Annotated in this window: 53 protein-coding genes and 1 other RNA gene (2 of these 54 running past the window's edge); 26 read left to right on the forward strand and 28 right to left on the reverse strand. The window is 43.8% G+C overall.

Annotated features, from left to right (window positions below):
* The 7 genes from ACK4EX_RS06975 to ACK4EX_RS07005 all read right to left on the reverse strand — a co-directional run.
* On the reverse strand, positions 1 to 37 hold the 5' end (the start) of the coding sequence (locus ACK4EX_RS06975; protein ID WP_409771159.1) for a TolC family protein. Its footprint begins 602 nt before the window's first position; only the first 37 of its 639 coding nucleotides appear in the window; it begins with the start codon at positions 35 to 37; the stop codon falls past the left edge of the window.
* An 88-nt stretch (positions 38 to 125) separates the two neighbouring features.
* Positions 126 to 1,361: a sugar transferase gene (locus ACK4EX_RS06980; RefSeq protein WP_218019357.1), complete on the reverse strand. Its 1,236-nt coding sequence runs from the start codon at positions 1,359 to 1,361 to the stop codon at positions 126 to 128.
* Between the two features lie 27 nt (positions 1,362 to 1,388).
* Complete coding sequence (locus ACK4EX_RS06985) at positions 1,389 to 1,766, reverse strand: PleD family two-component system response regulator (protein ID WP_124398275.1); 378 nt, start codon at positions 1,764 to 1,766, stop codon at positions 1,389 to 1,391.
* Between the two features lie 13 nt (positions 1,767 to 1,779).
* Positions 1,780 to 2,115: an Hpt domain-containing protein gene (locus ACK4EX_RS06990; RefSeq protein WP_124398274.1), complete on the reverse strand. Its 336-nt coding sequence runs from the start codon at positions 2,113 to 2,115 to the stop codon at positions 1,780 to 1,782.
* Positions 2,116 to 2,125: 10 nt separating this feature from the next.
* Complete coding sequence (locus tag ACK4EX_RS06995; RefSeq protein ID WP_409771163.1) at positions 2,126 to 3,478, reverse strand: sigma-54-dependent transcriptional regulator; 1,353 nt, start codon at positions 3,476 to 3,478, stop codon at positions 2,126 to 2,128.
* A 57-nt stretch (positions 3,479 to 3,535) separates the two neighbouring features.
* Positions 3,536 to 4,855, reverse strand: a complete 1,320-nt coding sequence (locus tag ACK4EX_RS07000; protein ID WP_124398272.1) for an oligosaccharide flippase family protein — start codon at positions 4,853 to 4,855, stop codon at positions 3,536 to 3,538.
* A gap of 13 nt (positions 4,856 to 4,868) precedes the next feature.
* Complete coding sequence (locus ACK4EX_RS07005; protein WP_124398271.1) at positions 4,869 to 5,720, reverse strand: MBL fold metallo-hydrolase; 852 nt, start codon at positions 5,718 to 5,720, stop codon at positions 4,869 to 4,871.
* 45 nt (positions 5,721 to 5,765) lie between these two features.
* Between ACK4EX_RS07005 and ACK4EX_RS07010 the strand changes: the two genes are divergently transcribed.
* Both ACK4EX_RS07010 and ACK4EX_RS07015 read left to right on the forward strand, forming a co-directional pair.
* Positions 5,766 to 6,704: a glycosyltransferase gene (locus ACK4EX_RS07010; protein ID WP_277028756.1), complete on the forward strand. Its 939-nt coding sequence runs from the start codon at positions 5,766 to 5,768 to the stop codon at positions 6,702 to 6,704.
* Between the two features lie 109 nt (positions 6,705 to 6,813).
* Positions 6,814 to 8,097, forward strand: coding sequence for an acetyl-CoA hydrolase/transferase family protein (locus ACK4EX_RS07015; protein ID WP_174706047.1), 1,284 nt, complete (start codon positions 6,814 to 6,816; stop codon positions 8,095 to 8,097).
* 65 nt (positions 8,098 to 8,162) lie between these two features.
* Here ACK4EX_RS07015 and ACK4EX_RS07020 read toward each other — a convergent pair whose 3' ends face one another.
* The 6 genes from ACK4EX_RS07020 to ACK4EX_RS07045 all read right to left on the reverse strand — a co-directional run bounded on the left by ACK4EX_RS07020 (position 8,163) and on the right by ACK4EX_RS07045 (position 15,929).
* Positions 8,163 to 10,349 (reverse strand): LruC domain-containing protein, encoded by a 2,187-nt coding sequence (locus ACK4EX_RS07020; RefSeq protein WP_124398268.1) that lies wholly within the window; start codon positions 10,347 to 10,349, stop codon positions 8,163 to 8,165.
* A gap of 142 nt (positions 10,350 to 10,491) precedes the next feature.
* On the reverse strand, positions 10,492 to 11,499 hold the full coding sequence (locus ACK4EX_RS07025) for a DUF4837 family protein (RefSeq protein ID WP_160160570.1): 1,008 nt from the start codon (positions 11,497 to 11,499) through the stop codon (positions 10,492 to 10,494).
* The gene (locus tag ACK4EX_RS07030) at positions 11,496 to 13,076 is read right to left on the reverse strand and encodes a LysM peptidoglycan-binding domain-containing protein (protein ID WP_124398266.1); all 1,581 of its coding nucleotides are present in this window, start codon (positions 13,074 to 13,076) and stop codon (positions 11,496 to 11,498) included. Before ACK4EX_RS07030 ends, ACK4EX_RS07025 begins: the two co-directional genes overlap by 4 nt.
* A 61-nt stretch (positions 13,077 to 13,137) precedes the next feature.
* The gene (locus ACK4EX_RS07035) at positions 13,138 to 13,833 is read right to left on the reverse strand and encodes a DUF4296 domain-containing protein (RefSeq protein WP_277028754.1); all 696 of its coding nucleotides are present in this window, start codon (positions 13,831 to 13,833) and stop codon (positions 13,138 to 13,140) included.
* A gap of 2 nt (positions 13,834 to 13,835) precedes the next feature.
* On the reverse strand, positions 13,836 to 15,188 hold the full coding sequence (locus tag ACK4EX_RS07040; RefSeq protein ID WP_277028753.1) for a dihydroorotase: 1,353 nt from the start codon (positions 15,186 to 15,188) through the stop codon (positions 13,836 to 13,838).
* Between the two features lie 9 nt (positions 15,189 to 15,197).
* A complete protein-coding gene (locus ACK4EX_RS07045) occupies positions 15,198 to 15,929 on the reverse strand; it encodes a polyprenol monophosphomannose synthase (RefSeq protein ID WP_124398263.1) in 732 nt (243 codons plus the stop codon).
* Positions 15,930 to 16,066: 137 nt separating this feature from the next.
* Here ACK4EX_RS07045 and ACK4EX_RS07050 point away from each other — a divergent pair, with 137 nt between their 5' ends.
* The 5 genes from ACK4EX_RS07050 to ACK4EX_RS07070 all read left to right on the forward strand — a co-directional run bounded on the left by ACK4EX_RS07050 (position 16,067) and on the right by ACK4EX_RS07070 (position 22,497).
* Entirely contained in the window at positions 16,067 to 17,386 is a 1,320-nt protein-coding gene (locus tag ACK4EX_RS07050) for a M16 family metallopeptidase (RefSeq protein WP_409771168.1), read from the forward strand.
* A gap of 6 nt (positions 17,387 to 17,392) precedes the next feature.
* Positions 17,393 to 19,468 (forward strand): insulinase family protein, encoded by a 2,076-nt coding sequence (locus ACK4EX_RS07055; RefSeq protein WP_409771171.1) that lies wholly within the window; start codon positions 17,393 to 17,395, stop codon positions 19,466 to 19,468.
* 347 nt (positions 19,469 to 19,815) lie between these two features.
* Entirely contained in the window at positions 19,816 to 20,382 is a 567-nt protein-coding gene (locus tag ACK4EX_RS07060; protein WP_409771173.1) for a hypothetical protein, read from the forward strand.
* Entirely contained in the window at positions 20,375 to 22,183 is a 1,809-nt protein-coding gene (locus ACK4EX_RS07065) for a tetratricopeptide repeat protein (RefSeq protein WP_409771176.1), read from the forward strand. The genes ACK4EX_RS07060 and ACK4EX_RS07065 overlap by 8 nt, the downstream gene beginning before the upstream one ends.
* Positions 22,180 to 22,497, forward strand: a complete 318-nt coding sequence (locus ACK4EX_RS07070; RefSeq protein ID WP_409771178.1) for a DUF4286 family protein — start codon at positions 22,180 to 22,182, stop codon at positions 22,495 to 22,497. Before ACK4EX_RS07065 ends, ACK4EX_RS07070 begins: the two co-directional genes overlap by 4 nt.
* A gap of 9 nt (positions 22,498 to 22,506) precedes the next feature.
* On the opposite strand, the gene ACK4EX_RS07075 is transcribed toward ACK4EX_RS07070, so the two are convergent.
* Positions 22,507 to 24,873, reverse strand: a complete 2,367-nt coding sequence (locus tag ACK4EX_RS07075) for a TonB-dependent receptor (RefSeq protein ID WP_409771180.1) — start codon at positions 24,871 to 24,873, stop codon at positions 22,507 to 22,509.
* A gap of 131 nt (positions 24,874 to 25,004) precedes the next feature.
* Here ACK4EX_RS07075 and ACK4EX_RS07080 point away from each other — a divergent pair, with 131 nt between their 5' ends.
* Positions 25,005 to 27,260: a TonB-dependent receptor plug domain-containing protein gene (locus tag ACK4EX_RS07080; protein WP_409771182.1), complete on the forward strand. Its 2,256-nt coding sequence runs from the start codon at positions 25,005 to 25,007 to the stop codon at positions 27,258 to 27,260.
* A gap of 38 nt (positions 27,261 to 27,298) precedes the next feature.
* On the opposite strand, the gene ACK4EX_RS07085 is transcribed toward ACK4EX_RS07080, so the two are convergent.
* From ACK4EX_RS07085 to rpoN, 4 genes are read right to left on the reverse strand one after another with little or no spacing between them, the layout of a single operon-like run.
* Positions 27,299 to 27,961, reverse strand: a complete 663-nt coding sequence (locus tag ACK4EX_RS07085) for an RluA family pseudouridine synthase (RefSeq protein WP_409771184.1) — start codon at positions 27,959 to 27,961, stop codon at positions 27,299 to 27,301.
* Positions 27,962 to 29,071, reverse strand: a complete 1,110-nt coding sequence (locus ACK4EX_RS07090) for an AI-2E family transporter (RefSeq protein WP_409771186.1) — start codon at positions 29,069 to 29,071, stop codon at positions 27,962 to 27,964.
* Positions 29,068 to 29,697 carry a hypothetical protein gene (locus tag ACK4EX_RS07095; RefSeq protein WP_409771189.1) on the reverse strand — a complete coding sequence of 210 codons (630 nt, stop codon included), beginning with the start codon at positions 29,695 to 29,697 and terminating at the stop codon, positions 29,068 to 29,070. Before ACK4EX_RS07095 ends, ACK4EX_RS07090 begins: the two co-directional genes overlap by 4 nt.
* A complete protein-coding gene (gene rpoN, locus ACK4EX_RS07100; protein WP_409771192.1) occupies positions 29,694 to 31,187 on the reverse strand; it encodes an RNA polymerase factor sigma-54 in 1,494 nt (497 codons plus the stop codon). The genes ACK4EX_RS07095 and rpoN overlap by 4 nt, the downstream gene beginning before the upstream one ends.
* Positions 31,188 to 31,456: 269 nt before the next feature.
* Here rpoN and ACK4EX_RS07105 point away from each other — a divergent pair, with 269 nt between their 5' ends.
* From ACK4EX_RS07105 to bcp, 4 genes are all read left to right on the forward strand, one after another.
* Positions 31,457 to 33,346, forward strand: a complete 1,890-nt coding sequence (locus ACK4EX_RS07105) for a hypothetical protein (RefSeq protein ID WP_409771194.1) — start codon at positions 31,457 to 31,459, stop codon at positions 33,344 to 33,346.
* Between the two features lie 38 nt (positions 33,347 to 33,384).
* Positions 33,385 to 33,765, forward strand: an RNA gene (gene rnpB / locus ACK4EX_RS07110) — RNase P RNA component class A.
* A gap of 14 nt (positions 33,766 to 33,779) precedes the next feature.
* Entirely contained in the window at positions 33,780 to 33,941 is a 162-nt protein-coding gene (locus ACK4EX_RS07115) for a hypothetical protein (RefSeq protein ID WP_409771195.1), read from the forward strand.
* 48 nt (positions 33,942 to 33,989) lie between these two features.
* Complete coding sequence (bcp, locus tag ACK4EX_RS07120) at positions 33,990 to 34,457, forward strand: thioredoxin-dependent thiol peroxidase (protein WP_409771197.1); 468 nt, start codon at positions 33,990 to 33,992, stop codon at positions 34,455 to 34,457.
* 32 nt (positions 34,458 to 34,489) lie between these two features.
* Here the strand turns inward: bcp and ACK4EX_RS07125 are convergent, their stop codons facing one another.
* Positions 34,490 to 35,032, reverse strand: a complete 543-nt coding sequence (locus ACK4EX_RS07125; protein ID WP_409771198.1) for a YceI family protein — start codon at positions 35,030 to 35,032, stop codon at positions 34,490 to 34,492.
* A gap of 382 nt (positions 35,033 to 35,414) precedes the next feature.
* Here ACK4EX_RS07125 and ACK4EX_RS07130 point away from each other — a divergent pair, with 382 nt between their 5' ends.
* Together ACK4EX_RS07130 and ACK4EX_RS07135 are read left to right on the forward strand one after the other, a co-directional pair.
* Complete coding sequence (locus ACK4EX_RS07130; protein ID WP_409771200.1) at positions 35,415 to 35,897, forward strand: hypothetical protein; 483 nt, start codon at positions 35,415 to 35,417, stop codon at positions 35,895 to 35,897.
* 120 nt (positions 35,898 to 36,017) lie between these two features.
* Complete coding sequence (locus ACK4EX_RS07135; protein WP_409771201.1) at positions 36,018 to 38,402, forward strand: efflux RND transporter permease subunit; 2,385 nt, start codon at positions 36,018 to 36,020, stop codon at positions 38,400 to 38,402.
* Here the strand turns inward: ACK4EX_RS07135 and bshB1 are convergent.
* Complete coding sequence (bshB1, locus tag ACK4EX_RS07140) at positions 38,394 to 39,110, reverse strand: bacillithiol biosynthesis deacetylase BshB1 (RefSeq protein ID WP_409771203.1); 717 nt, start codon at positions 39,108 to 39,110, stop codon at positions 38,394 to 38,396. The genes ACK4EX_RS07135 and bshB1 overlap by 9 nt on opposite strands.
* Positions 39,111 to 39,269: 159 nt before the next feature.
* Here bshB1 and ACK4EX_RS07145 point away from each other — a divergent pair, with 159 nt between their 5' ends.
* Genes ACK4EX_RS07145 through ACK4EX_RS07155 form a run of 3 tightly spaced genes read left to right on the forward strand, consistent with a single transcriptional unit; the run spans position 39,270 to position 42,873 of the window.
* A complete protein-coding gene (locus ACK4EX_RS07145) occupies positions 39,270 to 41,753 on the forward strand; it encodes a PAS domain S-box protein (RefSeq protein ID WP_409771205.1) in 2,484 nt (827 codons plus the stop codon).
* A complete protein-coding gene (locus ACK4EX_RS07150; protein WP_409771207.1) occupies positions 41,750 to 42,229 on the forward strand; it encodes a hypothetical protein in 480 nt (159 codons plus the stop codon). The genes ACK4EX_RS07145 and ACK4EX_RS07150 overlap by 4 nt, the downstream gene beginning before the upstream one ends.
* Positions 42,226 to 42,873: an HAD family hydrolase gene (locus ACK4EX_RS07155; RefSeq protein WP_409771210.1), complete on the forward strand. Its 648-nt coding sequence runs from the start codon at positions 42,226 to 42,228 to the stop codon at positions 42,871 to 42,873. Before ACK4EX_RS07150 ends, ACK4EX_RS07155 begins: the two co-directional genes overlap by 4 nt.
* Here the strand turns inward: ACK4EX_RS07155 and mce are convergent.
* The 3 genes from mce to ACK4EX_RS07170 all read right to left on the reverse strand — a co-directional run bounded on the left by mce (position 42,809) and on the right by ACK4EX_RS07170 (position 44,884).
* A complete protein-coding gene (gene mce, locus ACK4EX_RS07160) occupies positions 42,809 to 43,210 on the reverse strand; it encodes a methylmalonyl-CoA epimerase (RefSeq protein WP_409771213.1) in 402 nt (133 codons plus the stop codon). The two genes, ACK4EX_RS07155 and mce, sit on opposite strands and share 65 nt — an antisense overlap.
* Before the next feature lie 502 nt (positions 43,211 to 43,712).
* A complete protein-coding gene (locus tag ACK4EX_RS07165) occupies positions 43,713 to 44,090 on the reverse strand; it encodes a DUF983 domain-containing protein (protein WP_409771214.1) in 378 nt (125 codons plus the stop codon).
* 65 nt (positions 44,091 to 44,155) lie between these two features.
* Positions 44,156 to 44,884 carry an ABC transporter ATP-binding protein gene (locus ACK4EX_RS07170; protein WP_409771216.1) on the reverse strand — a complete coding sequence of 243 codons (729 nt, stop codon included), beginning with the start codon at positions 44,882 to 44,884 and terminating at the stop codon, positions 44,156 to 44,158.
* 108 nt (positions 44,885 to 44,992) lie between these two features.
* Between ACK4EX_RS07170 and ACK4EX_RS07175 the strand changes: the two genes are divergently transcribed.
* From ACK4EX_RS07175 to ACK4EX_RS07195, 5 genes are all read left to right on the forward strand, one after another.
* A complete protein-coding gene (locus ACK4EX_RS07175; protein WP_409771218.1) occupies positions 44,993 to 45,850 on the forward strand; it encodes a hypothetical protein in 858 nt (285 codons plus the stop codon).
* Positions 45,851 to 45,858: 8 nt separating this feature from the next.
* Positions 45,859 to 47,397: an OstA-like protein gene (locus ACK4EX_RS07180; protein ID WP_409771221.1), complete on the forward strand. Its 1,539-nt coding sequence runs from the start codon at positions 45,859 to 45,861 to the stop codon at positions 47,395 to 47,397.
* A gap of 26 nt (positions 47,398 to 47,423) precedes the next feature.
* The gene (locus ACK4EX_RS07185) at positions 47,424 to 48,611 is read left to right on the forward strand and encodes a hypothetical protein (RefSeq protein ID WP_409771223.1); all 1,188 of its coding nucleotides are present in this window, start codon (positions 47,424 to 47,426) and stop codon (positions 48,609 to 48,611) included.
* Positions 48,612 to 48,699: 88 nt separating this feature from the next.
* Positions 48,700 to 49,317, forward strand: coding sequence for a deoxynucleoside kinase (locus ACK4EX_RS07190; RefSeq protein WP_409771225.1), 618 nt, complete (start codon positions 48,700 to 48,702; stop codon positions 49,315 to 49,317).
* A gap of 13 nt (positions 49,318 to 49,330) precedes the next feature.
* The gene (locus tag ACK4EX_RS07195; protein WP_409771227.1) at positions 49,331 to 50,281 is read left to right on the forward strand and encodes a bifunctional riboflavin kinase/FAD synthetase; all 951 of its coding nucleotides are present in this window, start codon (positions 49,331 to 49,333) and stop codon (positions 50,279 to 50,281) included.
* On the opposite strand, the gene paaD is transcribed toward ACK4EX_RS07195, so the two are convergent.
* The 4 genes from paaD to ACK4EX_RS07215 are packed head-to-tail and all read right to left on the reverse strand — an operon-like array spanning position 50,282 to position 54,487.
* Positions 50,282 to 50,779, reverse strand: coding sequence for a 1,2-phenylacetyl-CoA epoxidase subunit PaaD (gene paaD, locus ACK4EX_RS07200; RefSeq protein WP_409771230.1), 498 nt, complete (start codon positions 50,777 to 50,779; stop codon positions 50,282 to 50,284).
* Positions 50,776 to 51,570: a thymidylate synthase gene (locus ACK4EX_RS07205; protein ID WP_409771233.1), complete on the reverse strand. Its 795-nt coding sequence runs from the start codon at positions 51,568 to 51,570 to the stop codon at positions 50,776 to 50,778. The genes paaD and ACK4EX_RS07205 overlap by 4 nt, the downstream gene beginning before the upstream one ends.
* Positions 51,571 to 51,594: 24 nt before the next feature.
* Positions 51,595 to 52,350, reverse strand: coding sequence for a hypothetical protein (locus ACK4EX_RS07210; RefSeq protein WP_409771235.1), 756 nt, complete (start codon positions 52,348 to 52,350; stop codon positions 51,595 to 51,597).
* Positions 52,351 to 52,402: 52 nt separating this feature from the next.
* Positions 52,403 to 54,487, reverse strand: coding sequence for a cytochrome c biogenesis protein CcdA (locus ACK4EX_RS07215; protein ID WP_409771237.1), 2,085 nt, complete (start codon positions 54,485 to 54,487; stop codon positions 52,403 to 52,405).
* 190 nt (positions 54,488 to 54,677) lie between these two features.
* Between ACK4EX_RS07215 and ACK4EX_RS07220 the strand changes: the two genes are divergently transcribed.
* The 4 genes from ACK4EX_RS07220 to ACK4EX_RS07235 are packed head-to-tail and all read left to right on the forward strand — an operon-like array spanning position 54,678 to position 57,251.
* Positions 54,678 to 55,223: an inorganic diphosphatase gene (locus ACK4EX_RS07220; RefSeq protein ID WP_409771239.1), complete on the forward strand. Its 546-nt coding sequence runs from the start codon at positions 54,678 to 54,680 to the stop codon at positions 55,221 to 55,223.
* Positions 55,224 to 55,255: 32 nt separating this feature from the next.
* The gene (locus ACK4EX_RS07225) at positions 55,256 to 55,996 is read left to right on the forward strand and encodes an NUDIX hydrolase (protein ID WP_409771242.1); all 741 of its coding nucleotides are present in this window, start codon (positions 55,256 to 55,258) and stop codon (positions 55,994 to 55,996) included.
* 7 nt (positions 55,997 to 56,003) lie between these two features.
* Positions 56,004 to 56,708 (forward strand): SDR family NAD(P)-dependent oxidoreductase, encoded by a 705-nt coding sequence (locus ACK4EX_RS07230; RefSeq protein WP_409771244.1) that lies wholly within the window; start codon positions 56,004 to 56,006, stop codon positions 56,706 to 56,708.
* Between the two features lie 15 nt (positions 56,709 to 56,723).
* Positions 56,724 to 57,251, forward strand: a complete 528-nt coding sequence (locus tag ACK4EX_RS07235) for a hypothetical protein (protein ID WP_409771246.1) — start codon at positions 56,724 to 56,726, stop codon at positions 57,249 to 57,251.
* A gap of 4 nt (positions 57,252 to 57,255) precedes the next feature.
* Here ACK4EX_RS07235 and ACK4EX_RS07240 read toward each other — a convergent pair whose 3' ends face one another.
* On the reverse strand, positions 57,256 to 57,671 hold the 3' portion of the coding sequence (locus ACK4EX_RS07240) for a response regulator (protein WP_409771248.1). It continues 202 nt past the right edge of the window; the window shows 416 of its 618 coding nt (coding positions 203–618); its start codon lies beyond the right edge, outside the window; the stop codon is at positions 57,256 to 57,258.

Consider the following 57,671-nt stretch of genomic DNA (forward strand, 5'->3'; position numbering starts at 1 on the left):
GCAAATAGTCGAGTAGATTTACAAAAAGGGAATCCATGTTCATGGCATTGCTTTGAGCTTTTCCGTTGCCAGCTTGGGCCCAAGCGCCAACATGAACAATGACGAAAAATATTATGAAGAAGTTCCTAAACATTTTCTTTTTGCAATAGAGCAGGTATGGTTCGAAGGATAAGTTTTATATCGTTCCAAAAAGAGAAATTTCTGGCGTATTGATTATCTAGAGCTTTTCGCTCCTCTTCGCTCATGTTCGATTTACCTCTCTTTTCTACTTGCCAAAGACCAGTAATACCGGCTGGGGCCAGGAAGCGCTCGCTCCAGTCGTCTGATGTCAGTTGCTCAGCTTCGTACAGGGGCAGAGGTCTGTTGCCTACAATCGACATATCACCTTTCAATACATTAATGAGCTGAGGCAACTCATCGATCGAGGTATTTCGGAGGAAGGCGCCGACTTTAGTTACACGAGGGTCGTTTTTGATTTTGATAAAAGTTCCGGCAGTACTTTGTTTTTTTAATTCGCGATATTCCTCTTCAGAGAGGGGTGTACCGTCTTTGTGAATGAGAGTAACGGTAGAACCAAATTTTTTCTTGGGTTGAGTCGTATTTACTTGTGCTTCAGCTGCATGCTGTTGTTCAAGCGCGTACTGATTCAAGTGCAGAAATTCTTTAAGTCGCCTATCGGCATCTACATACATGGTTCTCAACTTGTAGAAGTCAAAAATCTTATAGCCTGTACCTACGCGTTTTGATTTGTAAAATACCGGCCCTTTTGATTCTAATCGAATAGCTATTATGGCTAAAAGGAGAATAGGTGATGTAATTAAGAGTGCCAAAGAAGCAAATACAATGTCGAAAATGCGCTTTGCAAGAGGAATCTTGTACTCTTTCTGCGCAATGTGAAAAATTTTATTCTTTTGGGCGAGTTCTATGCTCTTTAAAAAGTCTATTCGCTCGATGACCATGTCTGGATCCAGCGGTTTTTGATAGATATCGGTGACTTTTTCCTTTAAAAAAAGTCGTTTTGTGTAGTTGCCAAAGTGGTAGTCTACTATGACAAAGGGAACGGATTTAGACAGAATAAAATCTTTGTAAAACTTAAACAGCTCAAAGCCATTCATGCCTTTGAGTGACTTCTCGCATATGATCAAATCTGGATTGCAGTCGTTCTTTGTAACATAGTTATCAAATTGTACAGCGTTTTTAAAGGAAATAAATTCGACATCCTCTCGATTATTAAATGCTTCTAAAACTTGGGGATCTTCTCCGATGTAAATGATTTTGCGCTTTGGACTAGAAGTAGATGCGCTTGGGGTAGGCGCTTCTGACTGTATTGGCTGATCGGGGGCTTTTATGTCAGACTGCATGATGTAAGAATTAAAGGTATCGGGTTTTTAAGAGCGGATGCGTACCAGGTTATTTATGCGCAGAGCCAGTTCCTCAGGGTTGAAGGGTTTGATCAGATAATCATTAGCCCCCAGTTTTAGGCATTTTATGCGCTCAGCCGAGGAGTCTTCGCCTGAGAGTACAATTAAGGGAATGTCCTGAAAAAAGGCACTTTCACGCACGCGTTTGATGTATTCAAACCCATCGATCTCAGGCATATTGAGGTCGGCGATCACCACATCAGGTATGTTGCCATCGTACATCCACTCGAGAGCTTCCCGGCCATTTTCAAGAGCGATCACTTCGTATTTGTCTTTTAGAAACTGTTCGAGCAGCTTTCGCATTACTGGCTGGTCGTCTATTATTAGAACTTGTTTTTTTGACATACTTCTCAGGCATTTACCGGTTTCTCAGTTGTTTGAAAACCTCGTTGAGTACATTCTGAACTTCCATTACTTTCGATTCTAAATCAGGAGTAGGCGCACCTGACTTTCCGATTTTCTCTACATCGCGAATGGTTTGCTGAATGCCTGGAATCTCAAAGAGATCGATTGATGGTTTGATTTTGTGTGCAAGGTTGCCCATATCTACCCAACGACCTTCTTTAAAGGCCTTTACTAAATCATTTAGTTGCGTTGGTGTATGTTCCAGAAAGGTTTCAATCATAGAATCGACGAACTCTGACATTCCGCCAGAGAGTTCTTCCAATTGTCGTAAGCTAAATAAATTTCCCATTGGTGAATGTTTATTTGAGGATTATTTCTTTGTTTTTAATCAATCTGTAAATTGTGGACTTGCCAATATCTAATCGCTTGGCTACCTCTAAAACATTGTTGTCGTATTTTTCGAGGTAGTACTGAATGATCTTATTGGTGAAGTCGCGCAATGTGCCCGACTCGTGTAATAAGTCCTGAATGTTGTTGTTTGAGTTTGTAAAGTTGATGTTTTCTTCAGTAATTTTTCCATCGTCAGACATCACTACCGCTAACTCTATGATCGCTTTTAATTCACGAACATTTCCCGGCCAATGGTATCTGAGGAGTTTTTCTTGAGCTTCGGGCGTGAAAACTACTTTTTCCATTTTGTTTTCCTTAGCAAACTCATCGGCAAAATGCTTGGCTAAAATAAGTATATCATTACCGCGTTCGCGGAGAGGAGGCAATTCGATCGGAAAGCCAATTAACCGGTAGTACAAGTCTTCTCTGAATCTTCCGGCTTTAACTTCTTCCTGGAGGTTGCGATGTGTGGCTGAGATGATGCGCGCATCGATTTTTACAGGAGTATTGCTGCCGATACGGGTTACTTCTTTTTCCTGTAATACCCTTAGCAGTTTTGCCTGCAGATGTAGTTCCATCTCACCTATCTCGTCCAGGAAAATTGTTCCTCCATTAGCTTCCTCAAATTTCCCGATTCGTCGATTTATCGCCCCTGTGAAAGAACCTTTTTCATGACCAAAGAGCTCACTTTCAATCAAATCTTTGGGTATGGCTGCGATATTTACGGCTACAAAGGGCTTTTTACGGCGAGCGCTGTTGTAGTGTATAACTTTAGCGACCAATTCTTTTCCGGTTCCAGTCTCACCGCATATACTCACGGTGATATTGGATTGACTTGCCTTTTCTATCAGTTTAAATACGCGTTTAATGGCTGGGCTATTGCCCTTTATGTTAGAGAAGTCGTATTTCTGATTTACTTCTTCGCGCAGGCGGTCAATTTCGTCTTTGAGCTTAGCATTTTCGCGGATGTGTTTTACGACATTCCAAATGCGCTCTTTAGTGTCTTTGTCTTTTACGATGTAGTCGTATGCGCCTTCTTTCAATAAGGTAACAGCCGTAGTAATATCCTCTTGACCTGAGACGATAATAACGGGTATCTCGGGGTATTGCTTTTTTATGTCTCTCAATACGTTCGCACCACTCATATCAGGTAAGGTGTAATCGAGGCTTATAACGTTGGGCTTTTTGTAGAGATTTTCTAAAAGTTCTCTTCCTGAAGTAAACAATTCTACCTCATAATCTGGATTTAAAGACAAATGATGCTTGAGCAGTTTACCGTAAAACTCATCGTCTTCGACTAAAAAAATCTTAAATGCGCTCATTTAATCATTTTGTGGAAAAGTGTTTCAAAAATGGAAAATTTTTTAGTATCGTACAAATTATTTTTTGAAACTTTTCAGAACAGAAAACAGTTCTAAAAATCCTGATTCTAAAACCTTCACTGGCCTGAAGGGAATTTTATTCCTTAAGAAGTAATAACCGAACACAATGCCACTGCCGTAAGTGATGATCGAAACCATCGCTACACCGGTCACACTGTCAAAAACCTTGATGGCAATAACATCACCTACCACATTCACAGCTGCCATAAGCATCACTTTATAGAAGTTTAACCTTTGTAAATCAAAAACTTCCAGGGCAATCCCACTCAATCGATCAAGAGGAATAAGCGCAGTATAAATGGCGAAAATTTTCAACAAAATAGACGCGTCGAGATATTCCTTGCCTGCTAGTGCAATGACTAGCCAATCCGAAAAAATCAAAGTAGCTATCGCCACTGGTAGTACAATGAGAAACAGCAATCCCGTTTGCACTTCGTATTCCGGCAGAAAGGCAGCTTCGCCTTGTTGTTTGCGCACAGCTATAAGCTTGGGGTAAGCCGTAGAAACCAGCGAGCGAATGGGAATATCGAGCAAGCCAAGAAGTCGTTCAGGTACATTGTATCGAGCTACGGGAGCAGGCCCCATAAAAAACATCAGCAAAAAAGTATCTGTACTTTTCAAGAGATTACTGCCTAAAAGGGTGCCCATGCTGTATTTACCAAAATCGTACAATGATCGAATATGCTGCCCTGTGCCTTTAGCAAAGTGCTTAATTCCATTCCATTCACTGGCTGAAGTAAACATTCCAGCCACTAACCAACCACCTACGTATGACCAAAGTATGAGTTCGAGGCCGGTGCGTGTATAGTAATTTATCAAGCACCCCAAAAAATAGATAAACTGGGATATACTTCGCGTCCAGAAAAGTCGGTCGAAACGGTTGTAGGCATTCAGTAGCCACATCGCCATGGTGTTTGGTTGGCTTACAATTGACACTAGCCAAAACCACTTGCCCACGAAGACTAATTCCGGAGAAAAGTGCTTTTGAAAAACAAGAAAGAACACACTGATGGGAATGGATACTCCAGCTGAAATCCACAAGCCAAAACGCCAGGCTGCACCGGTGAAGGCATGTTTTTCCTCCTCCGTGTCACTCTCGCCAATGCGTTTTATTAAAGCATTGCTGAGCAACCCACTTCTTACCATGTCGAAGAGGGTAAATACGGTCATAAAGAAGACCCAAATACCCAACTCTGTGCGCTCAAGTGCCCTTGCCAGCAAACCAAAACTCACCAAGCCGAGCACTGCAGCTGAACCATTGCCCAGCAGACTCATCAGCTTATTGCTGCTGTAGAGTTTTTGCACAAGTTTTCTCATTCGGAAAAGGATGTTACATGAAATCCCTGAGTCGGTGACGCGACTTCACGCGTATGCCTTTTTCGGTCTGTTCGACCAAGGCTGTTTCGGTATAAGCGTCGTGTTCGAAAAAGAGAATCATGTTTTCTTCTAAAGCCATTTGTAGCACTTCGGCTTTCTCTTGCATGGTGAGTAGAGGTCGCACATCGTAGGCCATTACCCATGGCATGGGTATGTGATAAGAGGATGGCAAAAGATCGCCCATGTAAAAGACAGTGCCTTCAGGTGTTTTGATAATTGGAAGTATCTGAGCCTCGGTGTGACCATTTGCTACATACATTTCAATTCCCAATGGTGTAGTACTGCGCCCAGCAGGTAGTGACAGCAGGGTGAGCTGTCCGCTGTCAACGAGTGGTTGAATGTTTTCTTTCAGAAAGGAGGCTCTTTCTCGGGCATTGGGATTTAAAGCCCATTCAAGATGCCGCTCGTGTATCCAATAAACTGCATTGCTGAATGTGGGCTCGAAGCCCTTACCGTCAGCACGACGGCGAACAGCGCCACCACAATGATCGAAATGAAGATGTGTAAGAACAACATCTGTAATATCATCAGGCGAAAAACCGGCTCGGCGAATACTACCCAATAAAGTATCCTCACCGTGCAGATAATAAAAGCTGAAAAACTTTTCATCCTGTTTGTCGCCAATGCCGGTGTCGATGAGGATGAGTCGATCCCCATCTTCTACCAGTAAGCAACGCATAGCCCATGAGCACATGTTGTTTTCATCCGACGGATACACTTTGATCCACAAACTTTTAGGTACTACGCCAAACATGGCGCCCCCGTCGAGCTTAAAATTTCCTGTATTTATAACGTGTAAATACATAACCTAAAACAAAATTTGCCGTAAAATTAGTCTTAAGGTTCATCGATGACAGCCAACACTTTTAAAATATCCGCATTTTCTTTTCTGCGCAATGCCGTGTATTACGACTTACCTTTTGTTGAATCCATATTATCTGTTTTACCGATAGTAGATGAATTTGTAATTGCTCTGGCTATAAGCGACGACACTACTCTGGAAATATTACAATCGTTACATTCTGAGAAAATAAAAATTATCCACACCGATTGGAAAGTTTCTGAATTTCCAAAAAATACTGAGTACGCCCGACAGACCGATATCGCTAAAATACATTGTACTGGCGATTGGCTACTTTATGTTCAAGGCGATGAAGTGTACCACGAAGACGACTTACCAAAACTGCTTCAAATTCTTAATGAAGCCCAGTCTATTTCAGAAGCAGAGGGCATTTTGGTGCAATTTTTCCACTTTTGGGGTGATTATGAACATATACATCGGTCTCATGCTTGGTACAAAGAAGAAATTCGCCTGATTAGAAACCTACCACAAATTCACTCTTGGCGCGATGCACAGAGCTTCCGATATTATCTTAAAACTCCTACTTCAGCTACTGATTATATGTCGAAGTCGCAGTCGCGAAAGCTGCGCGTAGTGCGCTCTGATGTGCGTGTTTTTCATTATGGACATGTAAAAAAAGCAAACATTCAGCTGCGAAAGGTGCAAGATGCCCACGCAACCTACACGGGCAACAATAGAATCTCCCAAGCCTTTAATTACGGCAGGATTGCTGATGTGCCTGTCTTTGAGGGAACTCATCCAGCGGTGATGCGCGAGCGCATTCACGCTTTTATGAACTCACCGGAAAAACCAAACATCTACGACAAGCCAAATCCGGCTCTTCACAAGCACGAACGCTTCAAATACAAACTGCTTTCTTTTCTGGAAAACCGCTTTTTGGGCGGGAAAACGCTTTTCGGTTTTAAAAATTACACCTTGATCAAATAGCCTTTTTTCCTTGCCCAATGCAGTGTTAAACCGCAAAAAACTTAGAAAAATCAGTTTTGTACCTTACTTGAGCGAATACTTTTGTTAATGCAACTTAACATACATTACAATGAGATATGTATCGCCAGCTGAGGCTGTATCAGTCGTTAAATCAGGGCAAAGAGTTTTTTTACACGGCAGTGCTGCCACTCCCCAAACACTTATAAAGGCACTAGCTGCTCGCAAAAATGAACTTGAAAACGTAGAACTCATCAGCATATCTACTCTGGGCGAAATGCCCCTTGCTGCCCCTGAGATGGAAGGGCATTTTTACATCAACTCTCTTTTTGTATCGGCCAACATTCGCCAGGCAGTCAATAGCTCAAATGGAGATTATATACCCATCTTCTTGAGCGAGATAAGCCGCTTGTTTGAAATGGGCATCCTGCCGATCGATGTTGCCTTTATCCACGTATCACCTCCCGATAAACACGGCTTTTGCTCGTTGGGTACCAGTATAGATGTGGCTCGATCAGCCGTTCGACATGCTAAAATGGTGATTGCACAGGTAAATCCAAAAATGCCACGAACACATGGCGATGGCATCATTCACTCAAAAGACATTCACATGGCTGTGTGGTGCGAAGACGAACTACCTGAAGTTGACTACCGAAAAGAAATAGGCGAATGTGAAATAAAAATCGCGCATCACATTGCAGCCTTAATCGATGATCGCTCGACTATACAAATGGGTATAGGCAGTATACCCGATGCCGTGCTTATGGCTCTTACGAATCACAAAGATTTAGGCATACATACTGAAATGTTTTCGAATGGGGTAATGGAGCTGATGCGCAAAGGTGTAATCACGAATGCGTACAAAAAGAAGCATCGAGGTAAGGTGGTGAGCACCTTTGCTATTGGAGGTCGCGAGTTGTATGATTTTATGGATGATAACCCATCGTTTCGCTTTTTGGAAGCCAACTATGTGAATGATGGGGCAGTGATACGGCAAAATCCGAAAATGGTATCCATCAATTCAGCTATTGAAATCGACTTGACAGGCCAGGTTTGTGCTGATTCAATTGGCACCTATCAATTCTCAGGTGTAGGCGGTCAGATGGATTTTATGCGCGGGGCTGCGCTTTCTGAAGGTGGAAAACCCATCATTGCAATTGGTTCTACTACGGGTAAGGGGCTGAGTAAGATAGTGCCTACACTGCGGCCAGGGGCTGGTGTAGTTACTACTCGAGCACACGTGCACTACGTAGTGACTGAATACGGAGTAGCCTACCTGTATGGAAAAAATTTGCATCAGCGCGCATTAGCCCTTCGCGACATTGCTCACCCTGACCACAGAGAGATGCTTGACAAGGCTATTTTTGAACGGTTTAAATTAAAAAAACTCGCTTAAATATCCATCCAAAAAAAACCCGCCGGCTACTTACCGTCGGGTTTTTTTAAAAGGCTTTTGTGTTTCTATGGGGTATAGACCTTAGCCGTGTTCACATTACTACCATTGTCGGTATACCAGAGTGGGTATACATTACCTCCACTCTGTGCCCAGGGTACAAACTGATAGTACACATTTACTATATCTTCTTTTTCAATGGGATACTGCCAAATCTCAGGAATTTCGATCGCCCACGGCAGGCCGGTTTTACTGGTGTAGTTAAGAAATCCAACTGTTCCGGTATTGTCGTCGATAGTGCCAAAGAGGGCTGTATTAGCCAGGCTAGTAGGCGCATATCCCGCAAGATGTACCTCACGTCCACGATTTTGGTTTACGACGATGAATGGGTTGATATCACCAAAGTTTAGAATCGGAATGGGTGTAGCAAAATTGATAGTTATCTGGCGCTCAATTGGAGCTACAAACGTTTGGCTCGGAACAGTGTTAACGAAGGGAGAACCTGGATTGGGTAATGCTGTGAAAGCATTGTCAAAAAAGATTACCACTGCCTTGTTTTGACCAAGCTCAGTGCCATTAGGAGCATTGTTTGTAAAGCCGTTCAATAACTGTCCGCTGACTGATTGAATGGCAGAGGGAGCAAAGTCGAATTGGATACCGAAAGCATTGCGTTGAGAGGCTCCTATGGCTACCACCTTGTAGTTCACAAACATTTCAACAGCACTCATATTGGCGTTGAGCACAGTTTTGGTTCTAGCGTGGAGGACAAGGTCATTAAAGTCAAAGTCACCGTAAGCTGGCCATAGGTCTTCGAAAGCCCAAGTTACGTAACCAGTTTGAGAAGGATAATAGAGATTGTATGCGCGAAGTGGATCGTTGGGATATTCGTCGATGTTGTCGGGCACGCCATCGCCGTCGGCATCAGCGATAGCTGGTGTGCCAAAGCCCTCGGGATTACAAGGTGAAGTAGGGATGAAGTTGTTACAACCGATGCTGGCTGGCGGTACGATAGCACCATTGTTAGCCACAATATTGTTGGCACAAAGTTCCACATTACCGGCTATGCCCCCCGAACTGTTTATGGTAAGCGGGCCAGGAATTACGATGCTTGAAGTAGTTCCATAGGCCTGAATCACTTTGTTAAAGTAAGTGTTTCCGGTACCTCCTTTGATCATGGCCCCGTCATAGAGAATGATGTTGCTGCTTGAGTTCACGTACAATTCGTTGTTGCAGCGCATGTATGAGCAGTTTTCCAGTTTGCCGTTGAAGTGGAAATTGTTGTTAGCTGTCATGGAGCAATAGTTGGTCACATCAGAAGAGCTGTTGAAGTGAATGGTATTGCCTGAGGCGACCTTGCCATGGTTGAGGAATTTGTTGTTGATATTGATGTTGGAGGTAACGTTTATTTCTCCGTAGTTTACGATATCAGATCCAGAGTTGCAGTTAAATTGGCCGTTGATGGTGAGGATACCCTGATTGTAGACCTTTCCGTTAGGTGAAAAACTTGAAGTAATGTTTACATTATTGCTCCAGTTGCGAAAGGCGGATGTGTTTCCATTGAAATTGATGTTGCTCGCTGTAACGGTAGCTCCCGGGTTGATTTCAAGAGATGCATTAGAGCTGGCATTGAAGTAAGAAAAATTCACAGCAGCACCCGAGCAAATGCGCACTTGCACGTTGCCACCGATGTTAAATCCACCAGTGAAATTACCTGTGATACAGATAATCTCATTGTTCCAGAAATTTCCGTTGTAATTGCTTTGATTGTTGAGCGTAATAGTGCAGCCTGTGCAGCCATTTGGGTTGATCTGTGTTTTGCGTTGAGGGCGACCAAGTTTTTTAAAGGTGAAATTGACTTTACCCTCATGCACCGTAGCTACACGCATGTCGCGAATGCCATTCGGGTAATTAACTACTACATAGGCCTCTTTTAAAGCTCGATTTACTTTGGCTTTAACGGTTTTTGTTTCATTCTTCGCCACAATCACAACGGCTTTTGGCGATGTACCTGCGCTGGGGAAGCGGTCGAAAAGTTCTACTTTATACTTATTGTTGCCAAACATCTCGTCGTCGATTGTAGCAATGAATTCGATTTCTTTGGTAGCCGAAAAATCAAAACCTTCAGGAACTTTGAGTTCTTTCATTGATGTAACTGAAGAAGGTGGGTCTATGTCTGTTTTGTTATCTTTCTTACACTGATTAAAAATGTTCAGTGAAATGATGATAATGGCTGTTAATTGAACAAATTTTTTCATGATGCACGTGGTATTCCTTTCCACATATTTTCGAAACTGTTATGCCAATAATACATCTTCTTGATTTTCAGAATTATTAACAAAATCCGGTTTAAAACAGATTTCCCAGTAGCGGAAAATGAGTTTAAAATTTGGAAAAAAATTATTTTAAATCAATGCTTCGGGCGATGACTTCCATTTCCATGAGCATGTTGCGCTTGTTTTGGCCCACAGCCTGCATAAAAGCATCGATAAAAACCATCAGTTTGCGGTCTTCATCAAAGAGGACGAGGGTATAGAAAGGTCCGCCAAGAAAATCGTTGACCGATTTAAACAATCCGCGCATTTCGGTAGTGAGTCTTCCATTGAGGTTGTAAGTGCGGCTCAAAGGTCTAATCGTAGTATCTACTACCGTGTAACTACCTGGACGCGAAGCTTGTGTGTGAAGGATGGTGAGTGAGTCGCGTATCTCTATGATTTTCCATTCGTCAGGCAACTCTCCATCTGGGTCCCAGGGACGCGTGTGTACCATGATGACATGGTGGGTTTTAGCCGATTGTGCGAAATACATGCTGAAGTTGTCTTTGTGCACCACACGCGAATAGCCAGGTGGCATTAGGATTTTGAGTTTTTGGTTTTTAGTAGCGTCTTGCCACTTGGCACCTGATTTCAACAAAGTGAGACGCGTACTCTTAAGGTCTTGGGCTCTGAACTTTTCAAAGATTTCTCGACGGTGACGGGCAGTGAGATTGTAAATATCCTGAAAAGTGGTGTAGGTAATCAGAGCAACATTTTGTGGCTTAGCATACAGATTTCTAAACCAACGAAATCGAGCAGTGTCTGATTCTTCGACAACGATGATGGCTTTGTTGCGCTGTATGACGTTTTTAAAGTTTGCAGGATCAACCCGCATGATCGAAAAATATGGCTCAGGCTGTGGCAGGCCGGGCTGTGGGCGGAGAAGCTCATTTTTTAGTGGATTCAAGGCGCGTGAATTCCACACTTTTTCGGTACACACAAGTATTACCTCACATCTAGCACCGGTGCTCGAGGGTAAAATTTTGGTTTGTTCACTTTTAGAGGGTTTAGAGCTTTCGCCTTCTTTGGCCGATTGACAGCCTACGAAGAGCAAAAAAGCTATGAGTATGAGGGCTGCAGAGGATCGCTTCAATTGAGGTAGATTTTCAATTTCATTCCAGACTTGAGGTCGCGAGCATTCTTCAGGTTGTTCCATGCCATTAGATCTTCAACACTCACACCTTCATAACGCTTGGCAATGCTGTAGAGTGTGTCGCCAGGATTGACTCTGTAGTATTCCACTTTTCCTTCTGATTTCTGTGGTTTTGGTGAGCTGTCGCTATGATGCCGTATCACAGGAACCGCAGTAGGATTCGAAGTATTAGCAGTGGTATTAAAAGCAGTAGCACTTTGTACAGGTGCGGCAGCAGGTGTTGTTGTGCGTTTGTAAATGGTGAGTTTTTGATTGGCATAAATGTTATTTCCCTTTAGTTTATTCCAAGCGCGTATGTCAGACATACTTACATTGTAACGACGGGCTATGGCACCAAGTGATTCACCTCTCTTAACCTTGTGAACAATGCGCGTGCGCTGAGTGAGGTCGGGTGTGTCGTCGCCAGGCTTCAGGCGGCTTGCGATTTCAGTATAGCTTCTGGTATTTTCACGCAAAAAGGCGTATATAGTGTCTTCGTTGGCGATAAAAAGTCCCCACTTATGGCGCGGAAGGGCAACGAAGTATTGGTCGCGGTCATTGGACGGAACGATATTCTGGCGGTATTGTGGATTAAGGAATGAAAGTAAATCGATGGGCATGTCGAGAATTTCAGCTAAATGACGAAGGTCAATAGGCTCTCGCACGACTACGGTGTCGAGATCGTAGAAAGTAATGGCCGGTTCAAGGGGATAGATGCCGTGTTCGTGGGCGTAATTAATTACATAATTCACTGCGATAAAGGCCGGCACATAACCGGCCGTTTCGCGTGGCAGATAGGGTCTTAGTTCCCAGTAGTTGGTCTTACCTCCACTGCGACGTATGGCTTTAGTCACGTTGCCGGGGCCAGAGTTATAAGCTGCGAGGGCAAGGTCCCAATCGTTAAACCAGCGGTGTAGTTGTCGCAAGAAGCGGGCTGCTGCTTCGGTCGATTTATAAGGATCGTTTCGCTCATCTACATAACTAGTGATTTGCAAACCCATAAGCTTGCCGGTGGAGTAGATAAATTGCCACAAGCCTTGGGCTCCGGCTACTGAAGTAGCTCTTGGGTTGAGTGCTGACTCCACCATAGCGAGGTATTTGATTTCAAGGGGCATGTTGTATTTGTCAAACACCTCTTCGAAAATGGGAAAGTAGAGCTGCGACAGGCCCATCATTCGGGCAACGAGCTGAGGCTTTCGCAAGTACATCTCGATGTATTGTCGCACCTCGCGATTGTATGTGAGGCGAAGAGGAGTTTGACTATTTAGCCGGCGTATACGAGTTTCAAATACACTGTCGGGTATCTGGCTGACGTCGGGGTTATATTCCTTGGTGCGCACTACAGTTTGGTCGCTCTTAAAAAGATTCAGTTTAAAAAGTTCGTCGAGGGCTTTGGCAAAAGGGTCGTCGCTTATATCAAGTCGAAAGGTAGTAGAGGAATCTTGGTAAATGACCAAACTGTCGTTTACATCGACTTGCGCTATTGAAATGATGGGTAACAAAAGGGGAAACAAAGAGAGTAGAATCCTACGCAGCATTGTAAAAGATTGATTTCAGAAAGATTATGGGCAAATTTAGAAAAAGGAACGCAAGATTCGGCTAAAAATTGCCTTCATCAGGCGCTTGGGGAGAAGGGTTAGGGACGTTTTCAGATTCTATTTGTTTTTTCTGCAAAATTTCGATGGTGCGATCGTACACTTGAGAGAATAAATCGGGATATTGGGTATAAAAGTAGTGCGAGCGACGATATTGCTCATCGGTGACGCAGTGTTTTTCAAAGATGCGGGTGTAGTAATCTTTCATGTAAGCATTTTCGGCGTAGAGGACGCGATCGCCAACGCGACGACCTTCGAGTTGGTGGATGTCGGCCAACAAAGCTGCCATGGCTTCGCGGTCGAGCACGTCGGGTGGAACTTCAACTCTCACGCATGATGTAGCTACCAGATGTAGGATAATAAGAATGGTTAATAAATTCAGTGAATTAAGGTTTGCTAACCTATGAGGTGTGTATGTGACTGAGCTGCGAGCACCTGACCCGCGTGAAGTGGATGGTGTGCGCCCGAAGCGGAGCGTAGGGCGGTGCGAAGGCAAGGCTTGCACTGCCGAAGCACGGGAGCGAAGCGGACCACGGAATACACCGACCCAGGCGAAGGCGCAAAAGCTCCTTGCCTGGGCAAGCCCTATGGCGAAGGCGCAAAAGCTCCTTGCCTGGGCAAGCCGTGCAGCGAAGGTGCTCAAGTGCCAAGCCTGGCGTACGCCCAAATGAAAAAAATTAAAAAATTTAAATCTATTCATATTCAATCGCGGGCAAACTCAAGGGCGCGGGCGTTGCGGAAAGGGTAAACTTTTCCGTTTTCATACATGAGTGCGCCATTGACAAAGGTGTGGGTAACGCGGGCTTTGAAATTGACCCCTTCGAAGGGCGACCAGCCACAGGAATAGAGCAAACTGTCGCGGGTGACCGTGTGTGGCATGGCGGGGTGCACGAGCACCAGGTCGGCGTAATAACCCTCGCGAATGTAACCGCGGTCTTTAATGCGAAAGAGAATCGCAGGGTTGTGGCACATCTTCTCAACCATCCGCTCGATGGTGATTTTGCCTTTTTTAACGAATTCCATCATGGCGATGAGGCTGTGCTGCACGAGTGGACCTCCGGAAGGTGCATCTGCATAGGGACGACTCTTCTCTTCGATGGTGTGAGGCGCATGGTCGGTAGCAATCACATCGATGCGGTCTTCGAGTAGGGCCTTCCAAATAGTCTCGCGGTCTTGAGCTGTTTTAATGGCTGGGTTCCACTTGATGAAGTTGCCCTTGTCGGCGTAATCTTCGTCAGAAAACCAAAGGTGATGAATGCAAGCTTCGGCAGTAATGCGCTTCTTGGCAAGAGGCAGGCTATTGTCAAACATCATGGCCTCTGCGCCCGTGCTGATGTGATAGACGTGAAGACGCGTATTGTACTGGCGGGCAAGTGAAATAGCGTATTTTGAGGAAAGCAGGCATGCCTCCTCAGAACGAATGAGGGGGTGGTGCCTCGGTGTAAGGTGCTCACGGCCCCCAGCTTCGGCAACATATTTTTCGAAGTTGCGACGAATAGTTTCCTCATCCTCGCAGTGTGTAATGACTAATAAAGGAGAGTCGCGAAAAATGGCGTCGAGGGCTTCGGCATGGTCTACCAGCATATTGCCTGTGCTTGAACCCATGAAAACTTTGATTCCCGCAGCTCGAGAGGTGTGCGATTTTTTGATTTCTTCGATGTTGTCGTTTGTAGCGCCAAGGTTAAAGCCAAAGTTGACCCAGCTTGTGCGCTCGGCAATAGCGTACTTGGCATGAAGAGCTTCGATGGTAGTAGCCGGAGGTTGGGTATTGGGCTGCTCGATGTAAGAAGTAGTACCGCCAGCAAGGGCTGCACGGCTCTCGGAGTAGATAGTGCCCTTGTGCGTAAGTCCTGGTTCGCGGAAGTGCACTTGGTCGTCGATCACGCCAGGGAGCAGGTACTTTCCCATGGCGTCGATTATCTTAGTATTGGCATTTGGAGGAGTAATAACGCGGTCAATTCGGGCGATGCGATCGCCCGTGATGAGCAAATCGGACTCAAAGGTTTTGCCTTCGTTTACGATTTTAGCGTTTTTGATAAGGATATGTTTGGCCATGGGGTAACGTCAAAACGGTTTGAATATGCTTCTAAGCTTGAGTTTGATTACGCCGAAGATGGCTTCTTTGATGATGCCTTTCGACATTTTAGAGGTTCCATTGCTTCGATCGGTGAAAATTACTGGGATTTCGCGGATGGCAAACCCCTTTTTCCATGCAATGTACTTCATTTCTATTTGAAAGGCATAACCAATAAAGCGAACTCGATCGAGGTTTATGGACTCAAGTACTCGGCGAGCATAGCACTTAAAGCCGGCTGTGGCATCGTGTACAGGCAGGCCGGTAATGAGGCGTACATACTTTGAGGCAAAATAGGAAAGCACCACGCGCGACATAGGCCAGTTGATCACATTTACGCCTGTAACGTAGCGCGAGCCAATGGCCAAATCGGCTCCGCCATCTCGGCATGCTTCGTAGAGGCGTAGTAGGTCTTGCGGATTGTGAGAAAAGTCGGCGTCCATTTCAAAGATGTAGTCGTAGCGGTGCTTTAAGGCGTACTTAAAGCCAGCGATGTAGGCTGTACCAAGGCCCTGTTTTCCGCTGCGTTCGATCAGGTGCAGCCTGCTTTCAAATTCACCTTGAAGTTTTTTTACAATGTCGGCCGTGCCATCTGGCGAGCCGTCATCTACAATTAATACTTCGAAGGGTATAGGCAGTGCCATAATGGCACGAATGATGGCTTCGATGTTCTCGGCTTCCTGATAAGTGGGAATGATGACTAATCTGCGATCTTGACTCACGGTTTAAAAAGCGGGGCCAAAGTTACATGTATCTATTCTTTTTAGCGGGAAGAATCCCAAAAGTCACTGTTCAAGTGAAAGAAACAGTGCTTTTGTTGTGTTACTTTGCACACCTATTTTATTTAACTTTCATTCAAATGAAAAAATTTTCATTGTTAATTCTACTTTTCAGTATGACGCATTTTGCCATCGGACAAACGGCTATCGACATCCGCAAAGTCGATCTTAAAAACGGCTTGCGCGTGATCATGCACCGCGACAACACCATGCCTATCGTAGCTGTAGGTGTACTTTACAAAGTGGGCTCTAAGAACGAACTACCGGGCCGTTCAGGGTTTGCTCACTTCTTCGAGCATCTTATGTTTGAAGGCAGCGAGCATATAGCCCGCGGAGAATTTATGAAGCTTATACAAGCCTCTGGCGGTGTTAATAACGCTTACACCACCCACGACAAGACCTACTACTACGAAGTGTTGCCAAGTAATCAGCTCGAGATGGCCCTGTGGATGGAAAGTGAGCGGATGCTACACGCCAAAATCGATACAGTGGGTGTGGAGACTCAGCGCGAAGTGGTAAAAGAAGAAAAGCGCCTGCGCATTGACAATCAGCCCTATATGTCGTTTCAGGAGAATCTCTTTAAACGCGCTTACAAAGTACACCCCTACAAAAGCGTGCCCATTGGCACAATGGAAGACCTGAACGCAGCTCAACTAAATGAATTTTACGACTTCTACCGCACCTTCTACGTGCCTGAAAATGCTGTGCTTGTAATAGCCGGCGACATCGAGTACGAAACCGCTGAGCGCCTGGTGCGCAGATATTTCGAAGACATACCTCGCGGAGGTCGCCCTATACCTCGCCCGAATGTGGTGGAGCCCCCACTAGAGCGCGAAATTGTTGATACTATTTACGACAACATTCAGCTACCGGCTGTATTCTTGGCCTACCGCATGCCCCCAAAAAATTCGGATGATGCACTCGCTTTAAGCCTGGTAAGCCGTTTGTTGAGCACCGGCAACAGTTCGCGCCTGCGCAAAAAGCTTGTTGACGAACAAAAAATTGCCCTCGAAGTCATCGCTTTTCCTTATGACCTGGAAGACGGAGGTCTCTTCATTACCCTAGCACTTGCCAATTTTGGCAAAGACCCCAAAGACATTATGGCAAGCATGCACGAGGAAATAGAACGCTTAAAAAAAGAGCGCATCTCTGACAGAGAATTTCAAAAGCTGCTCAATCAGTTTGAAACTCAACAAATCAGCCAAATGGGCAGTATGCAGGGCATTGCCGACCTGCTGGCTGAGTATGAAGTCTTCTACGGCGATGCTAACCTGATCAATACCATTGGCCAAAAAGTCTCTAAACTCACCCCTGCCGACTTGCAGCGCGTAGCCAATTCCTATTTTGACTCAAACCGCCGAATCATTCTTTACTATTTGCCAAAATCTTCACAACCTTAAATACTCATGAAAAAATACCTCTTAGCCATTGCAGCACTGATGATGACAGAAGTGACCCAATCACAACCGCTTGACCGCAGCAAGCGCCCAGAGCCAGGTCCAGCTCGCGAGATCCAACTTGGCGATTACAAAACTTTTACCCTGAAAAATGGCCTTAAAGTAATCGTAGTTGAAAACCACAAACTGCCTCGGCTCAGCCTGAATCTGGTACTAACCTACGACCCCGTTCGCGAAGGCGAACTTTCCGGCCTAGGCAGCATTACGGGCGAATTGATTAAAAACGGCTCAGTAAACCTACCAAAAGACAAGTTTAATGAAGAAGTCGATTTCATCGGGGCATCGCTCTCAACCTATTCCACCGGTGCCTTTATTTCTGGCTTGAGCCGTACGAATGAAAAGCTCTTCCAGCTACTGGCAGAAGTAGTGATACAACCCGCAATGAATGCTGACGACTTCGAGCGCATCAAGCTCAATACGCTTTCAGGCCTTCAATCGGTAGTCGACAATCCCTCTTCGATTCGCACGAATGTGACCAATGTGTCGTTCTTTGGAAAAGAACATCCCTATGGCGAGGTAGAAACCGAAGAAAGTGTCACAAAAATCACCCTTGACGACTGCAAGCGCTTTCACCAAACCTACTTCCGGCCTAATGTGGCCATACTGGCCATAGTTGGCGATATTAACATGAAAGATGCCCGCCGACTGGCACTGAAGTACTTCGGAAAATGGCAAAAAGGCAACGTTCCTACGGCTAAATACCCCTTCCCTGCACGACCTCAATCGCCGACAGTACATTTCAGCAATCGAAACGCATCAGTACAATCAGCCATTCACGTGGGTAACGTGATCGATCTGCCTCCCGGCCATCCAGACGCTGTGCGTATGCGTGTTGCCAATCAAATTCTTGGCGGCAACGAAGGTCGTCTCTTCCTCAACCTGCGCGAAACCCGCGGTTACACCTATGGCGCTTACTCACGCTACAACACCGATCCGCTGGTAGGTAGCTTCTACGCTTCAGCCGAAGTGCGCAACGAAGTGACTGATAGTGCCATTACAGAAATTATCAAAGAAATTCGCCGAATGCGCGACGAATTTGTAACACCTGAAGAGCTCGACCTGGCTAAAAAATTTATATCTGGCACTTTTGGTCTTTCACTCGAAAATCCGCAAACGATCTCGCGCTTTGCCATCGACATTGAGCGCTATAACCTACCCAAAGACTATTACAAGAACTACCTCAAGGCTCTAAATGCCGTAACTGCCGAAGATGTGCGCAACGTAGCGCGCAAATACTTCGATGCAGACCGACTGCACATAGTAGTAGTAGGTAAAGCATCTGACGTTGCTTCTAAGCTCAGCGCTTTCGGGCCAATCAAATATTACGATGCATTCGGTCGTGAAGTAAAAGCCACCGCAACCGCAAAGACCGATATGGCCGCCGATGAAATCATCCGTCGGTATATAGCAGCACTTGGCAGCGAATCAGCCATAAGCCGCATAAAAGACATGGTGACCGAATACAATGCTGAGATTAAAGGCATGCCCTTCAAAGCGCAACTCATCATCAAAAAGCGCTTTAGCAATCCACCCATGATGAGTAACGAAATCATCGCTGAAGGCATGGGACCACTCCAAAAAACCACTTTCGATGGCACACGCGCCCGCACTACTTCAATGATGGGCGATAGCGATATACCTGAAGACCAGCTCGACGATATGCGCATGCAAGCCCTGCTCATCAGCGAAACAGAATACCTCAAACCAGGCTTCACCCTGCGCACCACAGGCATTGAAGAAATTAACGGCCGCCCTGCATATGTAGTCGAAGTAAAAGACAAAAACGGCAAAACCACTCTAGAATATTTCGATACAGAAACCTTCCTGAAGGTTAAACAAGAATATACAATGGACACCCCACAGGGCAAGCTTAACATATTTGTAGAAATGAGCGATTACCGCGATGTAGAGGGCTTCAAAATACCTGGAAAGATCCGTCAAGGGCAGGGACCTCAAACCATCACACTCACTTTTTCAAATGCCCGCATAAATACAGGGCTAAAAGCCGAAGATTTTAAGCTGTAAAATTCCCCAAAGTCCATTTATCCAAAGCTCTGCCACACCGGCGGAGCTTTTTTTTTAGAAATGTCCCTCGCAGACTGCCCGGTCGGGCAGCAACGAGAGTCGTTATGCTCCGGGGTATGCTATGCTCCCGTGCTTCGGTACTACATTTCGCAGCCCGAGCACTACGCTAATATGTTCCCACTAAATCCCTCAGGCATAAGTAACCTTTTCAAAAAACACACTTATTTTTCCTTAGTATTGAGATTCGTAAAGTCAATCAAATTTCCAAAACAACTTCGCGAATACATCTTACCGCATCTTTTAAAAAGTTCCTGTGGTAATTTTACGCGTTCAAAACATAGAAGTACATGAAGAGGGTGTTCATCGCAGTAGCGCTGCTTGTAATGATTTCTTGTGGTAAAAAGACCCATCAAAATTTCTCAAACGAAGACTTAGAAAAAATATACTTCCTCGATACTCTTGAAAACCAAATCATCAGCGCCCAGAAAATTGCCAACGAATACAATCCCGAGCGTATGAAGACCATACTTCAGGAGCTCGAGCCCTACTACAAACACTTCAAAAACAGCAAGCGTCAGTATTCCCGCGAATTTTTTATATATGAACTCTCAGGCCTTGAAGACACTCGTCGCTCTCTGTCCAAGTCGCTGCCCGAGTATCAAAAAATCAAAGACGAGATCGACTTCAACCTACAACAAGTCAGAGCCTTGAGAAAGTTGATAAACGAATCAGACTCCCTCACCGACAGCCTGAAGATATACATCGACCAGGAGGCTATCGCAATGCAAGAGACCATGACCAAATTTTACAAACGCATACGCAACCCACTTACCTATAAAGATCGTTGGCCCGTCCTTAAGGCAAAGCTCGACAGCGCCATGCAGTACGACCTACAATCAGCTGCCAATGAATAAGTGGACACCTTTAGTCCTCGCTGCTTTCCTCCTCTTGAGCCAAACGTCGGCCCAGGAACTTCTATTGCCTGCAAGTACCTCTGAGAAAGTTGATTGCGAAAAATTACTTGTTGAATATAGAGAGCTCTACAAGCGCTCGCCCCAGCGGATGTATTACGTGAAAATGTACGATTGCCTCCTCGAGCTGAAGGACTACAAAGAGGCTGTAAATCTGGCTGAAGCACACATCCGCCGTACCAACGAACCCGAAGGTGTTTATTTGGTGGATGTGGCCTTTGCTAAAGCGCGGATGGGTGACCGCAAAACAGAAGAAAAAATTCTGAATCGCGTTCTCGAATCCATTAATAAAAATCCCCAATTCGCTTACCAAATTGGACAGGCCTTAAGCGACAAGGGATATTTCGAAGCAGCTTTACGATTGTATGAAATTGCTGAAAAAATCAATCCATCTTTCAACTTTAGTTATCAAAAGGCGCTGTTGTACGCCGATCTGGGTCAGCTCGAAAAAATGTACGACACATACATTGAAATTCTGGAGCGCTCCCCTTCCATGGCTTATACGGTTAAAAACCTATTCAACAGAATCATGGCTCCTGATGGAGGTGAGGATAACTTCGATTACATTACTCAAAAACTGCGCACTAAAGCACTGAGCCAGAAAAATCCTGTAATGACCGATGTACTCACATATATCTACAACGCTACAAACGACTTTGCCTCGGCATTTGAATTTCTGAAAGAGTGGCATGAAAAATCTGATTATGGTGCCATTGGCGAAATCTATGAGATCGCCAGCCAAGCACTCAAAAACCAGCAATACGATTTAGCCATATCAGGTTTTGATTGGGTAATCGCCCATTCATCTAATGCTAATTACTCTATGCGAGCCAATTTATCGCGCCAGCTGGCTCTGACTCTCAAAGCGCTGAACACTCCTACTAATCCTGAAACAGTAATTGCTGTAGTCACAGATAGCGAAAAACTCATTCAAATTCAAGGCATCAACTTTAACACTTTGCCATTAGCCGAAGCCACGGCACGACTTATGGCTTTCAAAGCCAATCAAAAAGACAAAGCCCTCGACTTAATCGAATCGTTGGTTAAACTACCGGGGCAAAATCCAAATGAAAAAGCACTGCTGCTCATTACAAAAGGCGATATTTACCTGTCAATGAAAGAATTTATGCTGGCCATAGTAGCCTATGCTCGCGCCGAGGAAGTGGCTGACAATGAGCTAATTAAAGATGATGCAAAATTTGCCCGTGCTAAGGCTATTTATTATTCAGGCGACGTGCCCTGGGCACTGGAAATTTTTGAAATCCTGCAAGAATCTACTTCAAAACCGATTTCAAACGACGCCACTGCATACGCAAGCAAAATTTTACTCAACTCTGGAGGCGACACTACCTACGAAGCCATGACCTACTACGCGCATGCTGATATGTTTTATTACGTAGGTGAATACCAAAAAGCCCACAAAATACTTGACTACGTCATCCAAACCTACACAAATCACCCCATACAAGACGACGCGTACTTGCTAAAGGCAAAAACTTTTGAAGCTCAAGGTCTTTACCAACAAGCGGTACAGTGGTACGAAAAGGTTTACACTGTCTTCGGCTATGAATTGTTGGCTGACCAAGCCATTTACCAAGCCGCTGTTCTGTATGAAGAAAAGCTAAACGAACCATCGAAAGCCAAAGAATTATACGAACTTATTGTCATGCAATTTATCGACAGCTTTCTTCACAACCAGGCGCGCCTGCGCCTGCGAGCACTTCTAAACAAGCAATCCTCATGAAAACCCGATACATTTACAACGTTACTATAAACATCGATGACTCAGTGCACGACGACTGGCTGCACTGGATGCGCACTACCCACATTCCAGATGTACTTGCCACGGGGATGTTTGACGAGTGCAAGATCTCCAAGGTGCTATCTGACGACCCTGAGGGAACTACATATGCCATTCAATACATTGCTAAGGATCGCGAGTCGCTCACGCTTTATCAAAATCTCTTTGCTCCAGATCTTCAAAAAGAACATTCGCAGCGCTATGCTAACAAGTTTGTAGCTTTTCGCACCGTACTAGAAATCGTAGAGGAGTTTTGATGATTCGTTTTAAAACTCCAGTCGATACTGCAGAGTAAAATTCCTTGGAGCCTCTGGACGCACAAAGCGAACCATGTATTCTCGATTGGTCAGATTGTTTACAATGAAAGTAAATTGACCAAATCCTTTTGTCTTGTAACCCAATCTTAAGTTTATAAAGTACTCATTTCCAGTGTAGCCTGGTTTATTGATCTGATCATTATAACCCGGCAAGAAAATGCGAAAAACCTCATCGATGCGCTCCACTTTTGATAAATATCGATAGTCAATCCCGACCATCCAGCCCTTCCACATAGCCTCTACGTCTACTTTTATTAATTGGCGATTTCGGTATTTCAGCATTGCATCAAGCACAGGATTTTCTTTGGAAAATACCGATTCTACAAATCGACCGATATATCGAAAAGGATTGTGAAGAGTGGTGTCGAGATTTACATCTACCGGCAGCGAATAGGTATAACCTACCAGCGTTCTCAATCCCAAGTCTTTGGTTAGATTACCCTCGCTCACCCAAGAAAACTCAACGCCGGCATTGCGGGCAAAAGCAACGTTTTGTGCTTGAAAACCGAGATATTTCACGATAGTGTCGAGTGGTACTTGATTAGGCGGTACAGTATCCCAACGGGGGGGCAAATACAAGCCAAATGTAATTTCTATTAAGTCCTTGTAATCCAGCCAGAAAAGACTCGCATCGAAGTAGTTTTTCCATTTGTTTATGTTCAGCTGTTTTTTAATTCCGATCTCAGCATTCCATCCATACTCAGGCCTCAGATTGAGATTAGGAAAAATGGGTACCGCCTCATTACCCGCAGTTGATATAAATATCTCAGTAAAAGTTGGGAATCGAAAGCCTTGACCAAAATTGGCACGAGCAAAGAGTGTAGGATTGATCGCGTAGTTCCCACCTATTCTAAATACCGGAATTCTTCGGCTTTCGATTCCTGAAATCGAAAAGTATTCGTAACGCATGCCCGCATTGGCAGCCCAACGATTTTTCAAATAATCGACTTGCACAAAAGTCGATGCATTATTACCCTGGCGATTGCCAATGTTGTAAATGTCAAATACATCGAAGTATTGATAGTTAGCCCCTGCTGTGATTTTAGTAAAAGCACTTAGCGGAAAATCCACGGAGTAATCGGCATTATAGAGATTTGTTTTCAAATTGTCACGATAGTTTTTAAACTGTAGTCGGTACCACCTGATGGCCAGGCGATGGCGTATTCCGCTCTTGGATTCGTAGAGCACTTCCGGAGTCATGTGCCACTGCTGGCGCACAATGCGCGTAGCGCCGTCGGCCATAGTTGCTGTGGGCGAGGTGCCATTTAGCGGTACGTAAAAATTGGAATCTGCATCAGCCCAGGCTAAGAAGTCAGCCTCATCACTGCCCATAATGGATGAATTCCAAATAAAAGAAAATCCCTTGCCGTCAGAGCGCTGGCGATAGCGCGACTTTAAAGTCACTCTTGACTGAGTCTGGTCTGTAAAGCGAATATAACCGTGAGTAGTAAGCTGATTTACCCCTATTACGTAGTCGATATTCCCAACAGATTCACCTACCGATGCCGATATTCCCCACTCACCCGGTCGACGCTTCCACCACCAGCGCTTTACCGGGTCGCGTGGGTTGTCCACTAAGTTGTAAAACGTTTGAAGACGTGCTACTGATTTTCCTCGGTCGGGCCATAAGGTCTTGATGTGTAAAGCCCCATTGAGCCCACCGGCGCCATACAATACAGATGCCGGACCTTTTACAACTTCAATATTCTCAACCATTTCAATGGGTGCAAAGTTCCACCGCATATCGCCCCTATCGCCTGTAAGTATGGGCATCCCATCTGTAATTACCAGTACGCGGCTCCCAACTCCATAAGCAAATCCGCTACCATTGCGTATGCTCATCTGGCCGTCGATCACCGTTACACCGGGTACTTTGTCCACTGCATCATAAAGACGAGTAGAATTAATATTATTGATCAATTCTTTGGGCAAAACATCAACTTGAACCACCTCGCGCGTAATGGGCTTTCTCAGGCGGGTAGCAGTAATAGTCACATCACCAATATTTTCAGCGATTTCATTTAATCTGATGGTGATTTTTTGTACTTCCCCTGGTTTAAAGATTATCCTTTTAACATAAGGTTGGTAGCCTATATGCGACACCGTTAATAAGGCGGAAAACCGGTTGGTAGTCCACTCAAAATAGCCGGTTTGATCGGTTGTTCCTTCCACTTTTCCATCAATAGCTACAGCAGCATCAGGAATGGGGTTGTTTAAAAGGTTTAAAACCCTTATTTGAAGCTTGTTTTGAGCATATGCCGATACCGACCAAACAGATAGGATACATACGAAAAAGTAGCGTAGAGCTTTCACCATCAATGCATTATTGTTAAAACAAAATTAACAGCAAATACCATTTAGCAATAGATTTAATTTAATTACTTTATTTAGGCGCGCCTAATTTTATTTTTGCTTATAGAAAATATTTGTTATAAATAATGCGATTTTTGATTTTAGGACTGTTTATAAATTATTTTACTGCTGTAAGCCAAGTTCTTACTGTAGCAGGTAAGGTGACAGATGGCGTAGTGCCTTTAGAAGGTGTTGCCATTCACGACTTGGAAAGAGGTACTTTTCTTGCAAAATCCAATCGCAATGGCATGTTTTTATTGAATTTTGTTTGTAAGGATAACACCACAATTTCCATTGTTTCCTTTTCAAAAACTGGATATCAGATACAAAATATAAACATACATTGCTCTGAAAGGGATTCAGTGTGGTTAGAAGTTGTATTGCCACACGTAGGCAAGGATTTAGAAGAAGTTGTCGTTACAAGCACTCTGCTGCCAATTGCAAAATCACATTCAGCTATTCCAGTTGCTGTTTTAAACTCATCTGTCTTTCAGCGTATTTCGTCGCCATTACTGATGGATGCTTTGCCAGTAATGCCCGGTGTCAGGCTGCATTATGACTGCAGTGTATGTGAAGCACCGTCTTTGAGGTTCAATGGATTGCCGGGTCCATACACCCTGCTGGTTATTGATGGAATGCCTATGGTAGGCGCTTTAGCCTCTACTTATGGATTGTATGGCCTCCCATCGAGCATGATCCAACGCGTAGAAGTGACCCGTGGACCCGGCTCAGTACTTTACGGCACCGAGGCTTTGGGTGGAGTCGTTAATGTACTTACCCTTAGTCCTGATGCAGCACCTAAAGTTTCAGCTGAACAACTTCTTACATCTTGGGGAGAGGTTACATCGCAACTCACATCTGCTTATCGATTGGGAAAAGGGAAGATGCTCACCGGAGTTTATCACCATTATTACAACAATCGAATAGATAGAAATTCCGACAATTTTTTGGATTTACCGCTCCAAATACGGTTATCTGTTTTCCAAAAAATTCAGTATTCCGATCAGTTCGAAATGTGGTTGAGATACTATTATGAAGATCGATTGGGTGGATCATTAAACGGGAAGCACTGTCACCGACATTCGCGTGAAGAGTATGTAGAAAGCATTTTCACTAATCGGGCTGAGTGGATGATGAAATACTCATCTCGCGTAATCAAACCTTTACAAATGTGGTGGAGCAACGCCAGCCACTGGCAAAACAGCCTCTACGGCGAAAACCATTTTTTTGCTAAACAATACCTTTCAAATCTTCAGACGTTGTGGCATGACCAGGTGGGAAAGATAGGATATACTCTTGGCACCTCTTTGCGCTATCAATACTACAACGACAATACAACTGCCACTTCTGTAACATCTGATCTTAACGGAGAAGCAGACGCCCCCGACATCCTTTGGATGCCAGCTGCCTTAGCCGATGTGTCTCTACAGTTCAATGAATTATCTGCTATAATCAGTACGCGTATTGATCACCACCCAATCCACCGATTTGTGCCTACTGGTCGAATTGGTGCAATGTATCAAATTGGCAGCCATACTTTTAGAGCAACACATGGATCAGCCTTTAGGGTAGTTAATCTCTTTGCCGAAGAACATGCTGCGCTTACCGGCGCCAGAGAAGTGGTTATTGTCTCTCAACTTCGACCTGAAAGAGCTTTGGGTCAAATAGCTGAATGGGAATACAAAAAGCTTACGCCTCATTTTTCGTTAAAATCCACCATTACAGCTTTTTCTAACTACTTTACAAATAGAATTTTACCCGATTATGATACAAATCCTCAAAAAATCATTTTCAAAAATTTAGAAGGGGTTCTGATGCATAAAGGTGTCAATTTTCAATTAGAATGTGGTTTCAACAGCAAATGGGATTTTACACTAAGTGGTGCTCTGCAAGACATGAATCTTATTGAAGAGGGCAAAAAAGAACTTCCTCCCTTCGTTGAGCGGATTAATTTTCAGAGTTTGGTAGGTTATTCCTTTGGAAAAAATCGCTTTGATCTTTCTTCGAATACCTACAGTCCGATGAGGTTGCCGTTAGCTGGAGAACTCGACCCCAGACCGAAGTTTTCGCCTTGGTTTACACATCTTCATCTACAATATTCGTATCGATCAGAACATGGATTTTCACTCACCTTTGGTATTAAAAATCTTCTCGATTTTGTGCCTTGGCGCGGATTGCCCTTTCTTATTGCAAGGGCTCACGATCCCTTTGATAAACGAGTAGAGTTTGATGCTGAAGGTGTGCCTATTCCTACTGCTGACAATCCTTACGCTCTTACCTTCGATCCGGGCTATGCATTTACCTCGTTGCAAGGGCGCAGATTTTTTATTCAATGGACTTACAAATTATAAAATCTTAAGAAATATGTATTGATTTTCAACGTCCAAAGTCAAAGATCTACCGACCAAGATTTATAGAATTCTGCAGGCAATAGTTCAAAATTTATTTTTCGCTTCTCAAAAGGACAATAAAAAGCCAGCTTATAAGCCCTCAGAGCAATAACGTTTTCCAAAGAATTCTGAGCACCACCGTAGAGCATATCGTTCAAAATCGGATGACCTATGAATGCCAACTGTGCCCTGATCTGGTGATACCTGCCAGTGTGTAGCTTGAGATCAAGTTCTGTAATTGCATCTAAATACCTGATAACCTGATAGCTCAAATGCACAGGGAGTGCGTCTGGAATAGGAATTTCTGAAATGATAGCTTTAAAATTTCTGTGGTCTTTAGTGTGGTAATGGTGTAATTCGCGCTCTAATGGATGTACATGGCCCTGAACTAAGGCTCTGTACATTTTTGTAATTTGTTTTTTTTCAAAAAGGGGTTGTAATGCGCGATGTGCCTTCAAATTTTTCGCTACGATCAGCAGTCCTGCCACGGGTCTATCGAGCCGATGAAGCGGGTGTGGCCCCCATCGCTTGTATGTGTCGGGTCTTTGGCTCTTAAGCCAATCCATCAGGTTAGCATGGCCAAGGCGATCAGGCTCTGTGTTAAGTCCGTGCTCCTTATCGACGATGAAGTAATGCTGATTTTCAAACAGAATGGAAGGCATCTATCTTTCTTGTGTAATGGAGCGAATCCATTTGTATTCAGACAAAAATTCGCGGCCAATTACTCGAAATATAGAATAAGCAGGCACAGCTACAATCATCCCTACGATTCCAAAGAGGTTGCCTGCTATCAAAATCACAAAAAAAATCTCCAGCGGATGCGCATTGACGGATTTTGAAAAAATAAGGGGTTGAAATATAAAGTTATCCATAAGCTGAACTATAACAAAAACTGACAAAACTTTAATAAGATGAATCTGCCAAACAGCGGGTGCCATGAGACCAGGTGTAGTACCAAAGGCCACTAGGGTGCCAACTGCAGTGCCTATCAGAGGACCTATGTAAGGAATTACGTTAATAAGACCCGCAAAAAATCCAATGATAAAAGCATTGTTTACTTTAAAAAAGTTCAATCCAAAACTGACAATAATGGTGATGAGCGATATCTGAAGAATAACACCCACAATGTAGCGTTGAAGTGACTGCTTGATTTGCCAGAGTACACGGGCCATACGCTCTGTGGTGCGATCAGGCGTGAAGGCCAAAACGACTGAGGTAGCTATTCGGCGCTCCTTGAGCAGAAAAAAGGTAATAAATGAAATGGAAAACAAGGCTACTAAAAGGTTTCCCATTACACTTACTAAACCGGTAATCGTTCCTGTCACATTTGAAATATTCAAATATTCTGACATTTTAGCCATTACGTATTCTCTATTTGAAGCATATCCTACTGGTTTTATTCCAAGATTATCAGCCCATTTTTCAATGTTTTGGATGGGCTTTTCGAGGTTCTTATAAATCTCTGACATACTGAGCTCTGAGATGGCGCTTAGCTCACGCATAAGAGGAGGCACAATCAAAAGAAAAATGATGTAGAAAAAAGCGTAAATCGATACCAGACCAATTAATGCCTTAAGCCAATCAGGAACTTTAATTTTACGAATCTCTACTCTGTCGAGCACTTCCATCAAGGGCGATAGAGCTATTGTAAATGCTACTGATATAGCGAAGTATATAACTACCGTGAGCGATAAATAGAGTACAAGTATGAAAGCTAATACTAAAATAGCCCCAATCACTTGCTTTCGAGAAATACCAGCAAAAACGCTCATCTTAATGCAAATAAGTAAAACAGCACAAAAATCGGAGTAAAACCACTTAAAAACCCTGCAATTACCTCGGCCGATGTGTGGGCTTCTACTTCAAGTCGCGCCCAAGCAATTATACCTGTAGCGGCAATTGAAAGGGTAACTACTAATGGTGAAAGATCGTACATCCTGCTTAAAACAATGATGGCAGCCAATAGTCCTGCAAAAGAAGCAACATGAGCGCTGGCTTTGTAAAACGGAATTTGAGCCAGAAGCACCAAAATCACAATGCTGGTAGCTATCAAGAAGAGGTATAGTAGCTGTGCGGCCGGTACCATTTTGAGTGCTAGCGCAGTTAGATAATAAAATACAGCCGCTATGATGTAAGGGGTCTTTCGCTCTTGCCTATTATGCATTTCGAGCGACTTAATAATATTCAGTTTATACAGCAAAAGTGCTATAGTGATGGGCAAAAAATAAGTACCCACAATGATCGACATTAAAATATATATCTTTTGAACCCTGTCAAATAATGAAGCATTTATGGAAAAAAAGAGTATTGCAAACACTACTGGTACTATGGCCGGATGCAATACGTACGAAAGTATTTTAGCAATAATATATTTAGCGTCTAATCGGGCAGACCTCATTTTTTTAACTCTTTTCTGAGGCGTGCGACCGGTATACCGAGTTGCTCCCTGTATTTAGCTACTGTTCGTCGTGCTAATGGATATCCTTTTTCGTTCAAGATTTTACAGAGTTGGTCGTCTGTATAGGGCTTTGATTTGTCTTCTTCTGCTATGGCGAGCTCCAGAATTTTTTTGATTTCTTTGGTCGAAACTTCTTCCCCGTCGGTTGTGGTCATCCCTTCGCTAAAGAGTTCTTTCAGCAGGAACGTTCCAAAAGGAGTTTGTACGTACTTATTACTCGCCACACGCGAAATGGTAGAGATATCCAATCCCACCTCATCAGCTATGTCTTTCAGAATCATGGGCTTTAGCTTCGTCCAATCGCCTGTGAGAAAAAACTCTTTTTGAAAGTTCATAATCGCTGACATGGTGATGAGCAGGGTCTGCTGCCTTTGCTGAATGGCTTCAATAAACCATTTGGCTGAGTCTAGTTTTTGTTTTACGAAGAGCAAAGCCTCTTTTTGACTTTTGTTGGTCTTTGCTCCTTCTTTGTAAGCCTGTAAAAGTTCCTTGTACTCTCTGCTTATGTTGAGTTCAGGAGCATTGCGTTCATTCAGGGTGAGCTCGAGTTGATCGTTGTTTATGTTTATGATAAAATCAGGGATGATGCTGTAGTCTCTGTCAAAAGCTGTATTGATTTGCAAGCCAGGCTTTGGATTGAGCTTGCTGATTTCTTCTATTACATCCCTCATGGTATCCTCATTAAGGTCGAGTCTGTCCATGAGTTTTTCGTAGTGCTTCTTAGCGAACTCCTCAAAGTAATTTTCAAGGATGCGGCTTGCGAGTTTCACAACGGGAGTTTGTGGGCGCTTGGCCAATTGAATCAATAGACACTCTCTGAGATCGCGGGCACCGATGCCGGGTGGATCAAGGTCTTGAATTTTCCTGAGTACATCTTCTATTTCATCTACGGTCGCCGAAATATTTTTGGTAAAGAGCAGATCATTGGAAATGCTTTCTAAGTCGCGCCTTAAATATCCGTCGTCATCCAAATTGCCGATGATGTATTCACCGATTTGCCTTTGTTTTTCGGAAAGCTTAAGCATACCAAGCTGATGGGTGAGATTTTCAAAAAATGTAACGGTGCTCACCACCGGAATCGAATACTCCTCATCGTCAGGGCTGTAATTGTTCGATTTTAGCTTATAGTCTGGAGTTTCATCGCTGAGCAGGGCGTCATATTCCTCAAAGTCTTCGATACTTGTGATTTCCGGCTCATCTACAAGTACACCGTCTTCGTTGTATTCATCTTCTTCTGATTCAATCACAAATGCCTCATCATCAACATACTCTTCATCCTTTTTTACTTCTTCTAGTGCGGGATTTTCTTCAATCTCTTGCTTAATTCGCTCCTCAAGCATAGGTAATGGTAGCTGAATGAGCTTCATCAGCTGAATCTGCTGAGGAGAGAGTTTTTGCAGTAATTTCTGATTTAATCCCTGCTTTAGCACATGCTTTAATTTTAGAGCGCAATTTAAAAAAATTAATTTTAATATTGGCTTGGTTTTTGATAAAACATAATTTTTATCCTGTTTTGCAAGGATATAATTTGTTTTTACCATATCACTGAATCCATAATCCTTTTAAATAATTTGTAAATATTCTATTTGTAACTGTTTCTTTCTTTCTAATCATTTAACATTTTTTTTGCCATCTAACGTGATTTGGAAAGGATAGAGAAATTGTAAATTATCTTAGCCATTTGAAAGACGTGATTTACATGCAAAAAATTTTTCCTCTACTGTATCTGATTTGTTGTATTAACATAGTCTGGGCTCAAAAGCTTGAATTGATCTATAAAACTATTCCCATTCAAGCAAATGGTCCGTTTGCGTCAGTAAACCCATCAAATTTTGACTACTTTACTTCCATACAGCACCTAGAAGCCCCGTATCCGGGCGGACAGGGATTTCGCTCGTATTTGCGCGAACTAAAAGACAGCATACACCAGTTGCCAAGACTTTCTGTCAGAAAAAGAACCACATCAGCCGTAGATAAGCCTGTACTTGAACGCCAGTTTGAAGGCAATGTGTACAACGGCTCTGCACCAAACGACAACCACATTGCTATCTCCGCATCAAACATTCTGGTGTCTGTCATTAATACAAATTTGTTTATCTATGATTTAAAAAATGATACGCTGCTCTCAGTGCAATCACTTCAGCAGTTTTGCAATCCTACCGGTTTGACAGAAACCAAATACGATCCACGTATTCTCTATGACCCTGATGAAGACCGATTTATAATGGTAATCCTCAACGGATTTACCTGGCAAACGTCAAAAATCGTTGTGGCCTTCAGCAAGAGTGGTTTACCACACCTCGATGGATGGAATTTGTATGTGCTGAATGGCAATCCGCTCAACAACCAAACCTGGAGTGATTACCCTCATTTAGCCGTTAGTAAAAGCGACCTTTTTATCACCTTTAATACGTTTCTAAATGGTTCATTCAACAACAGCGGATATGTGGAATCAACTTTCTGGCAATTGGACAAATTAGCTGGATATAGAGGTGATACCTCATTAGCTACCAAATATTTCTACAACATCCGCTACAAACCTGACAACGCAGATACACTCCGTCCGATGTTTAACTTCACACCAATAAAAGGCGGTAGCGGGCACTATGGTGACAAAATGTTCTTGCTTTCCAACGAAAATTTAGCCGCTCAGAGCAATCGCTACTTTCTACTCACTGTGGAGGGTAAAACCACCAACAGCACATTGAAAATTAAAGAATTTCGAACAACAACCCCATACGGATTGCCTCCTGACGCCCGGCAAATGCAAAACCATCGATTCGACTGCGTAGATGCACGTGTACAGGATGGCTTTTATGAAAACAACATATTACACTTTGTGCACAATACAATAACCCCAAATAATGGAGCCGGATTTCTCTACTGCAGAGTGGAGAAACCCGAAAGCCAGCTACCAAGAGTAAGTTCCACTGTGTTCTACGACGATTCCATAGATTTTGGTTTTCCGGCTATCAGTTACACCGGCAGAAGTGTGCTCGAAAACGACGCAATAATCACCTTCAACCATTGCGGACGCGACTATCCTTCAGGAATGAGCGCATGCTATGTGAATTCAGAAGGTTTGCTTTCTGAACGACTCGAAATCGAGCGCGGCAACAGTTATGTAGATGTGCTGGGAATCGGCGTTCAGCGCTTCTACGAGCGCTGGGGCGACTACTCCGGTGCACAGCGCTTATATCACATACCGGGCTGGGTGCTGGCTGCCGGATACGGATCAAAGACAAACCGCAGACCAGAGACCCGAATTGCGCTACTCACTTCGCCAAAATTAGCCGGTGAGCCTGCCCCCTTCGACTTCGCTTCTGAGTTTAAGCTCTTCCCAAATCCGGCACATCGATTTTTTGAGGTGGAGTTTGTACTCGAACAGCCGCAAAGACTTAGATTTGTGCTTACACCTGTGAACCACGGATTTGCAAATCAAGTACTATTAACAACGGCTGATGTGCGCCGGGGTGCCAACAGGTTTACTTTTAACACCCAACCTTTGCGAAACGGCGTGTACCACCTTTTCATTCTAACCGAAGAAGATGTAATTATCAAAAAAACCAAAGTGATCGTGCTAAACTGAAAAAAATTGGTCTTACCTTTGAAGCAGTTTGTAAATAATAGCCTGAGCGTTCTGTCGCGCTGATTGCTTCAAAGCTATCGGTGAGGAAAGTCCGGACTACACAGGGCAGCACACCTGCCGAAAGGCAGGGCAACAGTCGTAAAGGGCTGTTGACAGACAGTGCCACAGAAAACAGACCGCCTCTCTTACAGAGAGGTAAGGGTGAAAAGGTGGGGTAAGAGCCCACCGCTCCTTCCGGTAACGGAGGAGGCGCGGTAAACCTTGTGCGTAGCAAGGCCAAATAAGCTGCCAATGACATTCTTGCTATGTCTGCGCACTTGCCCGGTGCGCAAAGAGCAGCGGGTAGGCCGCATCAGATAAATGACAGAAAACCCTCCTCCGGGGGGTTACAGAATCCGGCTTACAGCTCAGGCTTTTATTTTATATTAAAGCAATGATTAAAAAATATCAACTGATCTTGCGCGAAAAAGGCTGGAAAGGCTTAATAGCCGAGGCCGGATGGAAGGTGGCCGTGCTGCTGTTTATGTTCTTTCTGATCAAAGGGCTTGCCTGGCTGGCTGTGATCTATGGCGGTTTAAAGTGGTTTTCTTCGTAAACAATCATCTGTCTTTGGTGTGTTTCTTTTGCAAAAAATTCAATCAACATGACACATCTCAAAGAAGGTGACAAAGCCCCGGATTTCGAAGGAAAAGACCAGAATGGAAATTCGGTAAAATTATCAGACTTTGCCGGCAAAAAGCTGATTGTGTATTTCTATCCGAAAGATGACACTCCAGGTTGTACAGCAGAAGCGTGCAGCCTGCGCGATAGTTACGAATCACTCACTTCTAAAGGATTTGCAGTGGTAGGTGTGAGTACCGATAGCGAAAAATCTCATCAGAAGTTTATTGAGAAGTACAATTTGCCGTTTACCCTTATCTCTGATCCCGAGCGCAAGGTAATTGAAGCTTTTGGTGTGTGGGGAAAGAAAAAATTTATGGGCAAAGAATACGAAGGTATTCATCGAGAAACCTTTGTTATCGACGAACATGGAACCATTAAAAAGGTTATTACCAAAGTTGATACAAAGAATCACGCAACACAGATTTTAAAAGAACTAGGAATGGCATAAAAAAACCCGGCCTTTTTGCCGGGTTTTTTCTCTTATGCTCTAATCAATTGAATTTCGCCCATCAGTGTCACCTCATCACTTACTAATACACCACCACTTTCGAGAGCCGCATTCCAGGTAAGTCCCCAATCTTTACGATTGATCTTGGCAGTAAATGAAAAACCTGCTTTTTCGTTGCCCCAAGGGTCCTTGTTGATGCCGCCGAACTCTGCGTAAAGCACCACTTCTTTTGACACGTCCTTGATCGTGAGATTTCCTTTAATCTCATAGGCATCTGATGAAGTTTTGTATGCCTTGCCCTCAAACGTCATTACTGGAAATTTTTCGCAGTCAAAGAAATCAGCACTGCGAAGGTGTGCATCGCGATCGTCGTTGTTTGTAAAAATGCTTGAGGTTTCAACTGTTGCTTTTACTAAGGCATTTTCTAATGTGCTGCCTTCCGTAATCACTTCAGCCGTAAATTTTCGGAACTCTCCTTTTACATGTGTGATCATTAAGTGCTTAACTCTGAAGAGCAATTCGCTGTGAGCATTGTCCACTATCCATTTTGTGGTTGTTTGTGTTGCTGTTTCCATACATTATTTGTTTTTACATTTATTGTATATACATTTATTTAGTAAGAATTGTTTTTGCTGTATTACAAACAAATCGCAAAGATTTTCAAAATATTTTTCGAAATGAAACTTAGGTCGAAAACAAATAAATGTGATAAAAGTTATATTTGTCAAAATTTGAAGAGTCATGCAGCTTGAAATCAATCTGGTAGATGAACTCCGATCAATTCGCCAGAAGAGTTCTAATGAGAAAAACAGAACTACTTAGTATCAAAACGAATCGAATGAATCTATTTTAAATCGTATTAAACTCGGTAGAGATGCCACTACAGAATTAAATCATCTGGACGCCGATCGAATTTTCTCGATTGACGATATTCGAGAGCTCTGCATACAGTATAGGTTGAGATTTTTAGACGCTTCTCGTTTCGCCAATGAAATTCCAGAAGATGCATTTGAAGAAATTCGAAAAATTCAGGGCATAGAGCAAAAAAACCTCGATGGCTTTAAAATCGTTGCTCCTGCTTCGATGTTTCACCTCATTCAGAAAGATAAAGATCCCATGCTCTTTCTCGACATGGGCAATGGAGCGTACTATTTGATTCACAAATGGGGAAAAGACCTCAAAGTATGGAGAAAATGGCTTGTATATCCGATGCGCAGTTTTGAGACTTTTCTGGCTACCCTTATTGCCATAGCTTTCATCGGAGCTTTACTTCCTTCTGACTCCGTAATGATGGGTCCATACGATTCTTCAGCTCTACCTATACGTGTGATTTTCTTTTTCTATCTCGTACTTGCCCTTAGTGGTTTGGGAGCTCTGTATGGATACTCCCGCATGAAAGATTTTTCAAATAAACTTTGGAATTCAAAATATACCTTATAAGCTTGAAATATGCACTTCTCAAAGGCCGACCGGGTGGTCGGCCTTTTATTTTTTTTGCTCTTTAAGTGTATGTAAAGAAGTAAATTGCGCCGGTTAAAATGTATGTAATACAGGATTTCCATGTGGGATCGATTAGCTGTTTGGATTATCCGACAGCCGACATTAATGTCTGTGTTGCTGGCGATCTCTTTGTCGTTTGCACTGTACAAGGCAGATGATGTCTGCATGAGTTATCAGTTTAGTCGTCTTTTGCCTACAACTGATTCTGTACACATTCAGTATCAGTGGTTCAAAGATCATTTTTCACAAGTGAGCAATACTATTGTGATCGCCACTGCCACTGAGCATTTACGGGACTCAGGATTTATACAAAGATGGATTGCCCTGGCTGATAAAATTCGCAGCATCGACGGTGTAACGGGAGTCTTTACCTTTCAAGACGCTTTAAATGTGCTCAAAATTCCTGAATCAGGTTCGTTTAAAATCCAAAAAGTTTTTACTGCTCATCACCAGCACAGCACCTGGCCTACAATATTGACTGACTCACTGCCTTTTTACAGGGGAGTTTTTACAGATTCAACTCATACTGCCACCATAGCCTACATCCAGCTGGACCCTTCTAAGCTCTACAATGCAGAAATCATTCGTATCATCAACGAAATCAAAGCAAAAGTGGAGCAGTTCGAAAGTGATTCTCATTTGGATGTGCACATTTCGGGTATTCCCTTTTTGCGCATGGGAAATGTAACACAGCTCAAAAGCGAAATTTATCTGTTCGTAGCCTTAGCTACGCTGGTTACAGCCTTTCTTTTTTACCTTTTTCTCAAAAGTTTTAAAGCCACGGTTATCTCCCTGATTATTGTAGCAATTGGGGTGGTATGGTCATTGGCACTTATGGCAATATTTGGTTTTGAGATTACCCTTCTTACCAGTCTTATTCCGCCTCTGGTAATTGTCATCGGAATACCGAATTGCATCTTTCTGATCAATAAGTTTCATTATGAATTCAAAAAACACAAAAACAGAGTCTTAGCATTACAACGTACTATATCAAAAATCGGCAACGCTATCTTTTTTAGCAATCTGACCACCGCTCTTGGATTCTTCGCACTGGCTTTTACTAAAAGTGCTACCCTGGTTGAATTTGGACTTGTAGCCTCTATCAGCATCGTTTTGATTTTTATTCATTCACTGATAGTTATAACGCTCTATTTCTTATATGCACCTGTCCCAAAGGAGCGACACATGCAGCATTTCGACCGTCGATGGGTAAACAAATGGACTGGAATGCTCCGGAAGGTTGTCTTTAATTACAGAGGTTGGGTCTTTGGGGTAAATATTTTAATTGTAATTGTATCAATTATCGGTTTAGTTCGTATTGAAACCTCTGGGCGCATCACCGATGATCTTAGTCGTAAAAGCAAAACATTTACTGATCTAAAGTTTATTGAAGAAAAATTCAATGGCATCGAACCCGTAGAAATCATCATTGATACCGGTAAAAAATTTGGCGCAAAACAGTACAGCAGCTTACAGCTTTTAAACGAAATTCAGGATTCGCTAAAAGCCTTTGGGATATCGCGCAGCCTGTCGCTGGCCGATGCTGCCTCTTTTGCAACACAAGCATTTTACAATGGCAACAGCGCTATGTACCGCATCCCTACACGGCATGAAAGTCGTTTTATGGCGCGCTTTTTAAAAAATGTAGAAGCCAATAACGCCCAAATTGCTGGAACGCTTTACGACTCCTCAGAGCGCTATCTGCGCATCCACTTTCAAGTAAAAGATCTTACTACACTTGAGATGAAAAAGCTCAAGCAAAAGCTTTCAGCTATGCTTTCTAATGTGCTGATTGACAGAGGACTTACCGGTTTTATAACCGGTGCCGGAGTGCTCTTTTTAGAAGGAACGGAGTACCTGGTTAAAAACCTTCTTCAAAGCCTCAGCATAGCCATTGCTCTTATTGCAATACTGATGTATTACTTGTTTAAATCGTGGAAAATGGTACTCATCAGCCTGATTACCAATTTGATTCCACTTATTTTCACTGCTGGGGTCATGGGATTTGCCGGTGTGCCTCTAAAGCCATCAACCCTTCTGGTATTCGGTATTGCTTTCGGAATATCAGTGGACGATACCATACATTTTCTGGCCAAATACCGTCAGGAATTACAAAAAACCAACTGGAATATACCCGAAAGCATTCGTTTAGCCATTCACGAGACAGGTATCAGTATGTTTTATACATCAGTGATCCTTTTCTGTGGCTTTATTATCTTTATTTTTTCGAGTTTCGGAGGTACTGTGGCCCTGGGATTATTGGTATCGCTCACCTTACTGATAGCAATGCTAACCAATCTGTTTTTACTTCCGTCATTTGCCTTAGCTCTTCACAAGCACCTGGCTGATGAAGATTTTGAAAACCCACCGCTATCGGTCGTTGATCCTGATGATCAAACGGACGATGAACTCTCAGAAAAGGAATCAATTACTGAATCAAAGTAACTCTGCGAGGCTTCTGATACCCGGAATGCGTGAAAAAATAAAGCCTTCGCCGTGCTGTGTACCGATAAGGCGTCCCATATCGCGGGCCCTGTATTCGATGCTTTCTAAAAATTCTTTTGAGCTAATCACTGTTTCAGGCTCTTTACTCTCCGGATTGTAAAGTTGTGACTTATGAGCAAGGCAGGAATCTAACTTCTGCTGAAAATATCCGGAAATATCAACAATAATGTCGGGCTGCAAATTGATAAACTGAATGTAGTGCATTAGCAGTTGTGGCCTCCAGGGGTCCTGAGGAACACCTTCCCAACTGGTTTTAAGCCTGGTAAATCCGGCGGAGAAAAATGCCTTAGCTACCAACTGAGCAGCAGCTCCGTGATCGGGGTGGCGATCATGAGGGGCGTTGGCTATTACAATACGAGGCCTGCAATGGCGAATTACCTTCACTACTTCTATCACCGACTTTTCATCCGCAGATATCCATCCGTCCGCTAAATAGCAATTTAATCGGGCTGATGCTTTGAGAATTTCAGCGGCTTTCTGTGATTCTTGCATTCTGATTTCGGGTGTTCCGCGAGTGGCCATTTCGCCTTGAGTAAGATCGAGAATAGCCACTTTATAACCCAAATCTACATGTTTGGCCAAGGTACCTCCTGCGCCGAGCTCCACATCGTCAGGATGTGCGCCAATGGCCAATATATCTACTTGCATTACAAAACTTTAAAATTTGACAGCAAAAGTATGTAACTACATACGTTATTACCGGTTTTTAATTTGTTACAAAAAAATTATTTTTTAAGTTACCAAGCCTTTGCAACTCAACGTCAGAAATATTCAATATTTGCATAAGAAGAAAATAGGTCGACTGATATGTCAAGTGAAATTGATTTTTTGTGGGATTTGCATTCTGCCTTCGAATTTTCAAACAGCATTGGGAATTCGCATCACCTCATCCCTATGCTGCAAGAGAGCCTCGTGCCTTTGATGAAGTCACTGAAGCTCAAAAATATACTCGTAATCAAACACTATTCATCTGATTCATCACTCTCAGTCGTTTACAGCATAAAGGAATATGAAGGAATTACAGAAATAAGCGAAGCTCTTGACTGGCTAGCATCACTTCTCAAAAAAGATCGCGAAACCATTGACAGCCATTTACCTACCCGACCAGGTGACATCAACAGAAGTACCGCCATATGGCCGCTAAAGGACTTTGGCTTCCTGCTGCTGTATGCTGACGTACTGAACTACTCCGAAAGCTTTGCCAAATCGCTCTCTATACCTCTTCAAAAACTCGCCCTTGCGTGCAAAAACTGCGAGCTGTTTGAAGAGCTCGACATGGAGCGCAAGAAGTTTGAAGCTCTCTTTCAATCATCGAATGCTGTAACCGCCCTGATAGACAGCGAAGGCAGAATACTCGACTGCAACGAGCGATTCAAAATACTGGCTGGCGATGCCCGCCATTTATTAGCCAACACACTGATAGATAAGGTTGATTTTATCAACTCAAAGACTGAAAAAAAACTCCTTATAAAATCTATCTCAGAAGCTTTAGAAAAAAGGAAAAAACAACACCTTCACATCAACTCCTTCTTCAATGGCAAAAATTACCATTTCGAAGTGAGCATCACTCCACTTCACTTTGAAGAGAGCAGTTCAACGACCGTCTTACTCGAAGCGTACGATGTCTCAAGGGTATATGAACTTCAAGAGGACCTCAAACGCGAGAGCAACTTACTTCGCACCGTTATAGAAATCATACCTGATGCTGTATTTGTAAAAGACAAAGAAGGCCGCCGAATCATCTCTAACAAAAAAGACGTCGAATTTGCCGGTGCCGAGTCAAGCGACGAAATCATTGGTAAAACGAATGCCGAAATCTTCCTGCCAGAGCACGCTGATGTCTTTACCAACGATGACTACATTGTGCTCCAAGAAGGTATCCCAGTAATAAACCGCGAACATTTCCTGATTAATAAAAAAGGAAATGCCTACTGGCTGCAGATGTCAAAAGTGCCGCTTACCGACGACAACGGCCAGGTATATGGTTTGGTAGGCATCAGCCGCGACATCAGCCAGATCAAAGAGCTCATCCGTGACCTAAAATATCGAGCCGACTTCGAAATGCTCCTTGTTGAACTGTCGGCAAGCTTTATAAACTCAGTACAAGGCGAGCTCGATGAAAAAATCAACAAGGCTCTTGAGCGAGTAGGGCGCTTCTGCGAGGCCGACCGTGTATATGTATTCCAATACGACGAGCCGGGCAAAGTAATGAGCAACACCCACGAGTGGTGTGCCGAAGGCATTACCCCTGAAAAAGACAACCTTCAGATGATTCCTGCTGACATCATTCCGCAGTGGAACGAAAAACTCCAGCGCCTGGAGATCATCCATATACCTGACGTTCAAAAGTTACCCGAAGATTGGCAGACTGTAAAAGAAATTCTTGAGCCCCAGGGCATTCAATCGCTTGTAGTTGTACCAATGGTAGTAAAAGAGAGGCTCGTGGGATTTGCAGGCTTCGATGCCGTTCGCTTCAAACGTGTGTGGAGCGAAGAAGACATCAAACTGCTTCGCATCTTCGGCGACCTACTCGCCGTGAGCATTGACCGCAAATGGACCGACGAAAAAATCTACCGCTACAACAGTTCGCTTGAAAAGATCAACAACGAGCTCAACCGCTTTGCCTATATCGTAAGTCATGACCTGAAAGCTCCATTAAGGGCCATAAATAATCTGAGCGAATGGATCGAAGAAGACATAGGCGATAAGCTCGAAGGCGAAACTAAAGAACAGTTTAAACTGCTGCGTGGACGGGTGCGTCGCTTAGAAAACCTCATCAACGGCATACTCGAATACTCCCGCGTGGGCCGTATCAAATCACGGATTGAAAGTTTCGAAATCACCAAGATGCTTTCAGAGCTCATCGAGCGACTCAATCTACCGCCCCAGGCAGAGCTCAAAATTCAAAAAACCGAAATGTCGTTTTATTCTGAGCGTGCCGCCCTTGAAAAAGTACTTGGCCACCTTATTCAAAACGGCATAAAGTACAACGATAAAGATATACCGGTGATCGAAGTAAGCTGGCTCGACCACGGCAAGGAAGTTGAATTCATCGTAAAAGACAACGGCGAGGGAATCCACCCCGACTTCCACGAAAAAATCTTCCTCATGTTCCAAACCCTGAAAGCTCGCGATGAGGTAGAGAGCACAGGTGTAGGTCTGGCCATCGTAAAGAAGATCATCGAAGACAAAGGCGGACGCATCTGGCTCGAATCAACACCAGGCGTAGGCTCTACCTTCCACTTCATTTGGCCGAAGTACGAAAAGAAAGAAACCCTCCTCAACGTATGAGGTATAGCCAATTGAAAGTAGTAATTATTGGGGTAATTTGTGTGGCGCTTCAGAGCTGCGCCACCTTATTTTCCAAATCGATCTATCCTGTGGCTGTACACTCCACCTCTCAAAATGTGCGTTTTGAGGTTTTTGATCGTTACAAAAACCGCATCTACACCGGTACAACACCTGAAACTATCTATTTACCAGCTTCGTACCTGCCCTTCATTCGCCAACGCTACACCGTACTCATCAACGATCCAGATTTCGAAAGTGCACAAATGCCTGTGACTTTTCATATCGATGGCTGGTATTTTGCCAATCTATTGATACCGGCATTTGCCCCAGTTGGCATGCTCATCGTTGACCCTTTATCGGGCTGCATGTTTACACTCGATTATCACTGCCGCACGCTCAACTTCAGCCTTAAGCCGATCAAAATCTCAGAGCATCGTGACCCAATGCTCGCCACCCCAATATCCATCATCGAATGAGAGAGATTAAAAACATCATCTGGGACTTTGGCACTGTGCTCATCGATCTCAACATAGAGCACTTCCGCCAGCAGTGCCTGGCATACGGTATCAAGTCAGATATCAACATTCTATCAACCCACTTTTCTCATATTTACGAAAAAGGCCTCATTAGCGAGCATGAGTTTTTTCGCGAAGCCAAGCTGCTTTTTCCGCGCTGGGTCAGTTACCCCACTATTAAAGCTATATGGAACTCCATGCTCGGCCACATTCCAGAGAAAAAAATCAAACTGCTCCACCAGATCCGAAAAGCCGGCTATGCCCAGGTACTTTGCTCTAATACCAATCCCACCCACATACGCCACATTTGGCAAAGTCACGGACCCTACACCTCTCAACGCTTCAAAAAAGCCTTTCAGCAGCTCTACCTCAGCTACGAATACAACTTGCGCAAACCCGAGCCTGAATTTTTTAACCTAATCATCGACCAGATGGGCTGGCTGGCCAGCGAAACCCTGCTGGTTGACGACAACGAGCACAACATCGACACCGCCTCATCGCTCGGCATGCACGTACTGCTCTACACCAGCGACGAAAGTCTTAAATACTTTGACACAGCTCTACCAAAGCTCCATGCGCATCGCGCGGGTGCACAAAGCAAATGAGCTTATCATCTGCCCCATGCTTAGGGGCCTCGTTCAGCAAGGTAAAGCCCTGTTGGCGTAGTCTTTCCATTTCAGCCTGAATATCATCAACCTCATATGCTACGTGGTGAATGCCTTCACCGCGTTTTTCGATAAACTTGGCAATAGCACTCTCAGGTGAAGTGGCTTGTAGCAGCTCAATTTTATTTGGCCCGGCCACAAAAAACGACGTAATCACATGCTCTGACTCTACCGTTTCGCGCTTGTAGGGTGGAACGCCGAGAAGTTGTATATAGCGCTTTTCGGCCTCTTCCAGATTTTTTACGGCTATACCAAGGTGTTCAATTTTTCCAAGCATTTCAGGAACAAATTTCTGCGCACGAAAATACACAGCTCTTTTTCAGATTTTTCTACTTGTTTTTACATGCTCATCACATAAAAAAGAAATGAAATAAAGTTTCAATTTCATCAACACATCAAGCTCTTATTGAACTTTTAAACAAATGTTTTTAAGCATACGGAAGCCTCGTGTGCTGCATTTGTGAGAATCGTGCAGCAAACGTCTTTTAGAGGAGATTTACAATGGTGTGAAACTTCAAATAGTAATCACAATTGGGAATGATGAAGAGATTTTTAAGATGCGTTTTCTTCCGTTTGTAATGTGGCCGAGAGGCCGCTGCCGCGTGGGAGATAGAAGCAGATATAAACCGCAGCGGTGGTGCCATGCAGTCCACAGTAACCGGCTGGCTGCTCCAGAAGAAATCAGCCGGTGCTACCCTGTTTAAGTAAACCCGACCTAAGTAGAAGCCCAACAGGCAATCTGCAAGGGGCATCTCACCACAAATTAAAATTCTTAAATACTACTTTTTCTCGGCCAATTCAGGGTCGTACTTTACGAAGAAATGAATCCAGAGGGAGCGCGACAACCGAAAGAGCACCGGTGAAAGCACTACCAGGCTTATGAAATAGGTAGGCAGAAGTACTTCTACCTCATTGTGACCTATGATGGTAAGGATGACCAGCACGGCAACAAAGAGGGCCACAGCGAGCGCATAACTGGCATACATAGCACCGTAATAAAAGTTGGGTTCAATTTCATATGGCTGACCACAGTGAGGACACTGCTCGTGCATTTCAAAGAGACGTGAGAATTTGTACGGATTGGGTTGTGTGTAGAGGGGTGCTTTTCGGCAGCGCGGACAACGCATGCGTATAATGTTGATTATCAGACCTATCATGTGTCAAGGGAATTGGTTGCAAAGGTACTCTCCCAGATCATCGAGGCGTGTTACCTGTATCACTTTTAAGCAGCGTGGCCAGAATCACTGGCAATCTGGCCATCTTCGAGGGTGATGACACGGCGAGCCGCCTCGATCACGCGGTGGTCGTGTGTGCTGAAGACGAACGTTACACCTAAGTCGCGATTGAGCTCAGCCATTAGGTCGAGCAGCTGGCGGGCAGTATGGCTGTCGAGATTAGCCGTGGGCTCATCGGCCAGCACAAATGCGGGTTTTGAAACGAGTGCTCGAGCTACAGCCACGCGCTGCTGCTGGCCGCCGGAGAGCTGCGAAGGGCGCTGGTGCATTTTTTGGGCAAGGCCTACTCGCGTCAAGATCTCCTCGGCCTCTCGGATGTACTCTTTTGGAGAACGTCCCTGAAGCTGCATGATGAATGCCACATTCTCGAGGGCGGTGAGTACTGGCACGAGATTGTACGACTGAAAGACGAATCCGATGTTAAAAAGGCGAAAGTCAATGAGCTCATCTTCGGAGAGGGTGCTCAGATCGGTATCGCGAATGATCACGGAGCCTTTGCTAGGGCGATCGAGGCCGCCTATGAGGTTTAGCAAGGTTGTTTTGCCTGATCCCGATGGACCTATAATGGCGGTGAACTCACCCGGTTCTATGGTGAGGCTTACTCCGTCGAGAGCACGTACCTCTACCTCACCCATCTGATATATTTTATAAACTTCTTTTAAAGCAATTACCGGCATGGATTTTTCTGATGTTTTTGAGCCAACGAAGTTCGTCATCAAATAGTTTAGTAAAGGTATTTAAGGGTCAATTAAAAATGAGGGCACAGAAGGGTATAAGCCTGAAACGCGGCATCTCCAAGGGTCAAATAATCGAAAAAAAAACTTGTGGCACATACGGAGCTACCTTTGCTGACGTTTTATGTAGTTGTGATTTATCAACAGAAATCTTACATGCTCAGAAGTAGAGATTTTTTGTTCATCTTCGCATTATACTCCATTGCTGTACACGCACAGAAGTCGCTCACCGAGAAGTACGTGGGATTTAGTTTCGGCAATTTCTGGAATATGCATAATGGACTAGAACCAGGCACAATGTCAGGCCGACCTGATTTTTTCACAGAGTTTCAGCCTGTAGTGGCGCAGAGCTACACTGAGCCGGTGTCACGTACACTGGCCTACTCGCTCGAGGTTGGGTTGCGCTATCATCGGTTGAATTTTGGCTTTCTGGAAGGTATTCTTGGTCTAGGCGAACGTTTTATAGGATACAGAGCCGACTTTGGCAGTGGAGGAAGTGAGCGTGTGGAGCTAACCGCACGCACTAAGTTTTTTGCCTTACCGATGCGCGTGGGCTATGGTTACGAATTCTCAGCCTGGCACCTACGTACAGGCTTTCAGATTACTTGGCTCTTTACGCCAAAGGGAGATGCTGAAACACGTGTGTGGACGACCAACGGCACAGCCGGTCACCAACGGCCTATGAATGGCGAACTTTTTTACCAAAAAGACAATCTGGTGTTTTTTATGGAAGACCTCTTTAGGCCTTTGATACCAATGTATTCGCCTTACATCGGTATCGGATATAACCTCGACGACATACGTATCACTTTTGATATTTCTTACAACTTATCTCCATATCCGTTTCGCAGTTTTGTGAAGACAGATAATCCCTTTGGCAATGAAATAACTCATGCACGGCTCAGAGGCTTATTGGTAGAGCTGGGCGTTCATTTCCGAATTTTTTAAGGTGGCGCATGCGTTTAGCTCGATTTCTCAAAGTTGACTCTTTTCAGCATCTTGCAGGTTTTATCTTGGCTTGTGTTTTAACTTCTTTATATCCTGCACACGGCCAAAGCAGCAAGCTGATTCGAATTTTGAATTCTGACCGCGCAACTGGATCGCGCGATGTGAGCTACCTGGCCGGCAATGTCATATTTGAACACGAAGGAGCCCGCATGTATTGCGACAGTGCTGTACGTTACCTACAGCGAAACATCATTCAAACGTTTGGAAACATTCAACTCAATCAGGGCGACAGCCTCTTCATGTCGGCTAAGGCTATGGAATACAACGGCAATACGCGCATAGCTAAAGCCCGAGGCGATGTAGTGCTTCGCGACCGCGAAATGACCCTGCAAACACAAACCATTGAGCTCAATCGAAACACCAACACGGCCTACTACACCACCTCGGGCATCATTACAAACGATGAAAATACCTTAACCTCACAAATCGGCATGTATTACGCCGGAATCAAGATGTTTTCCTTTAAAAAAAACGTGCGCTTGCTCAATCCCCGCTATCGCATGGAATGCGATACGCTTCAGTATTACACTACTTCCCGAATAGCCCATTTCAAGGGCCCCACTCATATTTACTCCGACAGTGGATACATCTACTGCGAAATTGGCCACTACAATACAGTAACCGACGAAGCTGCTTTTAACCGCAACGCTATCGTAAAGAAAAAAAATATTGAAATGCGCGGAGATTCACTCTATTACAACCAACGTAAAGATTTCGGCAGGTCGTTTGGCAATATTCGACTTACCGATACATCAGAAAAATATACCATCATTGGCCAATACGGCGAATACTTTGGAGAACCGAGCGAACGCATGCTTGTAACAAAACAAGCGCTTTTTATAAGTTACGCCGATCAGGATACTCTCTATATTTCGGGCGATACTATTCGCAGCATTCGACCCGATAGCACAGGTCATCGCGATATGTATGTGTATCCGAATACCAAGCTCTATCGAAGCGATGTGCAAGGGCGAGCCGATTCGCTAAGATATACAACCGTGGACAGTGCTTTTTACCTCATTGGCGATCCGGTGCTATGGAGCGATACAATGCAAATCACGGGTCGCCTCATTGTGCTCACTCTACGGAGCAACGAACCAGACTCCCTCTTTGTGCTCGACAATGCTTTCATACTCATTTCAGAAAACGATACCTTCTATAATCAAATCAAAGGAAGGGATATGAAAGGAAAATTCATCAACCGAAAACTTCATCAAATACTTGTGAAAGGAAACGGACAAACTGTGTACTACGCCAAGGAAGACGACGGCACCTATGTAGGCGTAAACCGGGCTGATTGTAGCAACATTCTGATCGACTTTGAAAAAAACAAAGTGAAAGAAATAAAATTTATCACTAAACCAGAAGCTCGATTAATACCTTTGGGCAAGGAAAATGAAGAAGATATACGCCTGAAAAATTTTAAAATCCGCTTTTCAGAAAAGCCTCCACTTGAGTTTTTTAAAGATCGTATTCGCTTGCAATGAAGTTCTCAAAATATCTTTTAATTTTTTTGATGCTCATCATCGGTTGGGAGGGAACCGCCCAGCGCATCACTTGGATTCGCGCCCGCAGTATAAACGATTGGGAGCGCGTGCTTGGAATGGCTGGTAATACACAAATGGGCATCTTCGTACAGGTATGTAGTGAATGGAGCCAGATCTGCATGAATATGAACAACATCGTTCTTCGCGACAGGCAGCTTGTTACAGAAATAAACAAGCGCTTTATTCCGGTGCAGATTGATGGAGACTCCGATTTCGGACAGCTGTGGATCAAATATTACGCACTGCCGGGCTATCCTGTGCACCTTTTTATGAATGCGAAGGAAAACATCCTTATTAGGCTAAATGGCGCACAAGATCGCGAAACCATGTTAGCCAGTGTACGAAGAGCATCGGTTCTCATCACGCTCTATCCACAACTGCAGAGCGGCTTTATAGCCGGTAGTCTGTCGATGAAAGGTTTTAATGAGCTCTTACAGATCGAAACCGACAATAACGGCATTGAAGCCTCTAGACCCATTTTCGAAGAGTACAAAAAGAAATTTGGAAACCAACTACTAACCGATAGCAACGGACTGCGCTGGATTTCGACCTTCGGACTTGACCTAGATGACTCTCTTTTTACAGAAATTATAAAAAAATCAAGTTTATATAAGGCTGAAAAAACTTTTCGATATGAAGATTTTTTAAATGCCTCGCTTAACTTAAACTTGCGAAAAGCTGTACAAGACTCCTCAGAAATGCATTTGTCAAACATTGTAGTTCGCCTTCTGCCGCTAATAGCAAAAGACTCCATACAGGAGCGCAAACTCGGCTTTAAAACGAAAAAGCTCTTTTACTACGATACTTACAATGCCGAAAAATTCTATCAGACACTCGAGGAGGAGTACGCTGACTCAAGTGCCGAAAGCAAAAGAAGGGACTATATTCAAACGGCCAACGAACTGATGGAAACGCGCACTACTCTACCCTGGGCCAACATCACAGTAAAAATTCTACGAGAAGCTATCGCCATTAAAGACGATATGAATGCACGAATAGGACTTGCTGGAGCGCTGACGCTGGCCAAAGAATTTGACCAAGCTGTACAACAGCTCAATCTGGCCAGGCAAATGACCAACGACAGCTTTTTCAGAGCTGAAATCGACAACATGATTCAAAGAGTCAGGCAAATTCAACTGCAAAATCAGCAATGATTTCTCAAAATTTGGTTTTAAAACTTCTTATAAAGACTTCGATTTGGCGAAATGAAGTAGGTTTGTGCATCGGGAAAAACACGTCTATATGCACATTGCAATTGCAGGAAACATTGGCTCTGGAAAAACTACACTTACTCACTTATTGAGCAAAAGCTTTAAGTGGGAAGCTCATTACGAAGATGTAGAAGACAATCCTTATCTGGAAGATTTCTACACCGAAATGCAGCGCTGGTCGTTTAACCTGCAGATTTACTTTCTCAACAGCCGCTTTCGCCAGGTGCTTAACATCCGAAAGAGCGGTAAAAACGTGATTCAAGACCGCACGATATACGAAGACGCTTACATTTTCGCGCCTAACTTGCACGCTATGGGCCTAATGCCCAAACGCGATTTCGATAATTACATGTCGCTCTTCCAGCTGATGGAAGAATTTCTCAGCCCGCCAGATTTATTGATTTATTTGCGAGCATCTATCTCAACCCTTGTGGAGCAGATTCACAAAAGAGGCCGGGAGTATGAAACCAATATTCGCATCGACTATTTAAGCCGGCTTAACGAGCGATACGAAGCCTGGATCAGCAGCTATAACAAGGGCAAATTGCTCATCATCGATGTAGATAAGAATAAATTTGCTGAAAATCAGGAGCATCTTGGTGAAATCATTGAGCGCGTAAACGCAGAGCTATTCGGATTGTTTAAGTAATATTTCTCTCATTTTGAAAGTTTATTACTCCATCGATGAATTTTCGGCACCAGCCTATTCAGTGGTAACCCTTGGCACCTTCGACGGTGTGCATAAGGGCCACCAAGCAATTATAGATCGATTAAATGAAATCGCAAGAGCGCACACAGGTGGCGAAAGCATCCTTCTAACGTTTAAACCCCACCCCAGACATATTTTACAACCTGAGGCTGACATTAAGCTGCTCAACGACGAAGACGAAAAAATCGAACTGCTCCGCGCAGCCGGGCTCAATCATTTGATTTTTCATCCCTTCTCGTTAGAATTTGCCAAAACTTCCAGTGCCGATTTTGTGCGCAACATTTTGGTGCACAAAATTCAAGTAAAAAAAATTGTAGTTGGTCATGACCACCACTTCGGCCGCAACAGGGAAGGCAGCTATGAGCACCTGGTAGAGCTCGGCAGGCTATACAACTTTGAAGTCGAGCAAATGGTGCCACAAGTGGTTGATAACACGGTTGTGAGTTCTACCAAAATCCGAAAAGCACTTCTGGAAGGCGATGTAGACCGGGCTAACCGCTTGTTAGGACATTACTATTCACTCACTGGCACTGTTATCAAAGGGAATCAGATCGGTGAATCGATCGGATTTCCAACAGCGAATATTTTAAACAACAATCCCCACAAAATTATACCCGGCGACGGAGTTTATGCCGTGTGGGTGACATTCCTTTCAGACCCTACCGAACGACGTATGGGCATGTGTAACATTGGCTATCGCCCTACAGTGAGTACAGGGGGTTTTAAGTCCATAGAAGTACACATTTTTGACTTTCACGGAAACATCTATGGTCAAATCCTTAAAATTGAATTTGTGAGCCGATTAAGGGCAGAACAAAAATTTAAAGACCTTACAGCGCTTAGAAATCAATTAGAAAAAGACCAAACAGAAGCTCTCAGAGTTTTAATGCGCGAAGAACATTGATCAAATGCACTTAAAATAGTCAAAGGGCTCTAAACAGTCGTTGCAGCGGTAGAGTGCTTTGCAAGCAGTAGAGCCAAACTGTGAAAGCATAACGGTATTTGTCGATTTGCAGTGAGGGCATCTCACTACGGGAGTTTTTCCAAAAAGTATCCGGCGCTTATCGGCTGTTCCCTTCTCAGGTGGAGCTATGCCGTAGGCTTCAAGTTTCCGACGTCCCTCGTCGGTCATCCAATCGGTAGTCCAGGGGGGAGAGAGTTGTTCAGTTACTTTTACTTTATTATAACCTGCCTTTTGCAGGGCACTTATGATTTCTTTTTCGATGGTGTGCATGGCAGGGCAACCGGAGTACGTAGGCGTAATGACTACCTCAACTGTTCCGTCGGGGTGAATATCGGTGTGCCTGAGTATTCCCATGTCTTGAATGGTTAGCACAGGGATCTCCGGGTCAGTCACCTGGCTCAGGATTTCGAGCACTCGCTCATTTTCAGTCTGCATCATACAGCAACCTCAGCTTTAATATGTGGGTGAGGGTCATACCCCACCAGGGTAAAATCCTCGTATTTGAAATCAAAAATTGACTTTACTTCCGGATTAAGTAACATTTTAGGCAAAGGCCGAGGTTCACGGCTGAGCTGGAGGCGAGCTTGTTCTAAGTGGTTGAGATATAAATGAGCATCGCCAAAGGTGTGAATGAATTCGCCTGGCTGAAGGCCGGTAACCTGTGCTACCATCATTGTCAACAGAGCATAGGAAGCAATATTGAAAGGCACACCTAAAAAAACATCAGCACTGCGCTGATAGAGTTGGCAGCTCAATTTCCCCTCAGCCACATAGAACTGAAAGAGTATATGGCATGGCGGGAGCCGCATGCTGTCGATATCAGCTACATTCCACGCACTAACGATTAGGCGACGAGAATCGGGATTACGGCGAATCTGGTTTATTACATTTGAAATTTGATCAATTTTACGGCCATCAGGGGCTGGCCAGCTGCGCCATTGGTAGCCATAAACTGGACCAAGGTCGCCATTCTCATCTGCCCATTCGTCCCAAATTGTTACCTTGTTTTCGCGCAGGTAAGCTATGTTGGTATCTCCCTTCAAAAACCATAGCAGTTCGTGTATAATCGAGCGCAGGTGTAGTTTTTTGGTTGTGACCAAAGGAAAACCTTCGCTCAGGTCAAAACGCATTTGATAGCCAAAGATGCTAATAGTACCAGTGCCTGTACGGTCGTGTTTCCGCACACCTCGCTCTAAGATGATGCGCATCAGGTCGTGATATTGCTGCATGTATTGAAACGTCTTTTTGAAATTTTACTTAATATCCAACTCGATTTCGCCGTAATGGATAAAGCTGAAGCCAGCTGTGCGTGTGCCTATCGTATCTCGATAGGTAGTGCCGCGTGCCATATAAAGCTTTAATTTTTTCCTCTGATTTTGAGAAAGCAGCAAGGGTGAGTAATCATACTGCCCATCCCACTCAGCAAGTGTATCGGCAAAAGTGGTCGGCTGCCCCTGCACATCGTACTCTGCATAGAGCAGTACTGGATTGTTCTGAGGAAGGGTACTATCAACCGGCCATTTCACTGTAAAGCCTTTCATAGTATCCACTTTGTTGTCGAGAGTTAAGCCATCGATGACAAAAAACATGGGTTTAGGTGTGTAAAGCGAGTACACAAACGAAGGCAAGTCGAGGCTGTTGGATTCATGGACCAGATTTCGAGAACGACCTAATAAACTATCAGAGCGAGTGGACCGACCATAATAATGGTTGGCTCTAAAAGCTAAAGGCACATTGTGCCAGGTCAGATCACCTAAATGTTGATTTTTAAAGTTATAAGCAAAAAATTCGGTATTTAAGCGATCGGTCAAATATTTATTGTCGATATAGGCCTTATAAGTACTCGTCTGTTCGAAGCGAAAGAAGAGCGTTTTGGGTATGCCGAAAATTTGCGTGGCCAGCGACACAATGCCAGCCTGTTCAGGACGCGGAGGCAAAATCGGCTGCTCATCGCGACTACAGCCAGCAGTAATGGCAATAAAGACGACGAAGGGAAAAAGTTTTTTCATCGTAGGGCAGATTTACATAAGCAAATATATCGTCACTGCCCTTAGAAATGAGCTATTTCGATGCCTTCTTCCTAAAGTTTCGAATGCCCTCTTCCATCCATTGCAAGTAGGCTTCGATATTCGTATTGTATGCTTCCGGTTTAATGAGAGGCTTGAGGCTTTCATGACCCACAATTACGTAATATGGCTGGCTGTTTGTGCCAAAGTGTTTGGCTTGGAATTCAGCCCAGTAATTTCCTATATTTCTGATTTTCTGTCCCAAAATTTCAGAATAATACTGTTTATCGGCCGGTAAAGGCGTGCGCTCATCTACATACAGCGAGATCAGTACAAAGTCGTTTTGAAGTTTCTGGAGCACTCTTGGGTCGCTCCACACTTTCTCTTCCATTTTTCGGCAATTTACGCAGCCCCAACCCGTAAAATCGAGCAAGATGGGTTTGTTGACTTTTTTGGCATACGCAAGGCCGAGTTCGAAGTCATGAAAGCAATTTAATCCGTGAGGACAGCTCTCAGGGTGTGCACCTTCGATGTATTCGGTCGATCTGGCATGGGTGTCAGAGGTGGCTTTTCCAAGAGGAGCTTCGGTATACCACATCGGAGGTGTAAGTCCGCTGATCAGTTTTAGAGGTGCACCCCAGAGACCTGGAATCAAATATATTGTAAAAGAGAGCGACAAAACTGCTAAAAGCAAACGACCAACACTGATTTTTTCTGTTTTAGAATCGTGCGGAAGCCTGTAAAAGCCTAACAAATAAATGGTGAGCAGTAAGCCGATGGCTATCCAGATCATAACAAAGTACTCGCGCAGCAATATGCCAGACTGCCATACCAAATCAGCAGTTGAAAGAAACTTAAAGGCAAGAGCAAGTTCTACAAATCCTAAAACCACCTTCACGCTGTTGAGCCATCCGCCCGAGCGCGGCAAGGAATTAAGCCATCCCGGAAAAGCGGCAAACAGAGTAAAGGGAATCGCCAAGGCTAGGGAAAAACCCGTCATTCCAATTAAAGGTCCTTTGATACCTCCGCTAAAAGCCTCAAACAGCAGCGTACCAATGATGGGACCAGTACAACTGAAACTAACCAGCGCTAACGTAAAAGCCATGAAAAAAATGCCGACAACCCCACCGCGCTCGCTGGCGCTATCAGCCTTGTTGATCCACGACGACGGCAGTGTAATCTCAAATGCTCCGAAAAATGAGATAGCAAAAATCACTAATAGAGCAAAAAACACCAGATTCACATATGGATTGGTTGAAAAGGCATTCATGGCCGCCGGACCTGCAATGCGTGTAATGGTATAAGTGACTCCCACGTAGAGCACCATGATACTCAAGCCGTAAATAATTGCATTGCTGATACCCTGAGCCCGATTTTTACTTTGTTTGGTAAAATAACTTACCGTAAGCGGGATCATGGGAAATACACAAGGTGTCAGCAATGCAGCTAACCCCCCTAAGAAGCTAAAAATAAACAATCCGGTGAAGGAAGTTTCCTCATTGTTTTCAGATATTTTCGTTGCATCTACTTCCTGTGTAGGTTCTTCTTCCGTCTTTTCTATGGAATTTTCTTCAGCTGAAGTAGATGAAGTCTTGCTCGCTACAGTGGAAGAATCGCCAACGCTCGCCGAGTAATCGATAGGATTTTTCTCTGCCGGTACTGAAGATTCTTCCTTTACCGTGGGTGGTGGTACTATGTCAAATTGAAAATCTACTGCCGTAGGTGGCAAACACGTTTCGTCATTACAAACCATAAATTCCAAATACCCTTTGGCTATAAAGGGCTTATTGGTAAGCAGGGTGATTCGTTGGCGAAACTCAGCAAATTTCGAGAAGTATTTGACCTTCATATTAAAATTCGGGTCAAACTCCTCTTTAGCAGTGCCTTCTTTAATCTTACCAACTAGCTTAAAATCTCTACTTTCTTCAAAATTGAAAGAAGTAGGTATGGGTCCATTTCCTAATGGCATATCAGAAGAGTAGAGATGCCAATCGCCCTCAATACGTGCCGTAAAAATCAGCTCAGCTTCGTTGTTTGGAAGATATTGAATCTTGTAGCGCCAGTTTACAGGTGATCGAAAGTTTTGTGCATAACTTAAAAAGAAAGAAATACTTAAAACGGCTTGCAGAAAAAATTTCATGAACACAAAAGTTTTCACATTAATACACGCTGCAAAATAAACGTAATACGGCTATCCAGAAGTAGGACTACTCACCCGCAAGGGCCTAAAGCTCCCCTAAACAGTTCCTTTAAACATATTATTAAATGATGTTCGTTATGTTTCGTCTTAAGCAAAAAAGATACTTTTGTAGGCAAAACACAAAAAATCCATGTCATCAAAGCAAAACAACCCTTGGCATTTTGTTGATAATCAGGCTGATTTCATAAAATCAACGGTTAATGCAATCATTGAAATACCAAAAGGATCTCGGGCTAAGTACGAATTAGACAAAGAAACCGGCCTGATTACGCTCGACAGAGTGTTATATTCATCTGTCTATTATCCAGCTAATTACGGATTTATTCCTCAGACCTTTTGCGACGACAACGACCCGCTCGACATACTTGTTATCTCTCAAGTCGAAACCGTACCCCTGTGCATAGTAGAGGCACGCGTGATCGGCGTAATGCGTATGCTGGATCAAGGTGAAGCCGACGACAAGCTCATTGCAGTAGCTGCAGGCGACCCGTCAGTCAGCCATATTAAGAGCATCAACGAACTGCCACCTCATATGATCGCTGAGTTACGCGCCTTTTTCGAAGATTATAAAAAGTTGGAGAACAAGTCGGTAAAAGTTGAAGAGTTTCTTGATGTTAATATAGCGCTTCAAATATTAAAAGAAGCTATCGACTTATATGACCGAACTTTCGATTAAAAACAACATTTCACCTACCACACCTACACACTATGACTTTTAAAAATTTAAATCCAAACGTATCCGTTGACTGTGTGGTGTTTGGATTTGACAATGAAAGGCTAAATGTGCTGCTGATCGAACAAAAGCCTTTAAATGCTTCCATAAAACCTCAGAGCGCGCTGCCCGGCGACCTTGTGATGGAAGACGAGAGCCTCGATCAGGCCGCCAATCGGGTACTTATGGAACTCACAGGCCTGAAAGGCATTTATCTGCGCCAGTTTAAAGCATTTGGCGATCCGCAGCGCGTACGCGATGTTAAAGACCTTGCCTGGCTTCAGACGTATCGCGAATATCCTCAAGCACGGGTGATTACAGTAGCATATTATGCACTGGTAAAAATGCATGACTTTTCACCAGAAGCAAGCTCGTTCGCCGACAAAGTATATTGGTGCGATGTGCACAATGTTCCGCCTCTGGCCTTTGATCACAATCAGATTGTGGTCGAGGGCTTGATGACCCTTCGCCGTGAATTTGAGGCACATCGGATTGGTTTTGAATTGCTGCCCAAAAAATTTACCCTTAGCCAGTTGCAGCGCCTTTATGAAATCATAACAGACAAAAAGTTTGATAAAAGAAATTTTCGAAAAAAAATCATGCGGGAAAACATCCTTATACCTCTTCCTGAAAAGCAGCGGGGCGTCTTGCATAAACCAGCGCAGTTGTACGAATTCAACCTGCGCGAGTTGGCTGAGCTGGGAGCCTTTAATGGCGACACTGTAGAAATTTACTAAACGGTTTATGCTTAAACTGGCGATAATTACAGGTACGCATCAGGGGCTCGGTCGCGCTTTAGCCGAAACATTTTTAGAAAATCCTACTTTTAAAGTTTGGGGCTTATCAAGAAAAAATCAAATAGAGCATTCAAACTTTACCTTTTTTCACACAGATCTTTCAAAAACTGACTTTCTTGGCTCTCTTCCTGATCAATTGCCTAAAGCCAGTGAATATGTCTTAATTAACAATGCTGCCATAATCGAGCCCATATCCCCGGCACATACTATAGATGCCGAGTCTATTGAAAAAATTTACAGAATTAATATTCTTTCCGTTCACCTCTTATCAGGTTGGTTTATTCGGTGCACACTCAATAAGAAAGCACCTAAGATAATAATAAACATAAGCTCGGGAGCCGGACGCTACCCTATTACCCACTGGAGTGCCTATTGCTCCACAAAGGCAGCCTTGGACATGCTGAGCGAGTGCATTGCCTTAGAATATCCCACTTACAGAGTGTATTCTCTTGCTCCAGGTATGGTCGATACACCTATGCAAACTCTAATTCGGAGTAAAAGCTTAAACGATTTTCCAGAGGTTGAGCGATTCAAAGCTGCATATGAAAATAATATTTTAAACGATCCCTATTTGGTTTCAAAAAGAATTATACATTTGCTACAAAATCCCTTGATTTCGTTAGGCGTTAAAATTTCGATTAAAGACATTTAATACTCCTGCTCTGCCATGAAAAAATCCTACCTTTTTCTGTTTATCGGCTTTCTACTTTTCGCTACAGCCTGCCGCAAGCGCATAGAATATGTTTACATGGAGCCTCCTAAAGCTCTGGCTGATAGGTTGCCTGGAAATTGGAAGCCTTCTTTTGTTACCTATTCTACACAGATAGACTTAAGCAGCCAAGGTTTGCCGCCTGTTACAGTATCGGGAATTACAGAAAATCCCAATGGCAGTATGACAGCTGAAAGAGAGCCCAAGAATATGAATTTCCAGCTGCAGTTTACGGCTACTGTCGATTTGGGTTTTGGCTTTCCTATCCCCATACCGGTAAACATCAATGTTACAGGTACGTATTCTATTTCAAACGACGAAAAGACTGTAACCCTCACCCAGAGCAATGGCTCTAAGCTCGACTTCAAGGTACTTACCAATGAATTCAACGTGCAAGTATGGCGTACTACATATCCTTTTCAGTCACCCTTATTAGGAGCTCTGCCAATTGACATGATTGTAACCTTCGTAAAACAATCTAATTGAATTTTCACGTCAATCCGCGCTGCACAGCGTATTTAATAAGTTCACTGGTGTGTTTAATGTTCAGTTTTTGATTGATCTTTTTGCGGTGAGTATCTACTGTGAGAGGACTAATGTGCAATTGTTCTGCTATTTCGTTTGATGAGAAGCCTTGACAGATGTATTTAATGATTTGAATCTCTCGACTCGATAACGTTGGGTGACTTCTAGGATCAGAATTCTTCTTTAACACATCTCTTATTTCTTCAGAAAAATAACGTTCCCCTCTGTAAACGGTACGAATAGCCACAAACAACACCTGAATGTCGTCAGACTTCAGAATGAATCCATCAACCCCCAAAGCATACAATTCATTTACCAGTAACTTAGACGAAAAAGATGTAACTATCAATATTCGCACATTTACTTCTGACTTTTTCAACT

Origin of the sequence: Thermaurantimonas sp. (assembly GCF_046299575.1) — a bacterium.
Classification (GTDB): Bacteria; Bacteroidota; Bacteroidia; order Flavobacteriales; family Schleiferiaceae; genus Thermaurantimonas.

Excerpts from the sequence above, each read along its gene's own strand:
- ACK4EX_RS06980 (WP_218019357.1), bottom strand. The coding sequence starts at position 1,361 with ATGCAGTCTGACATAAAAGCCCCCGATCAGCCAATACAGTCAGAAGCG.
- ACK4EX_RS06985 (WP_124398275.1), bottom strand. The coding sequence starts at position 1,766 with ATGTCAAAAAAACAAGTTCTAATAATAGACGACCAGCCAGTAATGCGA.
- ACK4EX_RS06990 (WP_124398274.1), bottom strand. The coding sequence starts at position 2,115 with ATGGGAAATTTATTTAGCTTACGACAATTGGAAGAACTCTCTGGCGGA.
- ACK4EX_RS06995 (WP_409771163.1), bottom strand. The coding sequence starts at position 3,478 with ATGAGCGCATTTAAGATTTTTTTAGTCGAAGACGATGAGTTTTACGGT.
- ACK4EX_RS07000 (WP_124398272.1), bottom strand. The coding sequence starts at position 4,855 with ATGAGAAAACTTGTGCAAAAACTCTACAGCAGCAATAAGCTGATGAGT.
- ACK4EX_RS07005 (WP_124398271.1), bottom strand. The coding sequence starts at position 5,720 with ATGTATTTACACGTTATAAATACAGGAAATTTTAAGCTCGACGGGGGC.
- ACK4EX_RS07010 (WP_277028756.1), top strand. The coding sequence starts at position 5,766 with ATGACAGCCAACACTTTTAAAATATCCGCATTTTCTTTTCTGCGCAAT.
- ACK4EX_RS07015 (WP_174706047.1), top strand. The coding sequence starts at position 6,814 with ATGAGATATGTATCGCCAGCTGAGGCTGTATCAGTCGTTAAATCAGGG.
- ACK4EX_RS07020 (WP_124398268.1), bottom strand. The coding sequence starts at position 10,349 with ATGAAAAAATTTGTTCAATTAACAGCCATTATCATCATTTCACTGAAC.
- ACK4EX_RS07030 (WP_124398266.1), bottom strand. The coding sequence starts at position 13,076 with ATGCTGCGTAGGATTCTACTCTCTTTGTTTCCCCTTTTGTTACCCATC.
- ACK4EX_RS07035 (WP_277028754.1), bottom strand. The coding sequence starts at position 13,833 with ATGAATAGATTTAAATTTTTTAATTTTTTTCATTTGGGCGTACGCCAG.
- ACK4EX_RS07040 (WP_277028753.1), bottom strand. The coding sequence starts at position 15,188 with ATGGCCAAACATATCCTTATCAAAAACGCTAAAATCGTAAACGAAGGC.
- ACK4EX_RS07050 (WP_409771168.1), top strand. The coding sequence starts at position 16,067 with ATGAAAAAATTTTCATTGTTAATTCTACTTTTCAGTATGACGCATTTT.
- ACK4EX_RS07055 (WP_409771171.1), top strand. The coding sequence starts at position 17,393 with ATGAAAAAATACCTCTTAGCCATTGCAGCACTGATGATGACAGAAGTG.
- ACK4EX_RS07060 (WP_409771173.1), top strand. The coding sequence starts at position 19,816 with ATGAAGAGGGTGTTCATCGCAGTAGCGCTGCTTGTAATGATTTCTTGT.
- ACK4EX_RS07065 (WP_409771176.1), top strand. The coding sequence starts at position 20,375 with ATGAATAAGTGGACACCTTTAGTCCTCGCTGCTTTCCTCCTCTTGAGC.
- ACK4EX_RS07070 (WP_409771178.1), top strand. The coding sequence starts at position 22,180 with ATGAAAACCCGATACATTTACAACGTTACTATAAACATCGATGACTCA.
- ACK4EX_RS07075 (WP_409771180.1), bottom strand. The coding sequence starts at position 24,873 with ATGGTGAAAGCTCTACGCTACTTTTTCGTATGTATCCTATCTGTTTGG.
- ACK4EX_RS07085 (WP_409771184.1), bottom strand. The coding sequence starts at position 27,961 with ATGCCTTCCATTCTGTTTGAAAATCAGCATTACTTCATCGTCGATAAG.
- ACK4EX_RS07090 (WP_409771186.1), bottom strand. The coding sequence starts at position 29,071 with ATGAGCGTTTTTGCTGGTATTTCTCGAAAGCAAGTGATTGGGGCTATT.
- ACK4EX_RS07095 (WP_409771189.1), bottom strand. The coding sequence starts at position 29,697 with ATGAGGTCTGCCCGATTAGACGCTAAATATATTATTGCTAAAATACTT.
- ACK4EX_RS07105 (WP_409771194.1), top strand. The coding sequence starts at position 31,457 with ATGCAAAAAATTTTTCCTCTACTGTATCTGATTTGTTGTATTAACATA.
- ACK4EX_RS07115 (WP_409771195.1), top strand. The coding sequence starts at position 33,780 with ATGATTAAAAAATATCAACTGATCTTGCGCGAAAAAGGCTGGAAAGGC.
- bcp (WP_409771197.1), top strand. The coding sequence starts at position 33,990 with ATGACACATCTCAAAGAAGGTGACAAAGCCCCGGATTTCGAAGGAAAA.
- ACK4EX_RS07125 (WP_409771198.1), bottom strand. The coding sequence starts at position 35,032 with ATGGAAACAGCAACACAAACAACCACAAAATGGATAGTGGACAATGCT.
- ACK4EX_RS07135 (WP_409771201.1), top strand. The coding sequence starts at position 36,018 with ATGTGGGATCGATTAGCTGTTTGGATTATCCGACAGCCGACATTAATG.
- bshB1 (WP_409771203.1), bottom strand. The coding sequence starts at position 39,110 with ATGCAAGTAGATATATTGGCCATTGGCGCACATCCTGACGATGTGGAG.
- ACK4EX_RS07145 (WP_409771205.1), top strand. The coding sequence starts at position 39,270 with ATGTCAAGTGAAATTGATTTTTTGTGGGATTTGCATTCTGCCTTCGAA.
- ACK4EX_RS07150 (WP_409771207.1), top strand. The coding sequence starts at position 41,750 with ATGAGGTATAGCCAATTGAAAGTAGTAATTATTGGGGTAATTTGTGTG.
- ACK4EX_RS07155 (WP_409771210.1), top strand. The coding sequence starts at position 42,226 with ATGAGAGAGATTAAAAACATCATCTGGGACTTTGGCACTGTGCTCATC.
- mce (WP_409771213.1), bottom strand. The coding sequence starts at position 43,210 with ATGCTTGGAAAAATTGAACACCTTGGTATAGCCGTAAAAAATCTGGAA.
- ACK4EX_RS07165 (WP_409771214.1), bottom strand. The coding sequence starts at position 44,090 with ATGATAGGTCTGATAATCAACATTATACGCATGCGTTGTCCGCGCTGC.
- ACK4EX_RS07170 (WP_409771216.1), bottom strand. The coding sequence starts at position 44,884 with ATGACGAACTTCGTTGGCTCAAAAACATCAGAAAAATCCATGCCGGTA.
- ACK4EX_RS07180 (WP_409771221.1), top strand. The coding sequence starts at position 45,859 with ATGCGTTTAGCTCGATTTCTCAAAGTTGACTCTTTTCAGCATCTTGCA.
- ACK4EX_RS07190 (WP_409771225.1), top strand. The coding sequence starts at position 48,700 with ATGCACATTGCAATTGCAGGAAACATTGGCTCTGGAAAAACTACACTT.
- paaD (WP_409771230.1), bottom strand. The coding sequence starts at position 50,779 with ATGATGCAGACTGAAAATGAGCGAGTGCTCGAAATCCTGAGCCAGGTG.
- ACK4EX_RS07205 (WP_409771233.1), bottom strand. The coding sequence starts at position 51,570 with ATGCAGCAATATCACGACCTGATGCGCATCATCTTAGAGCGAGGTGTG.
- ACK4EX_RS07210 (WP_409771235.1), bottom strand. The coding sequence starts at position 52,350 with ATGAAAAAACTTTTTCCCTTCGTCGTCTTTATTGCCATTACTGCTGGC.
- ACK4EX_RS07215 (WP_409771237.1), bottom strand. The coding sequence starts at position 54,487 with ATGAAATTTTTTCTGCAAGCCGTTTTAAGTATTTCTTTCTTTTTAAGT.
- ACK4EX_RS07220 (WP_409771239.1), top strand. The coding sequence starts at position 54,678 with ATGTCATCAAAGCAAAACAACCCTTGGCATTTTGTTGATAATCAGGCT.
- ACK4EX_RS07225 (WP_409771242.1), top strand. The coding sequence starts at position 55,256 with ATGACTTTTAAAAATTTAAATCCAAACGTATCCGTTGACTGTGTGGTG.
- ACK4EX_RS07230 (WP_409771244.1), top strand. The coding sequence starts at position 56,004 with ATGCTTAAACTGGCGATAATTACAGGTACGCATCAGGGGCTCGGTCGC.
- ACK4EX_RS07235 (WP_409771246.1), top strand. The coding sequence starts at position 56,724 with ATGAAAAAATCCTACCTTTTTCTGTTTATCGGCTTTCTACTTTTCGCT.